Source organism: Roseofilum reptotaenium CS-1145 (assembly GCF_028330985.1).
Classification (GTDB): Bacteria; Cyanobacteriota; Cyanobacteriia; order Cyanobacteriales; family Desertifilaceae; genus Roseofilum; species Roseofilum reptotaenium.
In genome coordinates this window covers 1-56,928 of record NZ_JAQMUE010000099.1, presented here as the reverse complement: position 1 = coordinate 56,928, position 56,928 = coordinate 1, and the positions used below count along the sequence as shown (strand labels likewise).

General features: G+C 44.7%; 41 protein-coding genes, 1 tRNA gene and 1 pseudogene. 13 read left to right on the top strand and 30 right to left on the bottom strand.

The window, feature by feature from the left end; translation table 11 throughout:
• Positions 1-303: 303 nt before the first annotated feature.
• The 8 genes from PN466_RS22355 to PN466_RS22320 all read right to left on the bottom strand — a co-directional run bounded on the left by PN466_RS22355 (position 304) and on the right by PN466_RS22320 (position 6,366).
• Positions 304-735: a putative toxin-antitoxin system toxin component, PIN family gene (locus tag PN466_RS22355; RefSeq protein ID WP_271944153.1), complete on the bottom strand. Its 432-nt coding sequence runs from the start codon at positions 733-735 to the stop codon at positions 304-306.
• 2 nt (positions 736-737) lie between these two features.
• Positions 738-977, bottom strand: coding sequence for a DUF2281 domain-containing protein (locus tag PN466_RS22350; protein WP_271944152.1), 240 nt, complete (start codon positions 975-977; stop codon positions 738-740).
• A gap of 97 nt (positions 978-1,074) precedes the next feature.
• Entirely contained in the window at positions 1,075-1,563 is a 489-nt protein-coding gene (gene accB / locus PN466_RS22345; RefSeq protein WP_271944150.1) for an acetyl-CoA carboxylase biotin carboxyl carrier protein, read from the bottom strand.
• A gap of 66 nt (positions 1,564-1,629) precedes the next feature.
• On the bottom strand, positions 1,630-2,190 hold the full coding sequence (efp, locus tag PN466_RS22340) for an elongation factor P (protein ID WP_271944148.1): 561 nt from the start codon (positions 2,188-2,190) through the stop codon (positions 1,630-1,632).
• 164 nt (positions 2,191-2,354) lie between these two features.
• Entirely contained in the window at positions 2,355-3,596 is a 1,242-nt protein-coding gene (gene argJ / locus PN466_RS22335; RefSeq protein WP_271944146.1) for a bifunctional ornithine acetyltransferase/N-acetylglutamate synthase, read from the bottom strand.
• A 508-nt stretch (positions 3,597-4,104) separates the two neighbouring features.
• Positions 4,105-5,589 (bottom strand): Asp-tRNA(Asn)/Glu-tRNA(Gln) amidotransferase subunit GatB, encoded by a 1,485-nt coding sequence (gatB, locus tag PN466_RS22330; RefSeq protein WP_271944144.1) that lies wholly within the window; start codon positions 5,587-5,589, stop codon positions 4,105-4,107.
• Positions 5,590-5,671: 82 nt separating this feature from the next.
• Entirely contained in the window at positions 5,672-6,106 is a 435-nt protein-coding gene (locus PN466_RS22325; protein ID WP_271944142.1) for a type II toxin-antitoxin system VapC family toxin, read from the bottom strand.
• On the bottom strand, positions 6,103-6,366 hold the full coding sequence (locus tag PN466_RS22320) for a hypothetical protein (protein ID WP_271944140.1): 264 nt from the start codon (positions 6,364-6,366) through the stop codon (positions 6,103-6,105). Before PN466_RS22320 ends, PN466_RS22325 begins: the two co-directional genes overlap by 4 nt.
• A gap of 341 nt (positions 6,367-6,707) precedes the next feature.
• On the opposite strand from PN466_RS22320, the gene PN466_RS22315 reads away from it, so the two are divergent.
• The 4 genes from PN466_RS22315 (at position 6,708) to PN466_RS22300 (ending at position 13,001) form a co-directional block, all read left to right on the top strand.
• Positions 6,708-7,706: a PEP-CTERM sorting domain-containing protein gene (locus tag PN466_RS22315; RefSeq protein WP_271944138.1), complete on the top strand. Its 999-nt coding sequence runs from the start codon at positions 6,708-6,710 to the stop codon at positions 7,704-7,706.
• Positions 7,707-8,036: 330 nt separating this feature from the next.
• Positions 8,037-9,038 (top strand): hydroxymethylbilane synthase, encoded by a 1,002-nt coding sequence (hemC, locus tag PN466_RS22310; RefSeq protein ID WP_271944136.1) that lies wholly within the window; start codon positions 8,037-8,039, stop codon positions 9,036-9,038.
• Positions 9,039-9,228: 190 nt separating this feature from the next.
• Entirely contained in the window at positions 9,229-9,810 is a 582-nt protein-coding gene (locus tag PN466_RS22305; protein WP_271944134.1) for a thioredoxin family protein, read from the top strand.
• Positions 9,811-9,845: 35 nt separating this feature from the next.
• Entirely contained in the window at positions 9,846-13,001 is a 3,156-nt protein-coding gene (locus tag PN466_RS22300; protein ID WP_271944132.1) for a cyclic nucleotide-binding domain-containing protein, read from the top strand.
• Positions 13,002-13,026: 25 nt separating this feature from the next.
• Here PN466_RS22300 and PN466_RS22295 read toward each other — a convergent pair whose 3' ends face one another.
• From PN466_RS22295 to apcB, 5 genes are all read right to left on the bottom strand, one after another.
• The gene (locus PN466_RS22295; protein ID WP_271944130.1) at positions 13,027-16,002 is read right to left on the bottom strand and encodes an ATP-binding protein; all 2,976 of its coding nucleotides are present in this window, start codon (positions 16,000-16,002) and stop codon (positions 13,027-13,029) included.
• Positions 16,003-16,019: 17 nt separating this feature from the next.
• The gene (locus PN466_RS22290; protein WP_271944129.1) at positions 16,020-17,480 is read right to left on the bottom strand and encodes a sugar ABC transporter substrate-binding protein; all 1,461 of its coding nucleotides are present in this window, start codon (positions 17,478-17,480) and stop codon (positions 16,020-16,022) included.
• Between the two features lie 334 nt (positions 17,481-17,814).
• On the bottom strand, positions 17,815-20,949 hold the full coding sequence (locus PN466_RS22285) for an ATP-binding protein (protein ID WP_271944127.1): 3,135 nt from the start codon (positions 20,947-20,949) through the stop codon (positions 17,815-17,817).
• Between the two features lie 97 nt (positions 20,950-21,046).
• Positions 21,047-23,908 (bottom strand): response regulator, encoded by a 2,862-nt coding sequence (locus PN466_RS22280; RefSeq protein WP_271944125.1) that lies wholly within the window; start codon positions 23,906-23,908, stop codon positions 21,047-21,049.
• A 502-nt stretch (positions 23,909-24,410) separates the two neighbouring features.
• Positions 24,411-24,920 (bottom strand): allophycocyanin subunit beta, encoded by a 510-nt coding sequence (gene apcB / locus PN466_RS22275; protein ID WP_271944124.1) that lies wholly within the window; start codon positions 24,918-24,920, stop codon positions 24,411-24,413.
• Positions 24,921-25,354: 434 nt separating this feature from the next.
• Between apcB and glnA the strand changes: the two genes are divergently transcribed.
• The 3 genes from glnA to PN466_RS22260 all read left to right on the top strand — a co-directional run bounded on the left by glnA (position 25,355) and on the right by PN466_RS22260 (position 28,312).
• Positions 25,355-26,776 carry a type I glutamate--ammonia ligase gene (glnA, locus tag PN466_RS22270; protein ID WP_271944121.1) on the top strand — a complete coding sequence of 474 codons (1,422 nt, stop codon included), beginning with the start codon at positions 25,355-25,357 and terminating at the stop codon, positions 26,774-26,776.
• Positions 26,777-26,918: 142 nt separating this feature from the next.
• Complete coding sequence (locus PN466_RS22265) at positions 26,919-27,392, top strand: ubiquinone biosynthesis protein UbiE (RefSeq protein WP_271944120.1); 474 nt, start codon at positions 26,919-26,921, stop codon at positions 27,390-27,392.
• A 185-nt stretch (positions 27,393-27,577) separates the two neighbouring features.
• Entirely contained in the window at positions 27,578-28,312 is a 735-nt protein-coding gene (locus PN466_RS22260; protein WP_271944118.1) for a mechanosensitive ion channel family protein, read from the top strand.
• A gap of 260 nt (positions 28,313-28,572) precedes the next feature.
• Here the strand turns inward: PN466_RS22260 and PN466_RS22255 are convergent, their stop codons facing one another.
• The 7 genes from PN466_RS22255 to PN466_RS22225 all read right to left on the bottom strand — a co-directional run bounded on the left by PN466_RS22255 (position 28,573) and on the right by PN466_RS22225 (position 40,370).
• The gene (locus PN466_RS22255; protein WP_271944117.1) at positions 28,573-29,892 is read right to left on the bottom strand and encodes an MFS transporter; all 1,320 of its coding nucleotides are present in this window, start codon (positions 29,890-29,892) and stop codon (positions 28,573-28,575) included.
• A gap of 111 nt (positions 29,893-30,003) precedes the next feature.
• On the bottom strand, positions 30,004-30,636 hold the full coding sequence (locus tag PN466_RS22250) for a Uma2 family endonuclease (protein WP_313898682.1): 633 nt from the start codon (positions 30,634-30,636) through the stop codon (positions 30,004-30,006).
• 288 nt (positions 30,637-30,924) lie between these two features.
• Positions 30,925-31,281 (bottom strand): type II toxin -antitoxin system TacA 1-like antitoxin, encoded by a 357-nt coding sequence (locus PN466_RS22245; RefSeq protein ID WP_271944113.1) that lies wholly within the window; start codon positions 31,279-31,281, stop codon positions 30,925-30,927.
• A 349-nt stretch (positions 31,282-31,630) separates the two neighbouring features.
• Complete coding sequence (locus PN466_RS22240) at positions 31,631-33,271, bottom strand: SWIM zinc finger family protein (RefSeq protein WP_271944112.1); 1,641 nt, start codon at positions 33,269-33,271, stop codon at positions 31,631-31,633.
• 32 nt (positions 33,272-33,303) lie between these two features.
• On the bottom strand, positions 33,304-36,465 hold the full coding sequence (locus tag PN466_RS22235; protein ID WP_271944110.1) for a WGR domain-containing protein: 3,162 nt from the start codon (positions 36,463-36,465) through the stop codon (positions 33,304-33,306).
• A 562-nt stretch (positions 36,466-37,027) separates the two neighbouring features.
• Complete coding sequence (locus PN466_RS22230; protein ID WP_271944108.1) at positions 37,028-39,577, bottom strand: glycogen/starch/alpha-glucan phosphorylase; 2,550 nt, start codon at positions 39,575-39,577, stop codon at positions 37,028-37,030.
• A 178-nt stretch (positions 39,578-39,755) separates the two neighbouring features.
• Positions 39,756-40,370 (bottom strand): phycobiliprotein lyase, encoded by a 615-nt coding sequence (locus PN466_RS22225; RefSeq protein WP_271944106.1) that lies wholly within the window; start codon positions 40,368-40,370, stop codon positions 39,756-39,758.
• A gap of 227 nt (positions 40,371-40,597) precedes the next feature.
• Between PN466_RS22225 and PN466_RS22220 the strand changes: the two genes are divergently transcribed.
• A complete protein-coding gene (locus PN466_RS22220) occupies positions 40,598-40,765 on the top strand; it encodes an NblA/ycf18 family protein (protein WP_271944104.1) in 168 nt (55 codons plus the stop codon).
• A gap of 169 nt (positions 40,766-40,934) precedes the next feature.
• Here the strand turns inward: PN466_RS22220 and PN466_RS22215 are convergent, their stop codons facing one another.
• The 3 genes from PN466_RS22215 to PN466_RS22205 are packed head-to-tail and all read right to left on the bottom strand — an operon-like array spanning position 40,935 to position 47,663.
• A complete protein-coding gene (locus PN466_RS22215; protein WP_271944103.1) occupies positions 40,935-41,807 on the bottom strand; it encodes a DUF4435 domain-containing protein in 873 nt (290 codons plus the stop codon).
• Complete coding sequence (locus PN466_RS22210) at positions 41,804-43,150, bottom strand: AAA family ATPase (protein ID WP_271944102.1); 1,347 nt, start codon at positions 43,148-43,150, stop codon at positions 41,804-41,806. Before PN466_RS22210 ends, PN466_RS22215 begins: the two co-directional genes overlap by 4 nt.
• Before the next feature lie 37 nt (positions 43,151-43,187).
• The gene (locus PN466_RS22205) at positions 43,188-47,663 is read right to left on the bottom strand and encodes a hypothetical protein (RefSeq protein ID WP_271944100.1); all 4,476 of its coding nucleotides are present in this window, start codon (positions 47,661-47,663) and stop codon (positions 43,188-43,190) included.
• Between the two features lie 214 nt (positions 47,664-47,877).
• Between PN466_RS22205 and PN466_RS22200 the strand changes: the two genes are divergently transcribed.
• Positions 47,878-48,462, top strand: coding sequence for a Uma2 family endonuclease (locus tag PN466_RS22200; protein ID WP_271944098.1), 585 nt, complete (start codon positions 47,878-47,880; stop codon positions 48,460-48,462).
• Positions 48,463-48,511: 49 nt separating this feature from the next.
• On the opposite strand, the gene PN466_RS22195 is transcribed toward PN466_RS22200, so the two are convergent.
• From PN466_RS22195 to PN466_RS22175, 5 genes are all read right to left on the bottom strand, one after another.
• Complete coding sequence (locus PN466_RS22195; protein ID WP_271944096.1) at positions 48,512-49,144, bottom strand: class I SAM-dependent methyltransferase; 633 nt, start codon at positions 49,142-49,144, stop codon at positions 48,512-48,514.
• Positions 49,145-49,430: 286 nt separating this feature from the next.
• Positions 49,431-49,847 (bottom strand): type II toxin-antitoxin system VapC family toxin, encoded by a 417-nt coding sequence (locus tag PN466_RS22190; protein WP_271944094.1) that lies wholly within the window; start codon positions 49,845-49,847, stop codon positions 49,431-49,433.
• A 3-nt stretch (positions 49,848-49,850) separates the two neighbouring features.
• Complete coding sequence (locus PN466_RS22185; protein WP_271944092.1) at positions 49,851-50,123, bottom strand: hypothetical protein; 273 nt, start codon at positions 50,121-50,123, stop codon at positions 49,851-49,853.
• A gap of 52 nt (positions 50,124-50,175) precedes the next feature.
• Positions 50,176-50,388, bottom strand: a complete 213-nt coding sequence (locus tag PN466_RS22180) for a type II toxin-antitoxin system HicB family antitoxin (RefSeq protein ID WP_271944089.1) — start codon at positions 50,386-50,388, stop codon at positions 50,176-50,178.
• Between the two features lie 26 nt (positions 50,389-50,414).
• The gene (locus tag PN466_RS22175) at positions 50,415-50,738 is read right to left on the bottom strand and encodes a hypothetical protein (protein WP_271944086.1); all 324 of its coding nucleotides are present in this window, start codon (positions 50,736-50,738) and stop codon (positions 50,415-50,417) included.
• A gap of 517 nt (positions 50,739-51,255) precedes the next feature.
• Between PN466_RS22175 and PN466_RS22170 the strand changes: the two genes are divergently transcribed.
• Positions 51,256-52,917, top strand: coding sequence for a D-Ala-D-Ala carboxypeptidase family metallohydrolase (locus PN466_RS22170; RefSeq protein WP_271944084.1), 1,662 nt, complete (start codon positions 51,256-51,258; stop codon positions 52,915-52,917).
• 107 nt (positions 52,918-53,024) lie between these two features.
• Complete coding sequence (locus PN466_RS22165) at positions 53,025-53,933, top strand: hypothetical protein (RefSeq protein WP_271944081.1); 909 nt, start codon at positions 53,025-53,027, stop codon at positions 53,931-53,933.
• Positions 53,934-54,274: 341 nt separating this feature from the next.
• On the opposite strand, the gene PN466_RS22160 is transcribed toward PN466_RS22165, so the two are convergent.
• Positions 54,275-54,348: transfer RNA gene (locus PN466_RS22160), tRNA-Arg, on the bottom strand.
• A gap of 221 nt (positions 54,349-54,569) precedes the next feature.
• Between PN466_RS22160 and ftsH2 the strand changes: the two genes are divergently transcribed.
• Positions 54,570-56,456, top strand: a complete 1,887-nt coding sequence (gene ftsH2 / locus PN466_RS22155; protein ID WP_271944080.1) for an ATP-dependent zinc metalloprotease FtsH2 — start codon at positions 54,570-54,572, stop codon at positions 56,454-56,456.
• A gap of 131 nt (positions 56,457-56,587) precedes the next feature.
• On the opposite strand, the gene PN466_RS22150 is transcribed toward ftsH2, so the two are convergent.
• Positions 56,588-56,734, bottom strand: coding sequence for a ribbon-helix-helix protein, CopG family (locus PN466_RS22150; protein ID WP_271944076.1), 147 nt, complete (start codon positions 56,732-56,734; stop codon positions 56,588-56,590).
• Positions 56,735-56,787: 53 nt separating this feature from the next.
• Here PN466_RS22150 and PN466_RS26535 point away from each other — a divergent pair.
• Positions 56,788-56,928, top strand: a pseudogene (locus PN466_RS26535) (RNA-guided endonuclease TnpB family protein); the annotation flags it as partial.

Sequence of the window (56,928 nt, the reverse complement as noted above, 5' to 3'; positions counted from 1 at the left end):
CCCCCCCCCCCCTACACCCTAAAATCGATCTACAATGTCAGTATATGTAGGGGCGAGCGGGCGCTCGCACCTACAAAAATGCCTCATTATCGCACAATCGAATTAACTATATGAGTTCTTTCGCCATATCTCCTTCTCCCCTCCCTACTGCTTTATCACTTACGTTCGACGGGATATGAGGCGATCGCCAAAAGTGAGCTGCTCCCCAACTTAGATATCTCCCTCTTAACCAGTTGTGTCAAGCCTAGCGAACAATTTGATGCAGTGATGGATTTTCGCGATCGCCTTCGCCCATAAAGTTTATTATTCATCCTGTTCCAGAAACATCCTTTGATATAGCCGTTCTCCTGTAATAATAGGAACTGAAAACAGTTCTCCCACTACTAATAAATCTCGATCCCCTGTAACTAAATAGTCAGCTTGTCCGGCGATCGCTAAACACAGAAAAGGAGTATCTTTTGGATCGCGGCATTCTGGCACAGAAGGAGGCGGTTCAGGTATTGGGCAACGTTCGCAATAAGCTAAATATTCATCAAGTAGAACACTTTGTTCAAGACTAGAAAGCTTAAATTTGGGATAACTCAGAACTCGTCGAATTTCTTCCTCTGTGTCCCCTGAAACGAGGGGGATTATCTGTTTCTGACTCCATGCTTCTCTAAGCCACGACAATCTACCCTGACGAAAAATCAAAGCAGAAAGCACTATATTGGTATCAAGTACCACTCGTATTGTCATGTTTATAGGTCTTTTCGACTCCAGGCTATTGCATTGGTCACATCTTCATCCGTGATACCCATTGCTTCTAACTTGTCTCGAATCCTATCTGCGGTCATGTCTTCATCCTCAGCTTCTAAATATTCCAGATCCGATTTACTTTTTAAGTATTTCTCCAGAAGATACTGAGCATAATGACCAACTTCTGTTTGCAGAGGCTTGGGCATCTGAACAAGAGTATGGATAATTTTAGGATCGATCATTGTTTTACCTAAAGATTGAAGTCTAGAACACCTCAATTGTAATGTTTCTCAAACGATCTATCCTGCCTTATCCCTAGATCCCAATCAAGTCTAAACTCTAATTCGGTTTCACTCGCATCAAGACCTGTCCAAACTCAATCGGTTGGGCATTTTCCACCAAAATCTCGACCACCTCTCCAGAAACTTCTGCCTCCAGTTCATTCATCAACTTCATAGCCTCGATAATACATACTGTATCCCCTACCTCAATCCGAGCGCCCACTTTTGTAAATGGAGCTTCATCAGGAGTTGGAGCGCAATAGAATGTACCCACCATTGGTGACTTAATCTCTTCTAACTTTTGTTCTAGAGGAGGTGGAGAAGGTTCACTCGCTGGAGGCACTGCTGGAGCTATTGGTGTAGCTGTAGCTACTGGAGTTTGGACAACTGCGGGAGATACGGCAACTTGAGATATACTGGTCACCGTTCCAGTCTCTCCCTTACGAACTGTCAACTCAAAGGCATCACTCTTTAACGTCAACTCCGCAATATCGGTTTGACTTAAAGTAGTAATTAACTCACGGAGTTCATCAAAGCTCAAATTCACAGTTTCTTCACCCTTTCTCTAGTCTTTGGAATACAACAGTTTCAACCCGTTTGGCCAGATTTAGGATTACTTTTCTCGTCCTAAATAGCTATCATCGCGAGTATCAATTTTAACCTTTTCTCCAATGGAGATAAACAAAGGAACCATAACCTGAGCGCCTGTCTCTACGGTAGCCGGTTTCGTTCCTCCAGTGGCCGTATCTCCCTTAACTCCGGGATCGGTTTCCGTCACTTCTAAAACAACAGAATTAGGTAATTCCACCTCTATCACTTTCTCGCCCCAGGTAAGGACATTAACTTCCATTTCTTCCTTAAGATATTTCACGCGATCGCCAATTTGGGATTCATTCAGGCGACTCTCTTCATAGGTCTCCATATCCATGAACACAAACTGATCCGCTTCTCGATAAGTAAACTGCTTCGTCCGCTTCTCCAGATTGGCTTGAGGAACTGTTTCACCCGCGCGGAAGGTTCGCTCAACCACACTTCCCGTTTGGGCATTCTTCAGCTTCGTCCGCACAAAAGCAGATCCCTTACCTGGTTTAACGTGCAAGAACTCGATTACCCGCCATACACTGCCATCGAGTTCGATGGTCACGCCCGTTCTAAAATCGTTACTCGAAATCATAAAAACGCTGGGTCGATTTAGATTATGCAATCATTGGCATCCTATTTTAACCCCCGTTGGGCCTTTTGGGGATAGAGAGATGGGGAGATGGGGGGATGGGGCGCTCCCTTCGACTCCGCTCAGGGAGCTATTACCTGTTACCTATTACCCATTACCCATTACCCTTAAGTCGTGTACTCAGCATTAATTTTCACGTAATCGTAGCTGAGATCGCAGCCCCAAGCCTTGGAGGTTCCCGGGCCGTTACCGATAGAAACACCGATTTTAACGGTATCGGCTTGTAAATATGCGCCTTGGGCAGCTTGTTTCATGTATGCGCTGGCAGCATCGCGGTCGAAGGTGAGGGGTTGGCCGTTCTCCATCATCTTGAAGTCGCCTAACGTAATATTGAGGTTTTCTGCTTCAAAGTGGACTCCAGCACGACCGGCAGCGGCTGCTATTCTTCCCCAGTTGGGGTCGCGGCCAAAAATGGCCGATTTGACAAGGGACGAGCCGACAATGGTTTTGGCTACTTGACTAGCCGCTTCTTCGTTATCTGCACCAGAGACTTCAACTTCGAGTAAACAGGTCGCACCTTCTCCATCACGGGCGATCGCCTTGGCCAAATATTGGCACACTGTCGTTAACATGGCTTCGAGTTTTTCGGCTTCCGGCCCCATGCTGGTAATAGCGGGAGTGCGAGATTGACCATTGGCTAGGGCAATCAAACTATCATTGGTGCTGGTATCGCCATCGACGGTAATTTGATTAAAGCTGCGGTTCGCTGCTCGGCCGAGCATTTCTTGCCACAAATGAGGCGAAACCGTCGCATCACAGGTGACGAAAGCTAACAGGGTGGCCATATTGGGATGGATCATCCCAGAGCCTTTGGCAATACCGCCAACTCGGACAGGGCGATCGCCAAATTGGGCTTCTAGCGCGATCGTTTTCGGCACTAAATCCGTGGTCATAATGGCTTTAGCAGCGGTATCTGAGCCTTCACTTGATAGACTAGAGACCACTTGGGGAATACCAGAGCGCATGGCCTCCATTTTAATTCGCTGACCAATGACACCAGTAGATGCTAGAAGGATCGACTTCGGATCGATATTGAGAGCTGTGCCTAACAGTGATGCACTCTCTAGAGCATCATTCCATCCCGCTTCTCCTGTCGCTGCATTGGCTTGACCAGAGTTACAGAGAATGGCTTTAGCACTCGCTTTTTTCTCCAAACGCTGACGACAGTAGTCTACACAAGCAGCACGGACTTGTACGGTGGTAAAGACTCCTGCGGCGATCGCTTCCACATCCGATACAATCAACGCTAAATCTGGTTGTCCTGAAGGTTTTAAACCTGCTGTAATGCCTGCGGCTTGATATCCCTTCGGTGCAGTGACTCCGCCTTCTATGACTTGCCAATCTGACATACCTGTAAATTCCCCTGCTGTCAATCGGTACGAAAGGCAATTATAGCGCTTTGCGCTGGCAGAAGAGTAATGGGTAATGGGTAATGGGTAATTGCCCCTCCCTTCGACACTTCGGCTACGCTCAGTGCGGCGCTCCGCTCAGGGAGCTTCCCTATTCCCCCAAAAAAAATAAGGAGAGCCATAGGACTCTCCCTACCATCAGGGTGCATCTACTTATCATATTATTACATGATAGGGGTGTGGGGTGAACCCCCCTTTTATGATTTTTTGATGAAAAAATTGGGGTGTTTTAAGCCCCATTTTTGTGCAAAAAAACCGTGTTTTTTCTGATTCTATTGATTTTGATCCCTAGAAGATGAATGAATTCATGGAATACACTTCAGAGTTATCTGGGATAAAGGAACGGGTTTCCTGGCAAAATAGCGGAATTTAGATTGATATTTCAGCATTACTACGGAGAAAGCTACGGACTGGAGATCTCGGCAGTAATATCAAGAAATGATGAAGCTCAAGCATCCAACTGCTTGGCTAAGAGTTGGTTGGTTAACTTGGGATCGGCTCGACCTCCAGTTTTCTTCATCATTTGTCCCACAAAGAAACCTTTGAGCTTGGTTTTACCATTGCGGTACTGCTCCAGTTCCTTGGGATGAGCAGCCAGAACTTCGGCGATCATCGCGTTGAGGGTTTCGGGATCGGAAATTTGGGTTAACCCCTTACTTTCCACTAATTTTTCTGGAGATCCTCCTTTGGTGAGTAATTCCGGGAGCAGATCCTTGGCAATTTTGGAGCTAATGGTTTTGGCTTCAATGAGCTTGATTAACTCAGCTAAGGATTCTGGAGTCAGGGCAATTTCAGTAATTTTCACTTTCTCGGCATTGAGATAAGCGGCAATATCGCCCATAATCCAGTTTGCCGCTAGTTTGGGGGTTCCGCCAGCCGCGAGGGTTGCCTCGAAAAAGGTGGCTACGCTGCTATCATCGGTGATTACGCGAGCATCATAGGAAGATAAGCCTAACTCGCTTTCATAGCGATCGCGTTTTTGAGCTGGTAATTCGGGTAATTCTCCCTTCCATTCCGAGAGTCGATCCGCAGAAACCTGAATTGGGGGTAAATCGGGTTCAGGGAAATAGCGATAGTCGCTCGATCCTTCCTTACTCCGCATACTGATGGTGCGTTGCGCTCCTTCTTCCCACAAGCGAGTTTCTTGGAAAATCGGCTCTCCGGCTTCAATGGCTTCAATTTGCCGTTCAATTTCGTGATCAATGGCCTTTTGAATAGCGGTAAAGGAGTTCATATTTTTGATTTCTACCTTTATGCCAAACTCTTTTTGACCAACGGGACGCACGGAAATATTCACATCACAGCGCAGCGATCCTTCTTGCATGTTGCCATCGCTAACGCCCAGATAGCGGACGATGCGGCGTAATTCTTGGGCATATTCAGCCGCTTCTTCGCCAGAGCGTAAGTCGGGTTCCGAGACAATTTCAATTAGAGGAACGCCCGCCCGATTGTAGTCTACTAGGGAGAAGGTGGAACCAGAGAGGCGATCGCTGCCCCCATGGACTAATTTTCCGGCATCCTCTTCCATGTGCAAGCGGGTAATGCCAATTTTTTTCCGTTGCGGTTTCCCCTCTTTATCCGATAACTCAATTTCCAGCCACCCATGTTCGGCAATCGGCAGATCGTATTGAGAAATCTGATAGTTTTTGGGCAGATCGGGATAAAAATACTGTTTGCGATCGAACTTGCTGTATTCGGCGATCGTGCAGTTCAGGGCTAAACCGGCTTTCACCGCATATTCTAAAACCTTCTGATTCAAAACGGGCAACACCCCCGGTAAACCCAAGCAAATGGGATCGATATTCGTGTTCGGTGTTGCACCAAAGGCTGTGGAGGAATAAGAGAAAATCTTGGTTTCCGTACTCAGTTGACAGTGAGTTTCCAAACCAATAATCGCTTCATACTCGGTTTTTGCAGGTGCAGCAGTGGCCATAGGTGAAGTCTTCTTTTAATTTCAGGTTAACTTCCATTATCGCCGATCTGTGGGGGATGGGGGAATGGGGAAACGATCTCGTTCAACTCGTGCCATCAACCCAAACAATATCAGAAAACTTACCGTGAACCTGATTAAAGAGCCGTTTGTCTCCTGTATAAAATCTAGCTCCATAGTCCTGGGCTAAAGCCAGATAATGGGCATCATAAGCGGCTGGAAGGTCAAACTGTTTCGCTAATGCAACTGCTTGAAAGTGCAATTGCAGATCGCTTTTAATGCTAATCCTCAAATTAAACACATCTTCTAAAGCCGTTTGCACTTCATCTTCTTGGAGTTGTCCCGCTCTACCCATCCGATACATAGCATTCGTTATTTCATAATAAAATAGCGTGGGCGCAATAATTTGTTTATCGGCTGCTTGCCATTCTTCCCAAAGTACAATCCAGGGATCGTTGTCAGATTTGCTATTTACGAGACGCACTGCAAAATTAGCATCCATACAAATATAATCCGTCATCGTTTGACCTCCTGTTTGCGTGAACAGGCTTCAAAGAGTTCTTGAGAGCGTTCTTCTCGCATTTGATGAAATACTTCATCAATAGCATCATAAAAGTCATCTCCTTGCCGTTCCCGAATGGCTTGACCGCGTTTAAGAATGCGCTCTTTAGTCTCCTGCCAATTTTGCTTGCGCTCTATTTTTTCGTGCAATAATTTCTGCTCTTTTGGGGGAAGAGCATCAATGAGTTGGACAATGGAATCCACTAATTTTGTATTCATGGTTAATTCGCTTTTTTTACTAAACTACCCTTAAATTATACTATTTCGATTGGCGGTTACTAGATGTCCCTTATCTTTCTGACCCCGTACGATGATGTGCTAACTGGCAAGGGGCGATCGCACTTCATTTTTGTAAATAATTATTACAATATCCGCAAATTTGCATAAAATACCCCCCAAAAAACAGAGGAACTAATAGGAGGGATAAGAAGCTTCTGGGAAAATCCGGACGGGAAATTACCCAGAAACCAAACTTGAACAGCCTCCTATATCCATCCAGAGAGGGATTTTACTGATTTAATCCCCACTCTGGAACTGAAAACGATTAGGAGAATAAATCCATGTTACCGAACAAATCTGGGATTAATGGAGTTGCTCGCACCGTTAAGCGCGTTGCTCTTGGAGTAACATCCGTGGTTCTCTGTTGGAGCAGTTTGAACCTGGAGGGGAAAGCAAATGCTGCTCAGTTTTCCGTCTTGTGGTGGGACACAACAGCCTGGCATAATGGCGCACTCCGAGATGAAATTCGTCAGAAAATTCCCACTTTTCTAGATGCTTTTGGCGGTGGCGATCTCTTTGATACCACGTATATTTCCCCCAAAAGCTCTGGAGGACTGCAAGCCCATTTAGCCTCTAACAGCTATGATGTAGTTGTTTTAGATAGTGCATATTGGACTCTCGAAGGAGCAATCTTTCCATTTAATTCAGCAGATCGGGAAGCTTTAAAACAGTATTACAGCCAGAAATCAAATTTGATGCTGGATGGAAGTCTAACCATCCGTAGTGTTGGATCTAACCCAAAAACTGGTTTTCCTGGCCCCAATAATGCTTGGGGCAACTTCACCGCCAATCAGGTGTATGCACTAGCTAAACGGGGAGGAGGAATTTTCATCGGTACGGATCATTATGACTTTCAACGTGATGGTAACTATATGCTCGATGCTCTCTTCCCAGGGCAACCAGCTAACTTTAGGGGGATAACCAATCCTTCTACTGATGGCGTATTCTACGGTACAGATTTACTCAATAGTGCGGTCGCTGTTGTACCTAATGATATTTTCACCCATTGGAGTGCTATTCCCAGTCAAGGAGTTGCTCCCACTGGGGATTTTATCGACTTCTTGGGGAACTCTGTCACCCTTTACAGCCAAGTGGATGTTGCCGATAAACCGGGTGGGGGGCAAAAGTATTCCTATATTTCCACCAGTTGGAAACCCGATGAGTGTGAAACTGCTGTTACCGGGACAAGTTCTGCCTGTCATCAAAAAGTCCCCGAACCTTCGGCACTTTTGGGACTGTTAGCCGTTGGTGCAGTTGGTTCCCTGTTGAAGCGACGTTAACGTTCATACTGTAGGAGCGGGTTCACCCAGATTTAGGAAACCCACAAATCAATGATGTGAACCCGCCCGATCGCGGCGATAAATGATGATTAATTGGGGTTCTATTGGTGGGGTGAGGGCGGGTTTATTTTTTCCCATTCATCATCAATTAAGCTACAATTCCTTCGGCGATCAGATGAGTGACATCAGGTAGGCGCGGGTTTTCCCCTATTCCCTATTCCCCATTCCCTATTCCCTATTCCCTATTCCCCATTCCCCATTCCCTATTCCCTCCCCATTCCCTGGTACTCTAGATCAAGTGAGTCTATCTGCAAAAAGAAATTATTATTAATGACCTCCTCTGCTACAACCCCTCCCCAAACTGTACGCCTGGGTTCCCGTAAAAGCCAACTTGCTCTGGTTCAAAGCGAATGGGTACAAGCTCAACTCCAGGCCCATCACCCCGATACCCAATTTGAGATTGAAACCATGAGTACCCAAGGGGATAAAATCCTGGATGTTCCCCTAGCGAAAATTGGCGATAAGGGGTTGTTTACTAAGGAACTGGAAGTGGGAATGCTCGCTAGAACAACAGATATGGCTGTGCATTCCCTAAAAGATTTACCGACCAATTTACCGGAAGGTTTGATGCTCGGTTGCGTGACGGAGAGGGAGAACCCGGCTGATGCGTTAGTGGTGAATGCCAAGTATGGGGATAAGAAATTGGAAACTCTCCCCGATGGTGCGGTAATCGGTACGTCTTCTTTGCGGCGTTTGGCCCAATTGCGCCATCATTTCCCAAAACTGACGTTTAAGGATGTGCGGGGAAATTTGAATACTCGTCTGAAAAAGTTGGATGATGGGGAATATGATGCCCTGATTCTAGCAGCAGCGGGCTTAAAGCGCTTGGAAATGAGCGATCGCATTCAACAGGAGATTCCATCTGATATTTCTCTCCATGCTGTCGGACAAGGAGCCTTGGGTATCGAATGCCGTCAGATTAATGACCAGGAAACCGAAGAAAATCTGAAGAAAGATCGGGCAGTGTTGGAGATTATTCAGGTGATTCAACATCAACCTACACTCTATCGCTGTTTGGCTGAACGGGCTTTTCTGCGGAGCTTAGAAGGGGGATGCCAAGTCCCCATTGGTGTGAATACGTCTATTGAAGGCGATCGCTTGACATTAGTCGGTATGGTAGCCAGTTTAGACGGTCAGCGCCTAATCCGCGACCAAATTACTGGCAGTTGTCAAGAAGCGGAACAACTGGGTACGAGTTTAGCCGAAGAGCTACGGGGACGTGGTGCAGGAGAGATCCTAGCGGAAATTCTCGCCCAAGTTGACCGCAGTTAATGCGCTAGGAGCTTGCCAAGCTAGTAGGGGCGAAAAATATGCAAGCCCCTACTGTCTTTGTAGCGCTTCAGTGCTATGGTAGCTCAGAGCGTTAAAGGGCTATAACAAACCTAAATTAGGCCATTCTTTACAGATTGGGATTGACTTGTACAATACAAGTGTTTCAAATGGCTTTGTGCATTCAATCCCTATGGCTAGAACAGAATCAACCATGTTGGCGTTAGGGACTCTAGCGCCTGACTTTCAGCTCCCAGACGTGGTCTCTGGACAAATTATTTCTTTAGAGAGTTTCACCCAGAAAAGAGCCTTATTGGTCATGTTTATTTGTAAACATTGTCCATTTGTAATCCACGTTCAAAACCAGTTGTCGAGTCTAGGGCAAGATTATCAAAATACGGATTTAGGAATCGTCGCGATTAGTGCTAATGATACTGTTAAATATCCTGAAGACTCCCCAGAATATTTAAAACAAATGGCTCAAAAATTGGGCTTTACATTTCCCGTTTGCTACGACGAAAGCCAGGAAATAGCCAAAACTTATACGGCTGCTTGCACTCCAGATTTTTTCCTTTTTGATGGCGATCGCCGCCTCGTTTACCGAGGTCAACTTGATGACTCTCGCCCCAGCACCAATATTCCGGTAACCGGTACAGATTTGAGGAAAGCGATCGATGCAACTTTAGCTGGACAACCTGTAGCTCCAGAACAAAAACCGAGTCTTGGTTGTAATATTAAGTGGAAACCAGGTAATGAACCCTCTTATTATGGTTAAGCTGATTACCAATGGGGAGACACGGAGGTAAGAAGATGGGCAGATATGGAGGACACCTATTAGCCATTAGCCATTACCGATTACCCATCACCAAACCTTTGAGAATTCTGGAAAACCGTTTAACCCAACTGTTCCTCTTAGCCATCTCCATGATGAGCTTTAGTGCGATCGGTTTAACCCTAGGAAGTGCCTTATTTTTACAACATGCGGGGGCATCTTCTTTGCCCCGATCTTATATGCTGATGGGTGTTGTTTCAATCCCGGTATATCTGGGATTATCACAAATTGTCGATCGCACCCATCGCCCCCGATTATTCCAGTATTTTCTCATCTTTGCCCTGGCATTAGCTCTATCCCTACGTCTACTCATTGTCTTCGATCGTCCCTGGGTTTACTTCGTTCTGTATATCAGCTTGTATATCCAATGGACTTTAGTGACCGAAGTTCTCTTTCCCAGCTTAGTAACCGATTACTTCACTACTTTAGACTGGAAGCGATATGCCCCCTCCCTAAGAATGGCAACCGCTTTAGGAGGCTTATTAGGGGGAGGATTAATCAGTATTCTCTCGCAAAAGGTTGTACCGGAAAACCTGATCTTAATTCTGCCCCTCTTTTATGCGCTCGTCTTTATTCAACTGCTCTATCTTGACCATACCCAAACTCCCATAGAATCCTCAGCTTCGCCTAATCGAGTCCAGTCTTCAACTCCCATTTCCCGGTTAGAAACCCTAAAAAAATATCCCATCATTGGCTTCTTAGCCACCAGCACTTTTTTAACCATTCTTTTGTATACGATTGGCGAATTCCTCTACTTTAGTATCTACGCCGAAAAGTTTACCAGCGATCGCCAACTCACCGGGTTTTTAGGAACGATGCGGATGATTAACAGCATCATTCCTTTTATTATCCTCTACCCCCTTACCCAACCCCTACTCAACCGGATTGGAGTAATGGGGATGAACCTGCTTTATCCCGTCACCACCTTCCTCAGCTTTCTGGGATTAGGTACTCAAGGGAATTTAATCAGTGCCATGGCGTGCAATTTTAACACCAATGGCATTGAAGATAGCATTAATCAACCCATTCAAAGCTTGAACTATAACGCAGTTCCCTATAATTTAGTCGGCCGCATTCGCACCATTAGCAATGGCTTATTTTATTCTCTGGGTCTAGCGATGGCTGGCATTTTGCTGTGGGGATTGGATCAATTCAGCCAGCTACAAATTGCTGAACTGGGTTTGGGATTAAGCCTCCTGTTTCTGCTGGTTCGCTATGCTATGGGCAAAAGCTATCTACAATCCTTGCTGAGTTTATTGCGATCGGGTTCTACCCAATGGCATGAGGTAGGAGTGGGATTACCCAAATTACCAGAACACTGCGAAACAGAAGTCATTGAACTGCTCAAGAGCGAAGAAATCCAAAATCAAATCTTAGGTCTTTCCCTTGCCTCCTGCCTCAAACAACCCCAACAATTTTTGCCCGATATTCAACCCCTCTTTCTTCTTCATCATCGAGATCTTCATCCCCACCTAATTCAATTTTTCCAAAGCTGTCCTCATCCTCAGATGTTCAAATTTCTAGAGCATTTCCTGCAAAGCGAGAATCAAAGCCTACGCTTGTTAGCCCTAGAAGCGATTATTGCTAGTAAATACCGACTCCCTAACGAACAATTAGAAAAGCTCCACAAAAACCCCAATCTTCAACAAGAAGCACTCCTGTGTGTTGCGTTTATTGAAGCCCGAAGTAAAAATCCAAAAATTCAGGAGAGCTGCAACCACTTTTGGAATACTCCCCTAGATGAAACGACTAAACTGACCCTCATTCGAGCCATTCGCAGCACTAAAAATCGTCAATTCATTCCCTACCTGCAAAGGCTTTTGAAAGATGCTTCCTTAGAAGTCAGTCGTCAAGGATTGGATGTTTTAGCTCTACTGGCTCGCCCTGGAGAACAGGAGGTCGGGAAGTTAGCAGCAAGTCAATTAGCCAATGTCGATCCCTTATCTAGGGCAATTGCTTTTAAGGTGATGGGAGTGGTCAAAAGTCCCAGTTTGCTCCTTGATGTGGCGATGGGGCTGCAACATTCGAGTTTAGCCGTACGATTATGGGCTGCTAGTGCATTAGCCAATTATGGAGAAGCTAGCTTAAAGGTGGCTCGTGTCTATTTGTATTCCCCTCGCTATGAGGTGGTGGAAATGGCGATCGCCACGATAGCCAAAGTCGGAACTCGCCGCGCCATTAACCTCCTCTATGATTTTCTCAAACCAGATTGTAAAGGGGTTGCCCACACCCCATCCTGGATTAAGAGTATTCGACCCCATGCCCCCTATGCTCCTTTCCTGAAGACGATCCTTCAAGATTATCAAAAACGGGTGATTCAGCGTGTCTTTTATATCTTATCGGTACTCGATAACCAGAACACCATTAAACAGATTCAACCGCTCCTCACGAGTACCGATCCTCGTCTGAGAGCCAATGCTCTAGAAACGCTGATGTCAGTTAAACATCAACGATTCATCCGTCCTATCCTGCCTCTTTTAGAAGAAGACCAACCTTTTGTTTCTACTCCATCTTTATCAGAATCAGAATTAATTTATCAGTTGAGTGAACAGAGCGATCGCTGGTTACGCCTTGGTGCTTTATTGATGCTCTCAGGACTTCGACTACACTCGACCACCAACCCCGATCTAATTCCCTCCCACTTACAAGAAGATCCAAACCCCCTGGTTCGTAGAATCGCCCAATCCCTCGCCACTAGACAACAAGAAGAAATTCCCCAACAGGACTGGTTCTTAAAACAACTCTTTTTCCTCAAAAGTACAGCCTTATTCCATATCCTTTCCCTGGATGAATTGGAAGAACTTAACCCTCTCTTTTATCCAGCACATTTACCCGCTCATGCTACCCTTTATGCGGGTGACCCCCATCAAGCAAAACTCTATCTGATTGCAGAAGGTCAAGTTACTTTATATTCCCATCCCAAACCTTCAGAAAGCCAGACCTTAACCCTGAGTGCTGGACAATATTTTGGCGAAATAGCTGCCTTGGAAAATATTTGGTATAAAATTGTTACTCAAACCCATTGCACATTTTTAACCCTATCGAGCAAACAGTTTGAGATTCTCATTGATCGCTGTCCTCGCCTTCTCTGGTGTCTCTCTCAACCACAGACGAGTTATAGCGCTTCGCGCTAGGGAATAGGGAATATAGCGCTTCGTGCTATATGACATGGGCTAAAAATTCTACAATTGCCCTATCATCAAATTCATCGGCAAGGGCAAGGATGCGATCGCAGAACACGCCATATTTACTATCCTTACCCCGCAGTCGTTCCACTTCTTCCTCAACACCAGTAATGTCACCCTCTTGAGCCAACTCTTTTAAGTCGCTTAATTGTTCCCTAGGAGGATAAATGAGTTCAGAAGTGGCTACTTCTGATGGAGTCATCGAAGTTTCATAAATCCACTCTAATTCGAGTAACTTCTGAATCCGACCCAATAGTTGCTTCATGTCCACAGGCTTGGGCACAAAATCATTACAACCGGCAATGATGCTGCGCTCTTTATCATTTTCAAGTAGGCTGGCTGAAGAGGCAATGATCGTTACCTGTGAGTCTTGTTGGCGAATGCGACGAGCCAGTTCAAAGCCATCGAGCTTGGGCATGATCAAATCCGTGATGATTAAATCTGGCTGAAACTTCTGATACTCTTCAATACCTTCCTCCCCATCTTCAGCTTCCGCTACCACCAAGCCCACAATTTCCAGCAGTTCACGGACAACCATACGATTGATACTTTTATCGTCCACAATTAGAACCTTGCGCTGCTGGCCGTCATAACCCACAATCTTGCCCTTGACGGCAACACTGAGTTCTTCTTGCCAATCTTGAACTAGAGGAAGGTTGACCGAGAACCAGAAACAGCTCCCTTTATCCAACTCGCTACTCACTTGAATTTCACCTTTCATCATCTCGACAATTTGGCGGCTGATCGCTAGACCTAAACCTGTCCCTTCTGATTTTTGCTGGTGACCTCCCACTTGCTCAAAGGGCAAGAAGATTTTCTCTATATGCTCAGGAGTCATACCGATACCGGTATCTTTTACGGTGAAGCGTATGGGCATAACCGTTGTATCTAACTCTGGACTAATTTGGGGTAAATTCATGGGTTCAACTGTCAATGTCACCTTACCCTGATGGGTGAATTTGATTGAGTTACTCAGTAGATTTAAGAGAACTTGGCGTAATCGTTTGGGGTCTATATAAACACCTTCCGGTAACTGGGAAGGGATAATCAGTTGAAACTCTAATTTTTTCTGGTCTGCTTTAATGCAGATAACTTCTGCAACACCCTGTAAAAATGACGAAAAATCAACAGCTTCAGGGAGTAGTTCTAGCTTGCGAGCTTCAATTTTGGCTAAGTCCAAGACATCGTTAATCAGGGTTAACAAATGAGTTCCTGCTTGACGAATCACCTCAACACCTTTGCGATCCTTCTGACTCAGTTCATTACTCATCTGTAGGATCTGGGCATAGCCCAAGATACCATTAAGCGGAGTGCGCAGTTCATGACTCATGTTTGCCAAAAATTCGCTTTTGGCTTGGTTGGCACTGTCAGACATCCGTTTGGCTTCTGCAAGAGCTTCTTCGACTTGCTTGCGCTCGCTAATATCGGTAATAAAGCCTTCGACAAAGGTGATTCTCCCTTCTTCTGTATACACGCCAGTTCCTTGTTCCCAAAACCATTTGAGTTCTCCGGTTGCCGTCATGCAGCGATAGACGAGTTGGAAGGGTTTGTGCTGCTCTATTGCTGCTTTCATTATACTTTCGACGAGTGGGCAATCGCTCGGATAAATGAGGTCACTATAGGCAATCGTGCGGTTATCAATTAGGTCTTCGGAGGAATAACCCGTGAGGTCGTAGCACCCCTGACTGACAAATTTCATGGTCCAACGTTCATCCTGGAGGCAACGGTATGCCATTCCGGGTAAATTACTCATTAATGTTGCTAGAACCCGTTGATTTTCTTGCAGGTCTTGAGTCCGTTCTTCCACTCGCTGTTCTAGGGTGTTAAAGGATTCTTTTAACTGCCCTGCCATTTGGTTAAATGTCGATGCCAGTCGTCCAACTTCATTTTTGGTCATTACGGGTGCAGTTTGGTTTAAATCTCCTGCGGCTAGGGATTCTGCGGCTTGACAGATTGCTAAAATCGGGCGGACGATCTCTCGAGAGAGCAAATAGACTCCCACTAACAAGACTCCGGTAGAACACAAGCCAATCAGAACGATATTGCGTGCCAGTTTTCTGGCTGGAGCAAAGGCTTCGGCTTGAGAAATTTCTGCCAGCAAGGCTAATTCTTGGTTAGGAAGCCAACGATAAACTCCGACTACAGGAATGTCTGCATAATTCTTGTAGAGTCCAAAGCCATTTTGACCCTCGATCGCGCGATCAATGCCCACGCTACTGATTTGGGCTTGGGATTCTAGATTTTCCTTGCCCTCTATGGAGATAAAGATCGATCCTTGTGTGCTATTCCCGACGAGATAAGTTTCTGCGGTTTCGCCCAATCCTGTATTATTGCGAATCAGAGTATCGATATCTGCTAGGTCTAGATCGACGGCGATCGCACCCATTTGGATATTTTCATCATCAACAATGGGCGTGGCAAACGTAATCGCCGATTTACCTGTCATCGGAGAAATGTAGAAGTAAGGAGCGATCGCATCAGCCGTATCGGATGTAAAAAAGGTGGTTGGTGCAGCATTGGGTCGATATCTGCCTTTGATTTCTGGATGTTGGGCATCAAAGATAACAGTGCTGCCAGTATCTGTGATGCGGATATTGTGTAAGTTCGACTTGATACTTGTCCAGTCATCAATATAGCGTCTGAGTGCTTGCTCGGTTTCTTGATAAGTGGCTTCTGATTCGTCAGTCATGAGCAAAGTTGCCACTGCTTCTTGAACGGGAGCTTGTTGACTCACTAAAAGAATATCTTGGATCTGATGGTCTACCCACCCATCAAGTTGGGTACTTTTTAAGGCGATAGTGGCGGTTAGGCGATCGACCACTTCTTTCATCAGAGCGCACCTAGCTTGATAGTAAGCAGAAAAAGCCACAACACCAATAATGATCGCCGATAACAGAGAAAAATAGCTGGTTAATTGAACTAAAAGACTTTTTCTAATGGGAAACGTCACGATGTTTTCTCCCGATCTTAATAGTGGTCGATAATATCCTGAATTTGAGCGATCGCATCATCTGCGGCCTCTTCTGGAGAGACCCCTTCTTGAATGACCCTCTCTAAAGCTGTCGTGAATATCTTATTCTTGCTAATTTTTGCGTAGGCTGGATTTAGAGTACCGGGATAAGGTTGAATGTTACTAGAAGAGAGTTTTTTTACAGCAGAAAAGTGAGGATCATTCTCGTTTTCCCAAAACGAGATATTCCAAAGTTCTGGCATGGGAGGTATAAATCGCCCTTTCTCCTGTTCGATCAAGAGTTGCAGATTTTCGGGTTGTAGTAAATAAGCCAGAAATTGTTTAGCAGCTTCTGAGCGTTCAGCATTGGCAGGAATAATACTATAAATACTAAAAGATTGCCCGACAAAAATCTTAAAAGGGCTACCATTGGCCGTATTTGGCCAATTGGAGACGGTAACGATTTCGTTCATGTAGCGATTTCTTACTTTCTGGGTGTAGGGATTATTGGGCTGTTTCTGGGTGACAGGAATGGAGAGAGACGCATTGGTCACTAACAAACATTGGCGATCGAGAAAGTGAAAATTGTTGTCTGAATTCGTCCATTCCATCGATTCTGGAGGAATGTATCCTTCTCGATATAAAGTTGATAACTGGGAGAGGGCGTTAATCAATCCTTGACGATTCTCTGGGCGATCGAGTACCAAATTTCCCTCACGATCAAAGATCTTACCATTATGACCATAAAGAAATTGCAAAAACGCCTCCGTACCATCACTCGAATCTTTATTGAGAGTGATACAAAAACTGGTGATATCGTTCTCTCCTAACTCGTGGAGTTGATCGCGAACATCCTGCCAAAATTGCCAAAAACCCTGCCAATCTTGGGGAATATCTTGGTCTGTAAGTCCAAGGCGATCCAGATATGGTTTCCAATAGTGGATATTGTAAGTTGTTATTCCCATAGGAATAGCATAAAAGCTGCGCTCATCTATTGTACTATTTAAGTAATGAACCGCATCTAAAGCACCCGGATAAAATGAATCTCGGATGGGTTCGACCACATCAGAAACGTCAGCTAACTTTCCTTCCCAAGCTAACCGAGAAACGATCTCAGACAGATTGGCAATGGTCACAATATCTGGAGCATTGCCTTCTTCCATATTACTACGCAATGCTGGTGCAAAAGCTCTTTCCAGTTTTTCGTCGAGAGCTTCTGATTTTAATTGGAAAGTGGTTTTAATTCCAGAACTTTGTTCCCACTCCCGGACTAGCCCAGCAATCTCTTCATTTCCTTCACTGACAAAGGATTGCTGCCACCAAATCACCAGTGAATCGTCTTCACTAGGTAGGGAATCGTCCTCAGTCTCTACGATAGTAGGATCGTGTTTAGACTCAACTTGGGAGATAGAGCAACTCACCAGCACTATTGCTATTCCAGAAAGAAAGCATAACAGAAAAATCGATCGGACTTTCATAAGAGATGCAGCGCTTTGCGCTCTGATGGGGAGTAAACAACAGAATTAATGGAGCTTTTGGCTGTTCTAGCTATCTTTAAAAACAGTCATTTCTGTACCTCATAGCAGAGAAAAGTACTGTATCCCTCTTCTGTCAAACTGGGAAAACACTTGTCTTGACTGAATTCTAGAACTCTTGCAGTATCGGAGATCGCGATAGTTTTTCCTAACAGAAGCTCGAAAATCTAGTCAGATCAGTACAGGTCTCTCTCGATAGGGGATACAGCGATCGCGATTTCCGAAAGTGACAGAAGAGGGGTATCTCTTAGATAAAAAGACTGAGATTGACACGAAATTATGAATGATGGACTACAGTCGAGATGAATTCCAAGATTCCTGTATCGTCGAACTCATGAGTAAAGGCAAGGATACGATCGCAGAACACACCATATTTCTCATCTAAATTTCCCAGTCGTTCTACTTCTTCCTCTACCCCTCCAATATCTCCTACTTTCGCCAACTTTTTTAAGAGAGTTAGTTCTTCCTGTGGGGGACAAATAAGTTCGGAAGATTTTGCTTCTGAGGTATCAGTTGGAATTTCGTAAATCCACTCTAAGGCAAGCAACTGCTGAATTCGACCTAATAATTGCTCCATGTCCACAGGCTTGGGAACAAAATCATTACAACCTGCCACAATACTGCGGTTTTGATCGTTTTCCAGCACGCTGGCTGAAGAAGCAATAATAATGACGTCTGCGTCTTTCTGCCGAATTCGACGAGCTAGTTCAAAGCCATCGAGTTTTGGCATGACTAAATCAGTGACAATTAAATCGGGTTGGCATTGTTCATACTCTTCAATGCCTTGCTCTCCATCTTCAGCTCCAGTCACTACAAACCCTAATGGTTCGAGTACTTCGCCCACTACCATACGATTAACGACTTTATCGTCCACAACGAGAATCTTTTGTCGCTCCCCCTTATAGCCCACAATCTTGCCCTTAGCTCCCACAGTGAATTCTTCTTTCCAGTCTTGCACAACGGGAAGGTTAACCTCAAACCAGAAACGGCTGCCCTTACCCAGCTCGCTACTCACTTGAATTTCACCCCCCATCATCTCCACAATTTGACGACTAATGGCTAGACCCAAACCCGTGCCTTCTGCTTTTTGCTGTCCATCTCCCACTTGCTCAAAGGGTAGGAAGATTTTCTTCACTTGCTCAGGAGTCATCCCCACCCCCGTATCTTGTATGGTAAAGCCTATCGGCACAACGGCCGTATCTAACTCTGGACTCAGTTGGGGTGAACCCATGGGTTCGACTGTTAAGGTCACCTCACCTTGGTGCGTAAATTTGGTTGAGTTCCCCAGTAGATTTAACAGAACTTGGCGCAATCGTTTGGGGTCAATATAAACTCCTTCTGGTAAGGGAGAAGGGGTAATAGCTTGGAACTCGAGCCCTTTTTCTTTGGCTTTGATGCCAATGACTTCTGCTACGCCACTGATAAACGAGGGGAAGTTTACGGTTTGGGGGACTAACTCTAGTTTTCGGGCTTCGATTTTGGCTAAATCCAAGACATCATTAATCAAAGTTAACAGATGAGTGCCAGCTTGACGAATCACATCCACTCCTTTGCGGTCTTTGGGACTCAGTTCATGACTGCGCTGTAAGATCTGGGCATAGCCAAGAATACCATTGAGGGGAGTTCGTAGCTCGTGACTCATATTGGCCAGGAATTCGCTTTTGGCCTGATTGGCACTATCAGACATTTGTTTGGCTTCGGCAAGGGCTTCTTCCACTTGTTTGCGCTCGGTGATATCGGTAATAAAGCCTTCAAGAAAGGCGAGGCTACCATCTTCTGCATACACACCCATCCCTTGTTCCCAAAACCATTTGAGTTCTCCCGTTGCAGTCACGCTGCGATAGACCAGTTGGAAAGGTTGCTGTTGTTCTATGGCTGCTGCGATCGTGCTTCGGACGAGTTGGCGATCTCCCAGATGAATGAGATCAGCATAGGCGATTGTCTGATTGTCAATTAGGTCTTCGGGGGAATAGCCAGTGAGGTCGTAGCAGCCCTGGCTGACAAATTTCATTGTCGAATATTCATCATCAAGATAACGATATGCTATTCCTGGTAAGTTAGTCATCAGCGTTGTCAGAACGCGTTGATTTTCTTGCAGATCGTGAGTTCGTTCCTCGACTCGTTGTTCGAGGGTTTCAAAGGAAGCTTTCAGTTGTGCGGCCATCTGATTGAAGGATTTAGCCAGTTCTCCGACTTCATCGGAGCGTTGAATATCTAGGGTTTGTTTCCATGCTCCTTTAGCAATCTCTTTAGCCGCAGCATTGAGTTTTAGGAGGGGTTGAGTGACCCAGTTGGCTGTGAGCAGACCCACACCGAGCGCCACCAGTAAGGCCACAATACACAAGACAATAGTGGTACGGGTGTTGGTGTTAATCTGTGCCATAAAGTCCGATTCGGGGATGAGAATGACAATGAGCCAATCTAACCCTCTCTCGTCTTGATAGGGTATAACTCTGACAAACAAGAGATCGCCATCAATGTTAAATTTGAGCTGTTCAGTGACTTCAATTTGGCTCAAGTCGCCAAAATATTCCTTTAAATATTCAGTCGTCACTCGCGTCAGTCGGTCTTGACTCTCTGTAGCGGACAATCTTTCCAATTCTTGGTCTGAGTCGGCAGGCAAAAAGAGATTTTCTTCGATAGAGGTGGCAACTAACAGCCCTGATCGTTCTATGATAAATGTCTGTGCCGATGGGCTAATTTGTAATTCACTCAAAAACCGATTGACATGTACTATCACCAGATCGGCACCCACAACTCCTAGTAACTGTCCGAGATCGTCATAAACAGGAGCACCAAAGGTTATTCCCAATTCTGCGATTGAGACATAGAGGTAAATATCACTCCAAACGGGTTGCCCTTCAGTGACCGGGGTAATATACCAAGGGCGAACGCGGGGATCGTAGTCTGGGATACTCCCCAATAAAGTATCAGTACGATTACCTTGGCTATCAGTCGCATAGGTATTGAAACTGTAGTTGGTCGCACTATCGGTGATGTCGATGGTCAATATTCCCTCCTTGTCCTGGTCGATAGCATATAGTTCTCCCTCCTCATTTCCCATGAGCACGTAAGGGATATCCTCAAACATTTGGACTTGCTTGAGGAAATATCGATCCATGCTACGGGGGTTATAAATATCGAGGTAACCTAGGGCGATCGCATCAAGAATATTCTGAGTGACCATAGTGGGCTGGGCTAAATAACCATTTAGATGCTGCTCGATGCGAGTTCCTACTTCATCTTGCAATTGATTGGCTAGGTCGTTGACTGCTTTATGTCCATTCTGAAAGGAGAGCCATCCAGTTAGACCTACCGCAGCAATAATCTGGATCGCAAAAGGAATGACAAGTACCCAGCGAAGTGGAACTTGAAGAGGGGTTTGAGAAACTTGATGATGATTTGTATCCATAGGAATAGCTCCAATAAATTTAAGTTGCGAGACCAGAAAATTTTATGGGGTGTGCTATGAGAGTTGAGGATAAAATAAATCAAGAAAGTCAAACCTATTAGGTTGTTGTGCTTCTCAAAAGTTCTAAGATGCCAGGATCGTTGAATTCATTGGCGAGGGCAAGGATGCGATCGCAGAACCCCCCATATTTCTCATCCAAACCGCGCAGTCGCTCCACTTCTTCTTCTACAGCACTAATGTCTCCGATTTTGGCGAACTCTTTTAAGGCGCTTAATTCTTCCCCAGGGGGATAAATGAGTTCCAACTCTATCGTCTTGGAGGTGGCGATCGCCCTTTCGTAAATCCACTCTAATTCTAGTAACTTCTGAATCCGACCCAACAATTGCTCCATCTGCACCGGTTTGGGCACAAAATCATTACAACCCGACACAATACTGCGGTCTTGATCGTGTTCTAGCACACTGGCTGATGAAGCAATAATCCTTACCTCTGAGTCTTCTTCTCGAATTCGACGAGCCAGTTCAAAGCCATCGAGTTTTGGCATTACCAAATCAGTGATAATTAAATCCGGTTGGAATTGTTGATATTGCTCAATGCCTTGCTGGCCATTTTCCGCTTCCGCCACCAGAAATCCTAACGATTCCAGCACTTCTCTGACCACCATACGATTCACGATTTTATCATCCACAATCAGAACCTTGCACCGCCGGCCGTCATAGCCAATAATCTTGCCCTCAGCTCCAACAGTGAGTTCTTCTTTCCAGTCTTGCACAAGGGGAAGGTTAAGCTCAAACCAGAAACGGCTACCTTTACCCAACTCGCTACTGACTTGAATGTTTCCCCCCATCATTTCCACAATTTGACGACTAATGGCCAAACCCAACCCGGTTCCTTCTGCTTTTTGCTGTTGATTGCCGACTTGCTCAAAGGGTAAGAAGATGATCTTGGCTTGCTCAGGGGTCATACCCACACCTGTATCTTGTACGGTAAAGCGTATGGGCACAATGGTTGCATCCAACTCTAGACTCGGTTGAGGTAAACCCATTTGTTCAACGATCAGCGTTACTTTACCTTGGTGAGTAAATTTGGTGGAGTTGCCTAATAGATTTAAGAGAACTTGGCGTAACCGTTTGGGGTCAACATAAACCCCTTCTGGTAACTGGGGAGGGGTAATAGCTTGAAACTCTAAACCTTTCTCTTGAGCTTTAATCCCAATTACTTCGGCTACTCCAGTGATAAATGAGGGGAAGTTCACTGTCTGGGGGATTAATTCTAATTTACGGGCTTCGATTTTGGCTAAGTCCAAGACATCGTTAATTAAGGTCAACAGGTGAGTACCCGCTTGGTAAATGACCTCAACTCCTTTGCGATCTTCTTGACTCATTGCATTGCTGCGCTGCAAAATTTGGGCATAGCCAAGGATGCCGTTGAGGGGGGTGCGTAGTTCATGACTCATGTTGGCAAGGAATTCACTTTTGGCTTGGTTAGCCAGATCTGCGGCTTCCCTTGCCCGTTGGGCTTCTGCCTCGATCGCTTTCCGTTCTGTAATATCTGTAGCTACACCAAGCAGATAGGGCGGTTGATTCTCCGCTAGAATCAGGGGCGTTTTGATGGAGTAAAAGCATCGTTTTTCACCATTAGCTTGGGTGACCGATTCTTCAACTACTTGTAGTTGACCATGGCTTAAAACCCAGCGATCAATTTTTTGAAATCGTTCTACTTCTTCAGGAGTAGGTACGCCAAATTCTGCATCAGTTTTACCCACCAGATCTTCAACGGTGGTCTGATAGATTTCAGCTAGGGCTTGATTGCCCAAAATAAAATGCCCTTCGGTATCTTTGACAAAGATGATATTGGGTGTAGTATCGATGACTTTGCGTAGGAAAGTTTTTTGCTCTTCAAGTTGGGCGGATCGCTTGGCAACGTCTTGTTCTAACGTGAGGGAATAGGCTCGAAGTTGACGTACTTTATAGCGATTTAAGATTGTGTAATTCAAAATGATCAATAAGCCACCTGTCCCGAGCCAAATCACTAGAATCTGGAGACTCATGGCGTGTCGGAGTTCAACGATCTTGGCTAAAAAATAGTCCCGTTGAGTCAGCACATGAATCTGCCAGCCCAAATTGGGAATGGTGATGCTAGAGGTGGGAATAAAGTCGGGATAGTGAGTTTGGTGGAAGGCATTGAGTTCTGCACCAGATACTTCCAAAATGGTTTGAATTCCAGGATTTTTGGCCTTGGCTGCTGCCAGGAGCTTGTGGCGATCGGGGTGAACAAAAACGTTACCGGAGGATGTGGTGAGGTAAACCATGTCTTCCGGTTGGGTATTGAGTCTGGCAATTTGCTCTTGCAAGAGGGGGAGAGTGATATCCACTGAGGCGATCCCTGCGACTTCAGGCGAATTGGGTTGAGTAAAGCTTTGGCCGAGAGTGATATAAATGAGATCTGTATCAAAATACGGCTCGGTAAATTGGGGCTGTCCCAGATTTTTTTTGGCTAACAGATACCAATGTTGAGTATGGAAATCGTAGTCGGGGGTTTCCCATTCATCGGTGAGAATCAAGCGATCGCGCTGCTTTAGATCTCGATGTATATAGGGGCCAAAATAACGCACACCTGGCTCAAACTCCTCTGGTTCAAACCAGAGTCCAATGCCATAAATTAGTTGGGGATCGGTAGATTCGAGAAGAGCATGAAGACGCTCTGCTACCTGAGTGCGATCGCCTCGTAGGGGCCCGACTAGACTGATTACTGTATTGACGATTTGGTGGGATATCGCCACCTGTTGGTTCATCTGACTGACAAATTGCTCGGCGATCGCCTCCCGTTGGTCTTGGGCTTGACGGTGGAGTTCCGGAACCCGCAGGCGATAAAACAATACCAAAACACTGGTCAGCAAGAGAGGGGGGACAAGGCAAGCTAGATTCAGCAACCAGGGGATAATATTTGAGGTCCGCATTTTACCAGGAGAATTGGGTTTAGAGCAACGCCCTTCCAGGGTGGCTTTTATGTTACAATTATAAATTTAGAAAGAAAGATCAACCACTGATTACTGATACGATCCTATTCTTGCCACGGATGATAAACATCAAGAGACTTCTTGCAGAAGGTGAGGGAATAGGGAATAGGGGTAAGAATGCAGGATTACTCCATTGCCATTTATTTTCTGCACAATTATGCAAGAGGTCTAATCATTGCGCCCAGGCTAAAGCCTATTCAATTCTTAATTATTTAATTGTTCATTATTGCAGTATTGATTGAAAAGATTGCCTTTTTCTCCTTCAATCAACAGAGTGTCCGGTATGGTGGGATTAGCGACGACTAGGGCAGCATGAATAGACCGATTGAGGTTTTCTGGTTGCGATTCCTGTTGCCCTATAACCCATTACCTATGACCCAATAAACAAATAAGGGCAAGTGTTTCCACTTACCCCTACGAGCGAGAAGTTTAAAACGAACCGTTACACATTCTTCTCACTTAAATCACGAGCGATGTGATCAAAGGGTTGATCCACAAAACTGGTATCAGCCACACCAGCTTCTGCCACTTGTGCTTTGACAATCTCCTTCATAATTTGAATCCCGCGAACCGTGGGTCCGATGGGAACCTCTAGAGAATTATAGACTTCCCGCAGTCCTTGTAGGACCCGCTCGTCTAGAACATCGGTATTCCCAGAAACCAGAGCATAACTGGCATAGCGGAGATAATAATCCATATCTCGCAGACAAGCCGCATAGCGGCGAGTCGTATAAGCATTTCCACTAGGACGGATTAATTCAGGTAGTTCCTCAAATAATTGGGAACCTGCTTGCTTGACAATACTGGCCGCATTACCCGTAATCACATTAGCCGCCTGAATCCGAGCCAGACCACTGTCAAAATAGGATTTGATTTGGTCTAGGGCATTGCGGTCTAGATACTGACCTGTAATATCGTAATTTGAAATTAAGCTTGTGACTGCATCCCGCATTTGTATTTACTCTCCCAACACAGCGTATTCGTTATTAAAGGGGATTAATGCATGATATCCATTTTGGAGTTTACTATAAAACGCATCCCCATTTCAGCCTCAAGTTTAGAGGACATCCTCTCAGAGCGATCGCCACAGTCATCAGAATTGTTAAGACATTGCTAAAAAAACCGCCATACTGGATCAAATATTTTAGTAATGAGCTATACAAAACTGACTGACACCTATTCCCTAGGATGGATGAGCTAGAAAACTGGGACAGCGATCGCCAAGGCAAAGGATTGATGCAACCAACGTCTGGCCAGTCACTGTTCCAGACCTAACTGGTTGTCACTTTTCCTCTTCAGGTCGCGGAAAACGAAGGTCTCAACGCTAAGGAACCTCACGCTCTGAACCTCAAGACTGACTCAATACCAACTCATAAGGAGTAATCCATGTTCCAAACCTCAGCAGAATTCTTGAAATACGTTCAAGATGAAAAGATCCAGATGATCGACCTGAAATTTATCGATATGCCTGGAATCTGGCAGCATTTAACCCTGTATCAAGATCAAATCGACGAAAGCAGTTTCACCGATGGCGTACCCTTCGATGGTTCTAGTATTCGGGGTTGGAAAGCCATTAATGAATCTGATATGAGCATGGTTCTCGATCCAACTACCGCTTGGATTGACCCATTTATGGCTGAACCGACGTTAAGCGTCATCTGTAGTATTAAAGAACCTCGGACGGGGGAATGGTATAGCCGAGATCCCCGTTCCATTGCCCAAAAAGCGATCGACTACCTGCAAGCTACCGGTCTTGGCGATACGGCCTATTTTGGCCCGGAAGCAGAATTCTTTGTCTTTGACGATGTTCGCTTCGACCAAACCCAAAGTGCTGGGTATTATTATGTCGATTCCATTGAAGGCCGCTGGAACTCCGGACGCGAAGAACCCGGTGGTAACTTGGCCTACAAACCCCGCTACAAGGAAGGCTATTTCCCCGTCGCTCCCACCGATACTATGCAGGATATGCGGACGGAGATGTTGCTGACCATGATGAAATGTGGAGTACCGATTGAAAAACATCACCACGAAGTAGCCACAGGAGGACAAAATGAACTCGGTTTCCGCTTTGGGAAACTGATTGAAGCGGCTGACAATTTGATGACCTATAAATATGTGATCAAAAATGTCGGTAAACGCTACGGTAAAACCGTGACCTTTATGCCCAAACCGGTCTTTAATGATAATGGTTCTGGGATGCACACCCACCAGTCCATTTGGAAAGATGGTCAGCCCCTGTTCTGGGGAGATGGCTATGCAAATCTGAGCGAGATGGCTCTCCACTATATTGGCGGTATCCTCAAGCACGCTCCAGCTCTGTTGGCCTTGACCAATCCTTCCACTAATTCCTACAAGCGTCTAGTTCCTGGGTTTGAAGCTCCGGTAAACTTGGCCTATTCTCAAGGAAATCGTTCAGCTTCTGTCCGCATTCCACTCACGGGAACGAATCCGAAAGCTAAACGGTTTGAGTTCCGGTGTCCCGATGCCACTTGTAATCCCTATCTGGCCTTTGCCGCGATGCTCTGTGCTGGAATTGATGGGATTAAAAACAAAATCGATCCCGGTGAACCCTTGGATGTGGATATCTACGATCTTTCTCCTGAAGAGTTGGCGAAGATTCCTTCGACTCCCGGTTCTTTGCTAGATGCGCTGAAAGCTCTAGAAGCAGACCATGAGTTCTTAACAGCTGGCGGGGTATTTACGGAAGACTTCGTTACCAATTGGATTGAGTATAAGCTCGATAATGAGGTCAATCCCATGCGCTTGCGTCCTCATCCCTATGAATTTGCCCTGTACTACGATGTCTAGAAGAGGCTATAATTTTTCCTCTGATAGTTTTTTAGTCCATTAAGAGTGACTTCCCGTGAGATAGCCACCTACAATAGGTGGCTATTTTAGTGAAAAGACTTACACTAATTTAAGTAAACTAAGTTTCTCATACCGAATATTGATGGTGAATCCTTTAGCTGAACTGGCCTATCAAGGGTGGCAACAAACGAAGAATGCATTAAGCTTGGCTCATAAGAGTCTGGCCTATCAATTGTCTACTGTATTGATCGATCGCCAGAAGAGTTCTATACCGGCGATCAATCCACAAGTATTAAGCATTATTCAACAGCGCTTGGACGCTCTATTAAAAGTCGATTGGGAAGAAGCAAACTCAGGAGTTTATCCCCTAGAGCTGTTGTTTGAGGAAGATTGGCCACACTTATTCTCCACTTATCCGATGATTTGGCTCGATTTACCTCTCACTTGGCAACGGAAAAATCGTCAAGAATATCAGGTATTCCCGTCAGAGGTCGATCGCTCGACTTATCCTCGGTATTATCTACAAAATTTCCATTATCAGACTGATGGCTATTTGAGCGATCGCTCCGCCAAATTGTACGATCTGCAAGTCGATATTCTCTTCAATGTTATCTGAGCGATGATTTAAGCGATCGCCTGCAAAAAATTGGGTTTGAACAGATTGAAACTAATACTCATTATCTGAGCAAATATTGGGTAGCGCACAAACCCATAAAAGATAAAAAACCTATAGCCACACCAATGAATAGCTAATCCATCTCAAGAATACCTAGACGATCCAGGACTATATTCCCTTGGGGTATGTTGGCGTTTATCGTATTTTTTGTCACTCAAGGTATTCGAGAGGTGATCGTAGTTCACTTACAACAACAACACGATAAAGTAGATCGTAAATTGATCCGAACTCTTGTTGATGTTATCAGTTTTATTTCTAGTGGAGCTGTTGTTTTATTTGGGATTCAAAGACTTGGAGCCAATTTATTTCCCCTGTTGGCTGGGTTAGGGGTTGGAGGTTTAGCCATTGCCCTAGGTGCACAATCAACCTTAGAAAATGTTATTGCTGGACTGGCATTATTTTTTGATAAGCCAGTGGTTGCAGGTGAAAAATGTGTTTTTGGAGAGCATGAAGGTATTGTCCAATCTATTGGTCTACGCTCTATACGTCTTGAAGGCCTTGATGGGAATTTAATCTCTATGCCGAATTCAGCATTCTCTCAACTGCAACTCACCAATAAAAGCCGAGCTGAGAAAATTTTATTTAAGCATAGAATCCACCTCTCTTATGAAACCAAATCTCATCAACTCAAATCGGCCTTAGATCAGTTTCGCAAGCTTTTGGTCGATCATGAACATACTCTTGAAGCTGGGCTTCACGTTCGATGTGTGGGATATAATGAATATTCTATTGTTGTAGAACTTCAAGCTTACATTGATACTGGTAATCGAGAAGAGTTTCTCTTGATTCAAGAATGTTTATTGCTGAAGGTGAAAAGTGTTGTTGAGGAAGTAGGAACTAAGTTTGCGATTGGTGTGTGATTTAATTGAGCTAAGTTTAGGATAAGCGATCGCTAGAAGAGATAAATATGAGCGGAGTATGGGACAACAACAGGAGAATTAGAAGGAGGATCAGGATGATTGGTCAACATTATTAACATTATTTTTGGGTGGATAGCCTATTGCTATCCACCTAAGAAGCCTATATTGGATTTGGAGTGGGCTTTACTACCTTCTGCTGAATCCGACCTCAGGTTAATTGATTATTACAGACGCCAGAAATTGGGTTTCTTAGAAGTCGATCAGAGTAAGGGTTCGCGGCTGCGATCGCCCATAAATCCCAAGGCGATCGCACTCATGCAGGCACTAATGACTAAATAAATGACAGGAGCATAGATATTACCACTGACATTAATTAGCCAGGTACAAACCAACAGGGATGTTCCCCCCATAATACTCGCTCCTAGATTGAAAGACAGAGAATAGGCAGTCAGGCGAGTCTCCGTCGGAAAAATTTCCACCATCATCACGGGAGAAATTGCCAACAAGGGAACCAGGAAAATTGCCAATCCGATTTGAGCCAACCAGACTTCGTAATTATTCGGTTGCAACAACAGCCAAAATGCAGGAAAACCGAACAGTGCCACACTCAAAATTGCCAGCAATAACCAGGATTTACGCCGTAAAGTCGTATCGGATAGCCAACCGAACAGGGGAAGAATCAGGATCTGGATGGTGAGGGCAACCACATGAATGACTAAAACCCCACTGCGGGAAACATCGGTGAATTGATCCAAATAGGTCGGAATATAGACCATAATGATGTAGTAAGTAGAACTATATCCCCCGGCAAAAAACATGGCCTGAAGCATGGGAACCAGGGATTGCTTCAGATCGCTCAGTAGAGGAACTTGTCTGCCTTCCTGGTGTTCTTCAAACACTTCTGAATCGGGGAGATTACTGCGAATGTAGAGTCCAGTCAATCCCAATATACCGCCAAATAAGAACGGTAAGCGCCAGCCCCAAGTCAGTAGGTTGCTGTCAGACAGCAGATGGGTAATCAACGCCACAATACCTAAACCTAAGAGTAAACCTGTTGTAGATCCCACATTGACAAAGCTAGTAGTGAAGCCGCGCCGAGTTTGGGGAGCGGTTTCCGCCACGTAGGTTACCGATCCAGTGAATTCGCCGCCCACGGATAATCCCTGAACTAATCTGAGCAGAATTAAAAAAATGGGTGCTGCAATCCCGATCTGGTTATATGTGGGTAATAAGCCCAATATGAAGGTGGGGATTGCCATTAAGATCACGGAAATAAAGAGTTCAGTCCGACGACTAACGCGATCGCCAATATAACCGAAAATTCCTGCCCCAAGAGGTCGCATGACGAATCCTGCGGCAAAGACTCCATAGGTTTGTAGCAGAGAGACAATCTGATTATCGTTGGGGAAAAACAGTAGGGAGATGATGGGGGCTAAATAGCCATAAAGGGCAAAGTCATACCATTCGATCACATTACCGACAACACCAGCAAGAATAATGGTTTTGATGCTTTTTTCGCTGTCACTCGTCTGGTGAGCGGGCTGATCCTGGACGGCTTCAAGTTTAGATAGTGGTGTCACTCTGGTGTTGGATTAACTGCTGTTAATATACTTTAGCTTAAAGGAAAAGTTTGAAGTAAGTGGAGCCAAGGCGTTCGGTTGAGCTTGAAGACTCATCCAGTACAATTGGCTTTAAGGCTGAAACTGGGCCAACAACCACGCTCCAACTTGCGATCGCTCTTGCTGCCGACTGCGCTGCATGGCTTCCTCTAGTACCGCTATACTCAAACCAGTTAAGACTTGGGAATGGTCAATCCGCTTACTGCCGCGATTTGCAATGGTATAAGCCAAAATACGAGCCAATTGCACGTCTACAACCCAATATTCAGCCACTCCTAAATCTTCATAGAGCGATCGCTTATTCCCTTGGTCATCGAGCAACGAAGATACTGCGATTTCAATTGCCAAATTAGGTGGGGGGTAGCGGTTCAAGTCCACCACTGTTGTTCCCCAAGGAATCACTTGGGCTTGTTCTCCTACATAATAAGACAAATCGGGCTGAGACTCTCGCTCCCCAGCCTTGCGGTAGCTACAATTGGCTAAACCCTTAAACGGAATTCCCCTGAGTGTACAAAACAGTTGCACCGCAAAATCCACCATGGAATTATCTGCTGCATGATCGTGACCGACTGGTGACATTTCAAGCCTCATGTGCCCTTTGTTATAGTAGCTCTTTCCCTTGTTCAATAGCAGGTCTTCAAGGGTTTTTAAGTATTCATCCCAAGATGCTCTTGTCCAGACATCTGATGGTAACAGAGTTTTCATATCCGTCATGTCCCATCTCTCCCAAAATTAGCTTATAGCGATCGTACCTGATATTTCAGGGATCGGTTAATATCTACTTAAAACTCAAGTTATGAATAGAGTGGCAGTCTTTGGAATATTCAATTTGTACTGATAAAGCAAAGCTCAATATCAAGGTGATTCATGATTTTCTTTGTAATCGCTCCTACTGGGCTAAAGGCCGTAGTTTAGAAGAAGTTCAGAAGTCCATGGAAAACTCGATCTGCTTTGGATTGTGCGATCGCCAAGGCAATAGGCCACAGGGATAGATTATTGAGGGTTTTGGCTTTTTTGGATGATGTCTGAGAATGACCAGGTGAGGGTCGATAGAATGCCTTTGGCGAGGTTATGGAGATCTTGGGGGTTATTGTCAAGGATAGCTGCTAGGGGGTCTGGTGTGGCTTGAGCGTCTGTAGATTCGGTGGGTTGAGGGTCTGCTGTGGGCTGGGGAGAGTGGGATGAGCAGTGCAGGGCTTTGTGGGCGATCGCTGCACTCAGGGCATGATGTACAATATAATCGGTTACGCTTAATCCAGTTAAGGTGGCGGCTTCTTCTAGGAGTTGATAATGTTGGGATTCGAGTTGGAGGGTGATAGTAGATTCCCGGATCGAGTTGGAGTCAGACATAGGGCAGTGATTGGATTCTGTATCAACAGTCTACCTTAAATCTATACAGAGATTGAATGTTGACTCCGCATTATTTGCCAGAAATCACAAAAAATTACACGACCTAAAACCATTGGTTGCCCCTTCGTAAACCCCTAGGACTAGACTACTCAACTCAAGCGGTTCCGGACTGGTGTGGTTCATTTGATTCAAAGAATCCAAATTGAAATAGCTACACCAGTCCGAGAACCGTACCGTCACGAGCAGGCTAGTGATGCATGGATGGACTGAGCGCAAGAGCGGCGATGCACCGCCCAGATTGCAAGGCTGTTTGCCAATGGTTGGGTCGTGTAATTTTAGGTTATGTAGTTTATTGACATAAACGGGCATGATGCATCCGTAATGCCAAGATATGTTCGCAAGGGCCTTTATACAGCTTATTTTGCTGATACCAATTGCAAGTACATTCTGCTTTAATTGTACGCTCATCTCGATCGATTGTCAAATTGGGCGCGTAAGTTTTTCCGTTGTCACGAACGGTTCCTTGGAGAATTAATGCGCCACCAGACTCCGTTACACTGCTAACTTGGACTTGATTTTCACTTAAGAAACGAGTCGCTTTTTCTTCCCGCTCATTGGCAAAGCGTAAGCGTTCCATCGGTAAAGGTTCGTGGCTCAATTCTCGCAGGCGATAGACTTGTTTATTCAGGTCATAAATGGCGCATCCAGCTTGGGTATAGGCTCCAAGCGCTCCTAATACCGCCGCTTGACTTAATCCTAACCGTTTAGCAAGACTCTCTGGCGTTTCTGCCCAAGTTTCTCGCAGCGCATCAAAGATTATTTTTTGTGTCCATTCATCGACATCAGCGCGGGGAGCCATGAGGTCAAAGTTGCCGGAACTTGACCAGTCATTGGCTGTCCATCCGGATAAGCCTAATGTAAAGGACATATCGCCTAAATCGGCGACATAAAAGGAGGGCATTCCTGTGCCTAAAAGATGAACAGTGAATTTTTGGGCAATGGGGATTAAGCGCTCTAGAATATGGATGCGACGGCGACCCCAGACGCGGATTTCTTGGCTATTATTGCCAGTATAGGGCGATCGCCAACAAACTACTTCTTTATTCCAGGGATCGAACACTACTTTGATGGGTTGTCCCGGTTCCAGGATATAGCGCAAACTGCGCGGCCCCTTTTTCTCCTTGTTGCGGCGGAGAATCAGACAGATATTGTGGATATCCATGGGGTGTAAATCAAAGGTGGTTGCCGGGAGTGACATGGCAGAACTCACCTGTAAAAAGCCCCTTACCCAACTGTCAGGTAAATCAATTTTGACTTCTTTGAATGTTTCTTCGTGGGTGGTTTGTACTTCAAAGCCAGACGGATCGACTTGAAATTGGGTGGTTTTGTAGCTTCTAATTTTTTGAAATTCATCATAGAGAGCGGCAGAATAGTCAATATTTGTCGTGCCGCAGGCGAATTCGTTGATATTTTGAAATACGTCATAGCTTGCCCCCAGTCTGCCATAACTGGATTCATCTTGACTGAAGCATTCAAAAAAGATTTCATCCGGGTGAACTGTGATTACAGGATCGAAGACAAAATAGAAATCCAGTTGTTTTTTCCACACATAGCGACGAAATTGTTCTCTGGCTTTATAATAGGGTCGCCAGCGTTCATAATTGATGGAATTAAGTGCAGTTAATTCGTCACGAATGGTCGCGATCTGGGCAGCGACTTCTTCTTTCTGTACAGCAAAAGATTGCCATTCTAAGTCTTCTTGTTGTTTCGCCCATTCTTTATATTCTTCGTTGTCTTTGGGTTGGTAGCGCAAATCGGAGACGACGACATCATGAAGAGCGCTAATGGCTTCTCGAAATGCGACACTTTTTCGCAATTCACCGATAAAATAGGTGGGCGGACGTTTGGTGTCGGGGGAAAAGGACATTTGGGTTTTATTTCCGTGGTTGTTAACGGCTGTACTGCCGTGGTATGAATAGGCAAATTCCATAAGTTTGACCTCAAATTAAATTAAAATAAGGATTAACGTCGGATTTCGGTAACGGGTTTCACTTCAAGAGGAAGGGGAATATTGGGATAGCGTTGGTGCAAGCGTAACATTAAGTGTAAACAATGGGATTTATCGGCGATCGCCATGGTCGCTGACTGCCGAGTTAGCACTTCGGCAATTATCTGTGCTGCCGCTTCACTTTTGAGAGCTTCCTGTTCTAAGAAGTGAAAGACCCTCTGTTTCGCCACCCGTCCCCGATTCACTTGGGATAAAACTGTGATTAAATAGGGCTTTAACTGCTCTAACTGCTCTGGGTTATTGGTGGCATAATTCTGTAAATATTGACTGGCGAATACTTGCATATCCGTACTGGGATGTTCGCTAAACTTGAGTAAATAATCTTGCCCATAGGGTTCTTGGAACGTACGGGTGACGAGCTGACGGCCAAATTCGCGCACGTCTTCGCGAATGCTGTCGCAGATGAGAACCATGACTTCTGGAGTCCAGTCGCTGTCGGTGAAATGGCGTTGGAAAAAGTCTTGGGCAAACTTGCGCGAGTCTTCCCATTTGGCTTCTAACAGGCGGACTGCGGCTAATTTTTCCGCGTCGGAGGCTTTGATGCGATCGCTGTTCTGCTCTATCATTGTCCAAGAGGCTTGTCTAACGGTTAGCACTTCATGGCTGGCAAAGCGAACAATTTCGGCAATTGACCACTGTTTCGCCCAACGATAGACATTTGCACCGAGGATAATACCACTGAGTTGCTGGGCAAAGCCAGATTTAGACTTAAGCAGACGCAGGGTTAACTCTTGGGAAATTTGGTCTTTCCATCCGGGAAGATGGATATGGAGCAGGGAAAATAGGTCTTTATGAACGCCTTCATGGGATTCTGGAGTAATGAGAAATTCGATTAATTCTGTGGCTAAGGGGACGCTAAACTGAGGATGACCGTTAGCGAGACGGGAAATGATCGGCTGAATGGATTGGCGCAGATCAGGAATCGCACTGACAGCCATGGCTATAATAGCATCTCGGTAGTCTTCTCGCAGTTGGCGATCGCCCAATTGACCAAAGATATCTACCCCAATTCTCCGGATAGCTTCTTGAGGAGAGGCTATCAAGGATTCAATGATACTGACAGGAAGCTCCGTTGCTGGAGTTTCATGGTTTTGTAGTAATCTTGCGCCTAGGGTTTGCACTTTCAGAACTGGATGCGCGAGTAAGTCCAGAATGACTTGTAAACTGAGGGTTTGTAGAGGAATAGCAAAGAGTTGAAGGAGAGTATCGGATATGGCTGCTACTGATTCTCCGGTGGTGAAGCTAATCAGTTCAGAGATGATATAGCCAATGATAATCTTAATTCTATTTTCGGGGATGGGGTGCGATCGCAACAACTGACGCGCAAATTCTTGAATTTCCAGATGGGGACTGAGCAGCAACTGACACAAGAATTCAGCCGAACCCACAAATAGATCCGGGTTTGCGTCTATCCACTCCTGTGCTTGCGTGCGAGCGGGCGTAAAGCTACAGTTTAAAAGAGCAATGACTAAATCAAAATTGGGATTTTCGGGCGTATAACGTTTCTTGGCTAAGTTAAAGGCAAATTGTGCAGTTTCGTCATAAGATTGACTCAATAAACCCACTAAATCTTGCACTGCCATCTGCTGGCAAAAGTTGGGATTATCTGTTAAGGCTTTGACGGCAAACTGATGTACCCGATGACATTGACTCTTTAATAGTAATTCTAATAAGGCATCCGGGCGTTGATTCCAGACTTCAGGAAATGCTTCTTCCCTAGTTTCCGGGGGAGGAACTCCTGGTTTATAATCATCTTTACATTTCCAAGCTTTATATCCATACTGCCAATGATAGCGAGGACTATTGCTGTAGAGAATATGATTAAAAGATAAATAACCCGCATATTGATCCCAATAGCTTTTGATAGCAACATATTGCCCACCTGAAGTCCATCGATAAGAACTTTTTTCTCGAACGGGTTGAGCATCGCCATCCGAGTAGGCTAAGAGAACTCCCACTGCTAGATCGATATACTTTAAATCTCCTTGCTCCCCTAATTTAGCCAGGCTGCGCCATACCCGTCGTCGCAGATAGTCGCGGGTATCTTGACTATAAGCTAGGGAGGTATCAGGACGTTGTTGTTCATTCCTCAAGTTATCTGCTACAAGTTCGTAGCGTCTCGTTTCTTGGTTATATCGGTGTTCATAGCAGTTTAGGTAGCGTCCATCAGGCAATCTCACATAATAGACTTTGCTGTTATATAAGGCTTTTCCAGTTTCAAATCGCCAGGCTAAACTGCCAAAAAATTCGGCATCTTGGCGATATTCTGCCATTTTGAACAGGTGGCGCAGGGGTTTGAAGCTTGGAGGCGCGAGGGGTGCGGTGCAGATAAAGTTGTGTAAGGCTGGACGAGTGATGTCGAGATGGGTTTGGTAGAGGATTTGTAGAACTTGAAAGGGTTGATAGTCTTTAGTGTCGAGATAGGCGGCAAGAGTTTCGATTACTGTGTCGGAGTTTCCGGTGGCGATCGCCTCTTGTAGAATAGTCGGTAGGCGATCGTGCGCCATCTGCTGCAACTCGTCTCTTGTCGTCCCATCTCCCAATTTCCACATCGACTCAAAGGCAATTCGCTTGACAAATTCTGGAGTTGATGCATTAGTTTCCAACTGCTTTAATACCGGCAGAGCTTCCGAATTTCCTAATTGTCCCAAAGCATGGGCAATACAATAATCTCGCAAGGGTTCGCCTGTGCCTAAAAGCTTGAGGAGATGGGGCGTTGCGGCACTCAGGTGTAATTCTCCGGCACGCCAAATGATGCGATCGAGCGGCCAATCTTCCGGTGGAATCCCTTGGAGATAAGATAAGATGCGATCGTCTCTCGTCATCTCCTTATCTGTTGCAGCAGATTGAGGCATTGCAGAGGTTTCAGCCGTAGCGGTAATATCCTGATATCCCTTCTTCGTTTTTTCCTGTACCAACTTATCAAACAGTTTCTCCGCTTGTGGCAAAGATACCGGGTTAGGCGTTTTCGTCCCTTCCTTTAGGTTAGCTCCCCGACGACCATAGCGGAAATGGACGATATACCCATTATCGCCTGCTGAAAGTAATTCTACCTCATAGATCTTATCCGAGCGGTTGTCTTGGTAATGGAGCGTTGTCTGTTTAATCCGTTTCATAGCCGTGAGGAGAAAAGATTGTTGGCCATTTTAGTCAACTTTTCCGGCTCCGTCCACACCTTCAGATAACGGATGTGCCAACTTTGGGGGTATAGAATAATCGATCCTGGAGAGACAAGTTGCTCTGAGCCAATTGTTTTATCAGGGATTGATTAGTCGCAAGATTAAAGAGAAATGGTATTACTAATGTAAAATGGCAATGTTTTGCAACAAGCGATTGCTCTTTCAAGAAAAGCGATGTCATTTGGGATATTTGCCGATTGTTTCCGTTGTAGAGCAATTTCTGGAGTTTGAGATTAGTAATAAAATATTCTTGCTCTGGAGAAGCAAGCGTGATGAAGTATTTTGCTATGTCGAATGCACTGTACATGGTTGAAATTTAATCTTGGGGTCTAATATTTGTTAATTGTAATAGATACAGCGCTTTTCGATTTTATCAGGTCCGTTTTGATCCACCCCAACCCCCCCTTTTTTAAGGGGGGCATTAGAAATTCGCCTTTCTAAGGGGTATTTTCCGCAAGCGGACATGAAAGGGGGATTTTTCTTACTGTTGTGGTTTTCCCTAAGAACTGACGGGTTGGGTAACATTCAAACCTGCTAAGGCTTGATTGTATTCTTCCAATTCAACTTTCACGGGTTTAACCCCCCAAATTTGCTGGCAATATTCGCTAATCGTACGATCGCTAGAAAACTTGCCCATACGGATAGAATTGAGAATAGACATCTTCGTCCAACTCTCCTGATCGGCATAAGCACGATCCACTTTGTCTTGACAATCAATGTAATCCTGATAGTCAGCAAACAGCATATAGGGATCGTTGTACATTAGGGAGTCTACCAAAGGCTTGAACATATTGCGATCGCCGTGGGAGAAAAATCCAGAGGCGATGCGATCGATGGTTTGCTTGAGTTCGGCATTTTGTTCATAATACTCCCAAGGCTTATACCCTTGTTGTTTGAGTGCTGCCACCTCATGAGCGGTTAAGCCAAACAGGAAGAAATTCTCTGCACCAGCTTCTTCTCGGATTTCAATATTGGCTCCATCTAACGTACCAATGGTGAGAGCGCCATTCATGGAAAACTTCATATTGCCGGTTCCGGAGGCTTCTTTACCCGCAGTGGAAACTTGCTCAGATAAATCGGCACAGGGATAAATTCTCTGCCCTAAAGACGCATTAAAGTTAGCCAAGAAAACAACCTTAATTCGACCGCGCACATCCGGGTCTTTATTCACGACTTCAGCCACTGAGTTAACCAATTTAATGATTAATTTGGCCATAAAGTATCCCGGTGCAGCCTTCCCGCCAAAGATAAATGTCCGGGGTTGAATATTCAGATCTGGATTTTGCTTAATCCGGTTATACAGAGTGATAATATTCAACACATTCAAGTGTTGACGCTTATACTCATGAATCCGCTTCACTTGAATGTCAAACAAGGAATGGGGATCGACTTCTAAACCATTGTGAGCGGCAATATAATCAGCCATTAACTGTTTATTATGCTGTTTGATTGTGCGCCACTCTGCTCGAAATTCTGGATCTTCTACATAACTTTCCAATTTACGCAATTGATCCACATCTTTTAACCATCCTTCACCCAATTTACGGGTAAAGAGTTCTGACAATTTGGGGTTACTTAATAACACCCAACGGCGAGGGGTAACTCCATTGGTCTTGTTGTAGAATTTCTCAGGCCAAAGTTTGTAAAAGTCTTTGAGAGTATCCTGTTTGAGCAGTTCCGTATGTAAGGCGGCAACTCCATTAATGGCATGGGAACCCACACAGGCTAAATTCGCCATGCGGACTTTCTTTTCTCCACCTTCTTCAATTAAGGATAGGCGACTGAGGAGTCCTGAATCCTCTGGATACCAATGTTTCACATCTTCTAAGAATCGATGGTTGATTTCATAGATGATTTCCAGGTGACGGGGAAGAATGGCTTCAAATAACCCAACTGACCACCGTTCTAGGGCTTCGGGGAGTAAGGTATGGTTGGTGTAGGCAAAGGTTTTTTGAGTGATGCGCCAAGCAATATTCCAATCAAAGCCATGTTCATCGACCAATAAACGCATCATTTCGGCGATCGCCACGGCAGGGTGTGTATCATTGAGTTGGATAGCAGCCGTTTCTGGTAAATTATCTAGAGTCTTATGGCGCATCAGGTGAACACGCACAATATCCTGGAGAGAACAGGAAACAAAGAAGAATTGTTGCTCGAGTCGCAGTTGTTTCCCTTGGGGCGTATTGTCATTGGGATAAAGAACTTTAGAGATCGTTTCAGAGCGCATTTTTTCTGAAACTGCACCATCATAGTTCCCTGCATTAAATTCACCAAAATCAAAATCATCGCTTGATTCTGCTTTCCATAACCGTAGGGGGTTTACGGTATTGGTATCATAACCGGGAACTGGCGTATCATAGGGAATTCCCATCACTCTTGTATCGGGAATCCAGCGTTTTCTCGGCCGTCCTTTTTCATCACTATAGATTTCGGTATGGCCACCAAATTTAACTTCTACCGCTTGATCGGGACGAGCAATTTCCCAAGGATTACCTAGACGTAACCATTTATCAGGAATTTCCGCTTGCCATCCATCCTGAATAATCTGATGGAAAATTCCAAATTCATAGCGAATTCCATAGCCGACGGCAGGAATTTCTAGGGTTGCTAGAGAGTCGAGGAAGCAAGCTGCTAATCGACCTAAACCGCCATTTCCCAAACCTGGATCGGGTTCATGTTCTAGGATTTCTTCGAGATCGAGACCCGATTCTTCTACGGCTTGACGGATGCGATCGTACAGGTGTAGGTTAATCAGGCTATTCCCTAAGTGCCGACCCATGAGGAACTCGGCTGAGAGATAATAAACGGTTTTTACATCGTTTTCCAAGTAGGTTTTTAGGGTTTTGAGCCAACGACTCAAGAGGCGATCGCGTAAAGTATACGCCAGAGCCATGTAGAAGTCATCTTGGGTTGCTAGCGATTCATATTTTCCTTGCAAGTAGAATAGGTTATCTGCAAAAGCGCGTTTGAGAGTCTCTACACTCATTCCTGTCCGGTCATCTTCAATTTGGATCGGACATTGGTCTTGAGGGATCATGGATTGGTTCATAAGTTCTCGCTTTTGTGAAGGTGTGCCATTCTACCGTCTATTGAAAGACGGAGAAGGAACTTTTGATGCAATTTTAAGATTTTATTTATAGCCACTGGTTTGGCAGTTCGGACTTTCCTCAACTTCACCAAACCTAGCACTCATCATCTATTGCCTATTGCCTCTTGCCTAGCGAAGTTTACCATCCCAATAGAGAAACGGCGGATTCTTTTTCCCAAGACGCTTTTAGGGCTTCTGGCAGAGCAGTTGCATTCGTCTCGGCAGGGGAATCGATGCGGGTTTCAATGCAGAAAGAGGCGGTGTTAAATCCCCCAAAACGTTTGACCGTACTGGTGCGCAGACGAATCGAGTCAGAATCATCGGCAAAGGAAAATCGCTCGATCGCGCTCATAGTTTCGTATTCGGTGATTAAGTTGAGTCCGTCTTCATCATCCATTTCATATTGTCCAGCGACGGGGACAATTTCTGCATAGCCTTTTTCCCGCAAGAGTTTCCCTTTGCGCGGATTATCCACATCCGGAACGATCACCATAACGGTGGAATCCTCATGGCCTTCGCCTTCGCGATCCCAACCCATGGTGCCATGCCATTGTACCAATGCCCCACCCGCAGCAAGTTGGCCATCAACTTCATGCATGGTGCAAATTTCTTGGACTCTTGGATCGTCTGGAGTTAAAGCGCTAACGGTGATTTCTAATTCTCCCAACTCTGCACGCCGAAAGGCCAGGTGATGGGTTGAACGCTGCGATCGCCATTTTCCTGCACTTCGCTGAAAAAATTCCATTGCATCCATCTCCATTGGCCTCCTGAATGATTTGGTAACGATTTTGACATTTTTATTTTAAACTCCCTTTGATCCTAGGCACAAGTCCCGACGTGATATGAATTTTTGTTAATATCACTACTTTTTCCTTGACAAGTTAGACAATATAATATCCATGTGCTAGATTGATGCATACATCTGCCAAAGGGAAGCTCTAAACCGTTTCCATATTCTGAAATAGTGCAGGAGGAGTGAAGATGCAAATGCCTGGAAAACTAACTCTTGAGCAACAATTCAAGATGAAAGTCTACGAAGATCAAGTTCAGGCTTTAACTCAAGAAGAAGCTCAAACTTATCTACTCGAAGTGTTGCGTCAAATGATGGTGAAAGATAACATCGTTAAGCACCTGATGAAAAATGCTTAATCAGTGAGTCAAAAATCGGGTTTCGACAAACTCGGTCTCTCCTATCATTTCTCTATGAACATACGTTGAACAAGGGGCCCCAGCCCCTTGCCTATCAAAGATCAATCAATACAAAACTTTAAGAATTTGAGATCAGATTGAGCAAGAATCAATTCAATTTTTCTCTGACTTATTGACCAGTACGAAGCACCATAAAATTTTCATTATTCCTTTCCCAACCACAAATCTTGATGTAAAGTTGAGTTTCTTCAAAATAAGCCTCTTCATAAGCCAACCGTAAAAAAATATCTAACTGATCGGCTTTTACATCGGTAGAGTTCTGATTGCCAATCGCTTTGCACAAAGCTAAGGAAAGAATTTCCACTAAGTGATGTCCACAGCATACTTGCCAAGGATCATAATCGCCACTTTTCTGAGAATTTAATCGTTCTTGTAACTCCGGAACTTTTAGGGAATGCAACTGCGAGTTATTAATCACTTCTTGAATGAACTTTTGTGAATCAATATCCAAGGTTTCATTATTGATGAATTTCTTATACTGAATCCCTTTAAATTTAAGGTTTAATTCCTCTATTTGAGAAATCCATAGCAGATATCCCAGCACAATACCAGCATCTAGTAAAGCTATCCGTACTGATTTACCCAATTTTTGAAACCGTTCTATTTTGTTTTCTGAACCTAATTCAGAAACTACTTTATCTAAAGCCCAAGATTGCAAAAGCATCGTCTCTAAATCATGGGTATCAGTACGCAACAGATTAGGACTAGAAGTTTTAGGATGTTCTAAGCGATCAAAATCGGCATCGACAATAGCTAAAACTCCTGCAAAATTATCGTTTTCCAAAATTTGCAAAACTTCTATAACTCGCTGTTTACTCGAAGGCTTACCTGAAACAATTTCGATTTTACAATTTTCATGAGTAAAACGTTGATAAAATTTCTTATCCGATCCTCCTTCAAGCAATAAGAAAGAACCTGTAAACGTTTGGCGTTTGAGCCGAATAGCATTGGCATCACGATTGGAAGTTAGTTGCTCTCTCATGATTTTGGTCTTTTGAGTTCTACTGTCCAATCCCAACGATCTTGGATGATATCGGGTGAGTGAGTTGCCATGAGAATATCTATATCTGCCAGCTTAATAATATCTTGCAAATCCTGTAAAAACTCAGATTGCCATCCCACATGCAGAGATAATTCCGGTTCATCAATTAAAACCAAAGTATTAGGCTTTACTTTGAATAAAAGCTCATAGAGCAAAACCAATTCATGCTGCTCGCCAGATGATAATTCCGTGAGATCTAAGTTTTTCCCATTGTCATCAGAAGACAAGGGATGATCGGATAAGCTAACCACAAATCCATCCTTTTGATTGAACTCTATTTTTTTATAAGAATATTTGAATTTATGATTGACAACTTTCCTGAGCAGTTCTATCTTATTGGCAATTTCTTGAAAAACGTCTAGCTTTCTTTTCATATCTTTCATATAAACTGATAAAACACTTTGAGTGCTTTCATCTATCTCTTTTAAAGAGATCTTCAATTCAATATTTTCACCCCTATCGAGTAATCCCAAGCCTATTAAATGCGAGCGATATTCTTCTAGTCTATTCAATTGATCTCGTAGTTCCTCTTTAGTGAATTTAGGTTCACTTTCCTTTTTAACTAATCTGACTGGAAATGTTCTGTCCAAAGATTGTGATACTCTACCATATTCACTCCGCGCATGTTGAATTGAATTTGCGAGTTTTTGAGAATATTGTACAATGGTCGATTCCATTCCAAATTCTCGATTTATCTTTTCAGAATTATTATAAGAATAAAATGATGATAATCGCTGAGACTTGACTAATCTTACAGGAATATTTTCTTGGATTTTTTCTAACCACTCTGGATTTTTGATGTCCTTCAAAAAACCTTGAGGTATTCTATATTTTGCAAACCGATAAATAATTTCTTCAAGCGACAGAATATCATTAGTTGGTGTGTATAGCCATTCGTCTCTACTGATTCTCTTAATTTCTGGCAGAAAATCTTCTACAATCTCACTAGGCATTTCAAGGTTGAATTTTATGGATTTTGGATAAAATGGCTCTTCACTTAAAGAAGAAACAATGCAAAGTGTAGACTCAGGGTGATGATAGATATCTTTTTTTGAGACTTCGAGGGTATTTCCATCATCAAAATCGACCTTAAACGTGCCAAATGGAATACTGTTCAAAACGGAATATTTTGCATTAAACAATCCATCTATTAAGCGCAGGATGGAGGTTTTGCCAAAACCATTGGGGCCATGAATGATGGTGATACGATCCTCTTGATTGAGAGGGATGACGTGATCGAAGACACCAAATAAGCCAGTAATAGAAATTTGTTGGATTTTCATGGTTTACTCCATAGCTTTTCCAAATTATGATATTATATTACTCCCAGTGTTGTAATTCTTGGAACCAGGCTTGGATTTGGTCGCGCCGGGTTTCAAAGGTGGCGGCGATCCAGATAAGGGTAATTCCGACTCCTAGGGCGACTAACCATTTGGAGAAAGGATAGTCGAAAATAAGAATGCCTAACTGATAGAAAATATTGAGTAAAAAGGTGATGGTTCCGACATAGAGAAAGGCGCGGATTTTGAGGGAGAGTCCAGTGAAAATGGTGAGTAAACTGAGGGTTCCGGTGAGTGTGCCGATCCATTGTTGGGCAGTAAAGGACATTAAACTGATGATCGCAGAAACTAGGGTGCGGAGATTATGGCGAAGTTTGCGGTTTTGGGCAGCGTTTAAAAAAGGATCGACTTGGATGATGTAGAGGAGAGACAAGCTGATGGTGAGGCTATACCAGAAGATTTCGGTAATAGGAATATTGAAAAACGATCGCCAGATCATCCAGTTGAGGACAGCTACGGTGAGGTAGGTAAAGCGAATTTGTTTGCTGGCGATCGCCAATCCCATATAATAAGCAGCAATAACCACTAAGCTGGCTTGGTTCAAAATAGCCGGATTTTCTAACATTGCATAGATAGGGATCGCAATGCCTGCCCCTTGCCAAGGGCGTTTTGACCATCCCCATGTTTCCCAGGGAAGGAAGTAAAGAAAGTAGGCAAACAGGGTGGCAATAGCGCCTTTCCAAGCCACTAATGGACCGCCTAAGAGTTGGGCAACAGGGGTATTTAACCAATAAATTCGCATTCCTAGGGCTTCTAAAAATCCGAAATAGACCCACAATTCTTGGGGTGAGAGGTTGCTGTTTCCCACAGGAGAGGGGGTTATAGCATGTTTGTAGCGACCTTGGCTGATGGCGTAGAGAACTAATGCTGTACCCGTGGCAAATCCTAGGGTCATTCCTTGTTCAATGGAGTTAAAAGTGGCAAGGATTAAGAGTAGGCTAGAAGCGAACCAATGGAGATGACAAATCCAGCGAAATTCTCTAGGATTCAGTTGGAAATAGGGGCGTAAAAATTTTCCTAATAGGCGATAGGTGTAGAGGATACTACTGCCTAGGGTTGCCATGAGAATCAGTCCATCGCCCGTTGCACCTGGAGGTTGTAAGGATAGTTGATAAAAGAGGAGTTCGTAAGCGCACGCGGTGACTCCAGCAAGGGCAAGATAAATGAGGGGTTTAAATTTCGGCGATCGCTTGCCAATACCGAGGATAATAATCGCTAAAGCTAGGGTGGTGACTCCTGTCCAACTCGAAACTGTACCCCAACGGAAGATCGCCCCCAAAATCCCGTAAGCTAGGGGGATAATATGCCAGGCTGTGCCCAAATCATTGGATTCTGTGGGCTGTTTTGAACTCCACCAGTCGCCGAGTAATTGAGCGCATAACCCCAAAATCAGGTTAATAAGGGCAAGGTTAATGATGGGAGCGTCAAAACTTCCTAGAGTTTCGACGGCTAATAGTTCAATTGTCCATCCAATGGCGAATAATCTCCAGTTACTGATTGTGCCCAATTCGGAAAAAACAGGGGCGGGGTGACGGAGGCGTTTTTTCTGACGGTAAAGAAGGGCAATCAGGAGGAGAATTAAGCTGATGAAAATGGTGGTTTGTGGCGTGAGAGTGTTGGTGTAGACAAAGATAGAATGGAGAGTGAGCAAGATTAGGCAAAACAGGCAGAGCGCGATCGCCCATCCATGGAAGCTTTTACGATAGAGTCGAGTTAACTGGCGCTGCCATTGTGCTTTACCCAGACGTAGGTTTTTTGCTCCTATCCATAATCCTAGAACATTGACTGAGCCGACGATCCACCAGGCGGTTGAGGGAATATCAATCCAGTCGGATAAGATCACTCGCTCGGTGACTAATCCTAAGCCAACGGTCATGGCAGTCAGATAAAGTTTAGGATAATAGCGACTATGACCGATTAGGATTAGGCTGGCAACCAGTAAACTTAAACACCTAAGATCGAAAACGTTCATCGTGGGTAAAACTGCTACCATGACAGCCGCACTACTCCATCCAATAGCAGTAGGTTGGGGGGTTGGATACCAACTGCGATAGGCGGTTGCACCACTGAGGAGCATACTGGTACTGATAGAAAGATAATTAGGAGTAAGTTGTCCTTGACTTACCCAAGTGCCTTGGAGGATAAGAACTGCACCACAGAGGGCGATCGCCCAAATATCCAGCGCTCTGCTGTAATGGGAGATACTTCTGTGAAACGTATAATGACGGATTCCCCATAATCCAGAAACGGCGATCGCCCCCAGCATTAACCACAGAGTATCAATCGGAGGCGGCATTCCCGGAACGAGATCCCACACAATCAACCCTAGGGTACTTAAGGCACAACCAATGGTAATCCCAGCAGTGACGAGATTGGGCAATTTATGGGTATTGAATGCCATGATTAGGGTGGCAACGGCTAACCCAAACACTCGCCATCCTGGAGTTTCCAACAGCAGAACTTGAGCGAAAAAAAGCATTACGATACTTAATTTAGCTGTTGCACTTTGTTGGTGGGAATGGGGTGAATAGCTAGTCAGGGTAAGGGTTGCAGGGACAATTAACCAAGTAAGATGGGTGAAGGTAAAGCTATACTGTTGCAGGGTAGCCTCAAGCAATCCATAGGCGATCGCCGCTAACCCAAATCCGATTAACCAAGCACTTTGTTGCCAGATTTTTTCATAGGAATTAGGTTCTGGCGATAATGCTCCGCATCGCTGGCGCGATCGACGTAGATCGGAAAACCACCATTCTATAACTGTAATTTCGAGCAAAATCAGCGCCCACGTGTTTAAGGTTAAGTCAGGGCTGGCATAATCAATTAGGCTTAAAAGTAGGGCTAATCCAGTGAAGTGATTGAGATAGACAAGTAGGTGAAAAGAATGCAGGACTTGCAGATCGTATCGCCGCTTTGTTACCCACATGACCAGAAAAATTAGGTTTGTTAAACAGAAAATCCGTAAAATGGAATTGGGGAAACTGAAGATCAGTAAGCTAATTCCCAATCCCAGGGCAACAAATTCGGAAAAATGGGCGAGTTTGGGTTTATCCTGTCGATAGAAGCGATCGCCCATGTTAACGATCCAAATTAGGTAAGGCAGTCCAATGGCACTGATGAGAGCGATCGGGTATTCTTGAGCTTGGGTAATGGCGATCGCTGTGGCTATAATTTGCGCTTGTGCAATTTGAGGAATAAAATTCCACAGCAGGATAGAAATTTGAGCCACAATCAACCACAGGATTACCAGATCGCGCCGATTTTGCCAGCGATAGATGAATTTCTGATAGATTTGTGTGGCGATTAAACCAATCATGACTCCTTGCCAAGGAAGCGTCACCCAGATAGAGACAAACCAGGCAACAAAGAGGATTGTTAAACCCAGGCGATTGATCGGTTTATGGTATTGAGAACGACGGGTGAAGGCAAGCCAAACGGCAAAAGTTCCACAGAGCGCGATCGCTAATCCTAAATGGGGCAAAAGAACTCCTTGCACAAAAATAGCACGAAAGAGTAGAATGCCAATGGCATAAAGACTAAGGCGGCTCAATTGCAGCGTTTGTTTTAACGAACGTTCGGGATCTTGAAATTGAGTTCCATAGAAACCTAAACTGCCAATTGTCGCTAAGTAAACAGAAAAAATAGGGAAGTTAGGGATAGTCCAGCCCCAATGGAGATAGCTGACGAGGATGTAAATCAAAAAAGGGAGAGAAAATCTGTTTTTGTGTTGCCATAGAGCGCCGGAAATTATGGTTAAATAAACGGCCGATCCAACACTCACTAACGCATTAAAGGGATGACTCCATAAGCCAAAGTCATCCATTGCCCAAAAATTGACCGAGATTAAGAGCAATGTGACTAATTTGAGAGCTTGTGAGGTTAACTGTAAGTTGTCTTTTTGACTTGCTAAACGGCTAATAAACCAAAATAAAGAGGTATATCCTAACAGCACCGAATATTGCACAATCGCGGGAAAATTTTCCCATTGACTCGCGGCAAATACGCCAGAAGAGAGAACGACTAGAAATAAACCTAAGAATAACAACCACCGCACACTTAATTCTGCTTTCAGAGAATCTAATCGTTGCCCGATCCAACTCGGTTGAGTCGTTAGTTTAGGCTTAGTCAGACTGGATGCCGAAGGTAAAACTGGCGCTGATGGTATTGGAGTTTGCTCTCCAAGCGGTGATGCGATCGCTTGCGGTTCTGGAATCGAAGAATAGAGGTGATTGCGGGCAATCTGTTTTACCCGAAAGTCATTGATTAATCCTAAGCGTAAGCCAATTTCTAATCCTTCTAAGAAGTTTGGATGATGGGTATCGACTTTTAAGCAAAGATAGACAGAATCCTCGGTTAAAATCCCCAAATCTTGCCAAAGTTTCAATCCTTCCAGTAAAGAAGTGATGGGTAAGGCTGGATCTAGCTTAATTTCAACGATCGACTCAGGAACAGGAGCCATGGTGTCATGTGCGGTTAGAATTGCATCGATTGTAACACTTCATGTCTCAAGATTTTCTGATTTGTGAACTGAGGGTGCCCTCTGTCTAAATTTCTCTCCTATGGGAGAAAGGAGAAGGGGGATAAGGAGCAAGCATTTACATTTCATTTAAAAATGCCATATAACACCATAAAGTTTGGTAAGATTAATTTGGCGATCGCTAAAGAACAAGAGTATGAGGGTCACTCTATCGGAAAACCAATCGAATCGCGATCGGGTTTTACTCTCGAATATTAGTTGGAAAACGTTAGAGAAACTCGATATTGATTTAGGAGAAACAGGAGCGCGTTTAATCTATTTAGATGGATCTTTACAGATTATGTCTCCTTTGTCTAACAACCATGAAGAGCCTAAAAAAACATTGAGTCAGCTTTTGGAGCTTTATCTACGCACGAATAATATTCGGTTTTATGCACGGGGAAGTACAACCCTGGGAAGTCAAGAATTGGGAGGACGAAAGGAACCAGATGAGTCCTATTGTTTGCATCAGAGAAAGTCAATTCCAGATTTAGCGATTGAAATTGTAGTTACCACGGGTGGAATTGATACCTTGGAAGTGTATCGTCGGGTGGGAGTGCCAGAGGTGTGGTTTTGGGAAGATGGCACAATTTCCGTTTATTGTTTGCACACTAACGGCTATGAGTTGGTACAAAAGAGTCAACTTTTGCCAGAATTGAATTTGCGATCGCTAGAATTTCACTCCCGCATGGCAGATCAGTATGATGCCGTGAACGAATTTCAGCGATCGCTGGAAAAATAGGGAATACCAGGTTTTACTCTTTCCTTACAGAGTGGATATATCGTGTTACCTACTCCCTTGGTTTATAAGCTTGCAACACTTGTAGACTTCCTCCTCCGTAGAGGATAGGGGATTGCACCTGAAAACCAATATCCTGTAAAGTCTGTCTCAAGTCTGTTTTTAATAACTGCCAGGCGGTTTCTGTTTCAAACAGGAACAGGAACAGATATAATCCGGGGATGAAAATAGGGTTGGTGGGAGGATGAAAATCGGCGATCGCCAAAACTCCCCCCGGTTTCAATACTCGGTAGGCTTCCCGCAAGATCTCTTCGAGTTGCTCTGGGGACATTTCATGCAATGCAGCGCTTGTATGCACCAGATCAAAACGCTCATTGTCCAAAGGCATATTTTCCGCAAACCCTTCCACAAAGTTCGCTTGTGGAACATTCTGTTGCGCTCTTTTCAGGGAAAGGGGAGACGCATCTAACCCCGTCACCTTATCCGAATAAGTCACTAAAACCTGCGTCGCTTGACCACTACCACAACAGAGATCTAAAATTTCTGTATCTGAATTAATCGGCAAATCTTTTAAAGCCAGGCGACGAAACCGATATTCTCCGCCCACTGCAAGAGCAGATACCCGCGAAATGGAATCATATAACCACTGATATTGATAACTTAACTCTCTTAAAAAGGTTGCCATAATTATCTATTTTCGTTCGATATCCCTGATTGTAAACCAATCTTGCTCTCTCCCTAAATCCCTCTCCCACTCCGAGAGGGACTTTTCTCCCCTTCTACTCTCGGAGAAGGCAATTCTTGAGTGGATTGTTTCATCTAATTTGATGCATTAGATTGTGTTTGTAGTGATTGCTTGAGCAATCTCCAGCTAGGCTTTTAAGCACTCTTCGTGCTTACACCAAACAAAGCCCTATTTTAGATGAAACAATCCACTACAGATTATTTTCACCGAATCTATACGAAAATCTCTACTCTACAAGATGAACAGGAAAACCATATTGAAGGGAATTTCGATATAAAGGAGTATCCAACGTCCAAAGGACAGCATCTAGAGTTTCTGCTAAAGCAATATAAGATGCATCATAGGCGCTTTGGCGCTTCAAGGATAAAGCAATTTCGATTATTCTTGTCCCTTCTGATAAATCATGATAAGTAATAGTCAAACGATTTAAAAGAATCCAAGCTTGAGCTAACTGCTGTTGAGGAAAGCTATTGGCGCTCACCAGTCTAGTCAAAGCATTAGCGACTTCATACTGTACCAAGTTAGGAGCATGAATCTTTACGTCGTCACGAATCCACTCATTGAATTTATTGCGAACTCGTTGACTACGAGACTCTTCATGAACGAGGACAACTAATAAATTAGCATCAATAACCACATTCATTTCCTAAATCAAGCCTCTTTGCTCTAACTCTTCACGACTTTGACGAGCAATTTCGACCCCATCTACTGGCGGAAAATTCTGGGTCATTTCGCGCAACTCTTCCAAAGCCTTCAGAGCAGATTGGCGATCGCTTTCAGGAGTAGAGTTAATTTGACTCGATTCAGCAGTAGAGGGCAAAGTTTCTGCTTGAATAGAATTCAGGATAGACTCTACTAATTGCCAGCGATCGCCTAGGGGTAACTGTAGTATCTGATCGAGCATTTCGGGTGAATGCATTCTCTATTACCTCAACGATTTTCCTAATATCATTATAACATTAACTAGCTGGTTACGATAGGGATAATCGACCTTGGGGTTCAGGAATAGAGCACCCCAGTTCTTTTGCCGTTTCTATCCATTCTTGAATGACGATTTCGGCATTTTGCACCGCTTCCTGATAAGTCGCTCCATCGGCTGCACATCCAGGAAGTTCAGGAACTTCAGCAATGAAGGCTCGATCGACTTCACTCCAATAGAGAATGATTTGATAACGAATCACCATTTTAATATTCCATAATTATAGCCATTTCAACTAAGGTGGATACACCAATATTTATCCACAAAAATGGTATCTGTAGGGGCGAACGGCCGTTCGCCCCTACAACCATATCTCATTATCTTTAAAGGTTCTAGGTTCATATTAAAGTCAGTTGACTGAAGCTTGGGATTTTCGCGGAATATCTTTTCAATTCTTAAGGCACAAATCAGATCGGCTCTCATTACCTTAAATGCTTCCATCATTTGTTCTTTATTTTTCAATCGCTTTGTTCCACCAGAACGCTGTGCTTCATCTAATGCATCTACTGCATCAAGTAGCGAATTATAATTTTGAATCTGTTGGTATAATGTCATGAATTTTTTGTAGTTTTTTTTGCATTATTCCTTTAAGCAAGACTTTTAATGATATTATGCTTGTGAAAAAAACAATAATTGTAACTACAGGTGTCAGTAAAGAGTAAGCAACATAAGTCATTAAAATCAATATCCCCAAGCCACAAAAAAACCAAAAAAAATGCCAGTAACCAAACAACACCAGGATTAAAATTTTGTTGAATACCTTGGAATAATTGATTGGTAAGATGAGCAGCTTGTAGAATCTCTTCTTCTCATATTTGTAGACTGAGAAAATTATCTTTAGACATAAGTTGAATCTCCTGAACATAGAGTGGTCAGAACTTATCCATGGGATTGGAAGTTTGAGATAGCTTCCCTGTCCCTGGCGATCGCAGAAAGGGTTGATTGAGCGTAAGACTGAATTGTCTTAAAGATACATCTCTTCTACTCAGATCGCCCAAATCGCCCAAAATACCCCAAAGCACAATACTATAATACCCATGGTTAATCCTTTGCTCATTAGGCCAGATGTTCCATGACCCGATTATCACCAGATCAACGTAACTCCCTGTATACCGTGGAATCGGAACGGGTAGGGATTCATAAATCGATTTTGGCAGGATTATATGAGGTGCAGCAAAAACCCCAACTTAAGGACGGAGAAACAGGACTGGGGATTTCCCCAGCCAACCGTATTGCTTTAGAATCCGTTGATGAGTTTGAAGGTCAGGTCATCTATGCTGCTAATACAATACGCGTGATTACGGATACACTGATCGGTCAAGGATGGCAAGGGGATGACTTATGGGATACGACCTTGGGCTACTATAGCGAAAAATTTATTGGGCGCGTGGCAGAAGGCTATTCTCCGCCACCGGAAGAGCTGAAAGCTGCCCGTTTAGAACCGTGCGATGCAAAAAAGCTCTATGGAATTTATGTCCAAGATTTACAAACCGACTATAGTTTAGAAAAGCTACCCTCGAATCTGTCCTATCTGGATATTGCCCTGTTATCTCTAGTCGAACGCATCCCCCAATATTATCAAGGGCTGCCTCATCAACGGGATGGGCTGCTAGAGGTGTTTCGGATCTGGCGTAACTTTGATACCCGTGAAGAGGCGATCGCCGATCTGACCAATACCTCCCCCTCTACAGCACCCAACTGGGAAGAAACCTACATCGATCCCCCCCTACTCCAATTCCTCTCTCGCTTATCTCCAAATTATCTCGGCTATCCCCATCAACGAGAGGCCCTGATCCGTCTCACCCAACTGTGGCGTAACCTCGACTCTAGGGAAGAAGCGATATCCTCCCTGGAACGAGACACTTCTCCAGAACCGGCCCTCTTTTATCTCGACCCTGCCCTGATTGCCTTTGCCCAACGGGTTCCCCAATACTACACCGGTCGCGGATATCAGCGCCAAGCCCTCACCGAAGCCTTCCGCATTTGGCGCAAACTCTCCTCCCGCACAGCAGCGCTGGCAGAATTAGGATTAGAGATCAAAATGCTCCGAAGTAGCAGTACAGACCCCAATCAACTCGCCAATACTGCCGCCCAACTGGATCGAGAGTTGCTCGGTTTTATTAAGCGAGTTCCCTTTGCTTACACCGAAGAAGAACACCAGCGCAACGCCCTGATTCGCATGGTACAACTGTGGCGAGGACTGGACTCGCGAGAAATTGCTATTTATACTCTCTTTGAAGACTTGAAGCGGATGAATAACACTCACCGCAACAGTCCTGATGCTCCTCGCCAACCCGGACCCATTATTCTGCCACCGCGTCCCAACCGTTGGACACCGGACAATATTCAACTCCATGCCTCGATTATTCCCGGGGGCTATTTTACCTGGGCTGAGGCTACCCATGGGGGGACTCGCCTCCCTCTCAACCAATCGACGGTCAATGCTATGGTCAGAATAGCGGTTTTGGCACAACAAGCTCGCGATCGCATCGGTCGCCCCTTCTATATCACCAGTTGGTATCGTCCCCCAGATATTAATCGGCGAGTTGGCGGAGTTTCAAATAGTCGGCATATCGTTGGAGATGGGATAGACTTCTATTGTGATGGACTCACTGGCAATCAAATCTATTGGTTTCTCGATCCCTGGTGGCCTGGTGGTTTAGGACGATATCAACGATTTCCCTATATCGTCCATATTGATGCTCGCAGCTATCGAGCGCGATGGATTCGCTAAGATGGTCAATTAGGTTTTAGAGATTCTTCAGAATTGACCCTCTGAGAAAATAACCTGAAAAAGAACGAACGCCTACAATAGAACAAAGCTCCTAGTCGGTATTGACCATGCAGCATCGTATCCTTGTTGTTCCGCCTACCCTAGCCCAAGCGTCTCCCGACGCTAAAGCCGATTCTCCCTCTCTGGGCCTGTTGCCGATGATCTTTATGGGTCTGTCGGCTGTCCTATTGATTGCCCTAGTTGCAGGTGGAATCTATTCCAAACTTGAAATAGAAAAAGTCAATAAAAAAGTCAAGTTTGAAGATTTTAAGAATAAGGAACTCCAGAAAAAGCTCAAACTCGCCCTGAGTACCATCACCAAAATGGAGACGAACCCGGATTTGGTTCACTCACGGGAATTTAACCTTGACTATCTGCGAATGCGGATGGATGAGGAAGTATTCCATTTTGCCATTGTCAATCAAATCAAAGTTAAAGTTAAAGAACAAATTACCATTGCCCTACGCCCTACCCAGGCTAAGGAAGGGAAAATTGGTGAGAGTAATGCTGCATCTCCCCGTAAAGTGAGTGAGGTGTTTGATGTCACCTATGAAACCGGCGATGGGGCGACGACTCAAAAGCGGGTCTTATTCCGGATTCAAATTAATATGACTCGTCTGCCAACTCAATCCACCTCAAAAACGATCCAGGATATTATTGATTGTATCGAAACCTATCTTAGTCCCCATCCAGACCCAAATTGGCAACCTGCAATTCAGGGGCGGTTGGTTAACTTACATTGGGATCAAAAGGCAAAACCTACACCCTTGCTGGTTTTAGAGCAACTGAATGAAGGAAGCAATGTGACATTCAAGACTAAAACCCATGCGCCCACTCCTCCTGCTGCGGGAAGAAGCTCTCGTTCGAGCAGTGGTCGCTCCAAGGGTAAATCTTCTGGAAGTCGTACCAGCAGTAAAAGTACAGGAAGCAGGGCTTCAGCAAGTCGCTCTCGCTCTCAAGCTCGGCGATCGAAGTAAGTGTGATAGAGCGAGAGGGCAGGCACGAATCGCAATAGAAAATGTCCTCACTATCCTTGGTACTCTCCCTTGCCTCCTAAGCAGTGAAAGAGTTGATTAAGACAGTGAGGTTATGGTTTGAGGCAATAGGCAATAGGCACGAATCGCAATAGAAAATGTCCTAACTCTCCCTTTCTCTGCTGTAATATCCAATCCATGTATGTCTGCTACAGATGGCCATCAGGGTAGAAACAACATAAGCGCCTTGTCTCTAGATTAGGCAGTGGTAGCAAGGATTTGATCTAACTCCGGCTCCCCGTTGCCGACTGAATCTGTACTCAGCACATAGGTTGGTTTTATAACGGGCCCTGAGGGACTCGAACCCCCGACCGACTGATTAGAAATCAGTTGTTCTATCCGACTGAACTAAGGGCCCATAAGGTGGGCAACCCATCACTTTATTATAGGTCAAATTCCCCCAAAGGGGTAGTATCTCACAGAATGAGTTGCTGGATTTATGAAAATTACGTTAAATTTAATTAAGATTCCTGGAGAATGAAAAATTTTGTTCCCAAGAGAGACTAGGCGATCGCCCAAACTATAAGCACCTTAGTCATCAATATCTGTTTTGTATTCATATAAGAGAGCTTCTTGATCATGAAATTATCTTGGAAAGTCATACTTCTGTGGACGTTGCCTGCCCTGGTCATTGGGTTCTTCGTCTGGCAAGGAGCCTTTGCCCCCAATGTGGTGGACGGAGGTCAGAACGCAGCAACTACTCGCATGACCTACGGCCGCTTCATTGAATATTTGGAAGCAGGTCGAGTCACTCAGGTTGACCTTTACGAAGGCGGTCGAACGGCCATTGTTGAAGCCGTCGATCCAGAACTCGATAACTTCCAACAACGCTTGCGGGTAGACCTCCCCGGTAACTCCCCAGAAGTGATTTCCCAAATTCGTCAAGCCCATGTCAATCTAGCGATCCATCCTCCTCGCAATGAAGGAGCGATTTGGGGATTATTGGGTAATTTAATTTTCCCCCTATTGCTAATTGCGGGATTGTTTTTCCTCTTTCGCCGTTCGGGTAATGTCCCTGGTGGCCCCGGTCAGGCGATGAACTTCGCGAAATCTAAAGCCAGATTTCAAATGGAAGCCAAAACAGGCGTAATGTTTGATGATGTGGCTGGTATTGAAGAAGCGAAAGAAGAGTTACAAGAAGTTGTGACATTTCTGAAAAAACCGGAACGGTTTACGGCCGTAGGCGCACGTATTCCTAAAGGTGTGTTGTTAGTCGGTCCTCCTGGAACCGGGAAAACCTTGCTGGCGAAGGCGATCGCCGGAGAAGCAGGTGTTCCTTTCTTTAGTATTTCTGGTTCCGAATTTGTAGAAATGTTCGTCGGAGTCGGTGCTTCACGGGTGCGCGACCTGTTTAAGAAAGCGAAAGATAACGCCCCCTGTATTATCTTCATTGATGAAATTGATGCCGTCGGTCGTCAACGGGGAGCCGGTATTGGCGGTGGAAATGATGAGCGCGAACAAACCCTGAACCAATTATTGACTGAAATGGATGGGTTTGAAGGTAATACTGGCATTATTATTATTGCCGCTACCAACCGTCCGGATGTACTCGATCAAGCCCTGTTGCGTCCCGGTCGGTTTGACCGTCAAGTAACTGTCGATGCTCCAGATGTGAAGGGACGGTTAGAAATTCTGGATGTTCATGCTCGGAACAAGAAACTCGCAACAGAAGTTTCCTTAAAGGCGATCGCCCGTCGCACCCCTGGCTTTACCGGTGCAGACTTAGCCAACCTCCTCAATGAAGCGGCTATTCTCACTGCCAGACGGCGCAAAGAAGCGATCACCATGCTGGAAATTGATGATGCAGTAGACCGGGTTGTCGCGGGAATGGAAGGCACTCCCCTCACCGATGGTAAGAGCAAACGCTTAATCGCCTATCATGAAGTCGGCCATGCGATCGTTGGCACCTTGCTCAAAGACCACGACCCCGTACAAAAAGTCACCCTTATTCCCAGGGGACAAGCTCAAGGGTTAACCTGGTTCACCCCTAGCGAAGAACAAAGCCTGATTTCTCGCGCTCAACTCACCGCTCGTATCTGTGGGGCACTGGGTGGTCGAGCTGCTGAAGCTATCATTTTTGGTGACGCAGAAGTGACCACGGGTGCAGGGGGCGACTTGCAGCAAGTGACAGGAATGGCTCGGCAAATGGTCACCCGTTTTGGGATGTCAGATCTCGGTCCCTTATCCCTAGAAGGTCAAACCAATGAAGTATTCTTAGGTCGGGATTTGATGTCCCGTTCTGAATACTCAGAAGAAATTGCCTCTCGCATTGATGCCCAAGTTCGTACTATTGTCGAACATTGCTATGACCAAGCCTTGCAAATTATGCGGGATAATCGCCATGTGATCGATCGCCTAGTAGACCTGCTGATCGAAAAAGAAACCATTGATGGGGAAGAGTTCCGTCAGATCGTGGCTGAATATACGGCTGTTCCTGAAAAGGAAAGTTATATCCCTCAAATCTAAATCCTCAAAAAGCGCTGTTTTTACAGCGCTTTTTTAAGGCCATTCTTCTAATGGAAATTGAGCTTTTGCAGCAGCAGCCCCGCGCTCTACCCAAAGGGTGAGCAAAGGGTGAGCAAAGGGAAGAATGCGCGTCAGTCGATGGGGTTCAATACCCCGGAGACTGACAATTTTCTCAGCAACTCACGAATAACATCAGTCTGCGTTCTTCCGGTCAGCTTACAGTATTCCTGTAAATGCTCAATTTCTCGATCCGGCAATCTAATGCTAATTTGCGGCATGGTAGCAATATTATATCGATATGCTACAATACTATCATGCGAACCGCCTACCAGCCAATCAACGCCAAGATTTTCATTACAAGAGAGCTAAAAAGCTGTTAAGCAAAGGAAAGCATATTGGGCATGAAGCGCTCAATATTAAAGGCATTGCCAGAACTCGCATGGCAAAGTCTACTCATGATGCTGGGTGGGGT

Coding starts and splice junctions, on each gene's coding strand:
- PN466_RS22190 (WP_271944094.1), bottom strand. CDS start 49,847: ATGAATGTGGTTATTGATGCTAATTTATTAGTTGTCCTCGTTCATGAA.
- PN466_RS22210 (WP_271944102.1), bottom strand. CDS start 43,150: ATGAAAATCCAACAAATTTCTATTACTGGCTTATTTGGTGTCTTCGAT.
- PN466_RS22240 (WP_271944112.1), bottom strand. CDS start 33,271: ATGGAATTTGCCTATTCATACCACGGCAGTACAGCCGTTAACAACCAC.
- PN466_RS22185 (WP_271944092.1), bottom strand. CDS start 50,123: ATGCATTCACCCGAAATGCTCGATCAGATACTACAGTTACCCCTAGGC.
- PN466_RS22230 (WP_271944108.1), bottom strand. CDS start 39,577: ATGAACCAATCCATGATCCCTCAAGACCAATGTCCGATCCAAATTGAA.
- apcB (WP_271944124.1), bottom strand. CDS start 24,920: ATGCGGGATGCAGTCACAAGCTTAATTTCAAATTACGATATTACAGGT.
- PN466_RS22165 (WP_271944081.1), top strand. CDS start 53,025: ATGCAGCATCGTATCCTTGTTGTTCCGCCTACCCTAGCCCAAGCGTCT.
- hemC (WP_271944136.1), top strand. CDS start 8,037: ATGACCTCCTCTGCTACAACCCCTCCCCAAACTGTACGCCTGGGTTCC.
- ftsH2 (WP_271944080.1), top strand. CDS start 54,570: ATGAAATTATCTTGGAAAGTCATACTTCTGTGGACGTTGCCTGCCCTG.
- PN466_RS22285 (WP_271944127.1), bottom strand. CDS start 20,949: ATGGATACAAATCATCATCAAGTTTCTCAAACCCCTCTTCAAGTTCCA.
- PN466_RS22320 (WP_271944140.1), bottom strand. CDS start 6,366: ATGAATACAAAATTAGTGGATTCCATTGTCCAACTCATTGATGCTCTT.
- PN466_RS22325 (WP_271944142.1), bottom strand. CDS start 6,106: ATGACGGATTATATTTGTATGGATGCTAATTTTGCAGTGCGTCTCGTA.
- glnA (WP_271944121.1), top strand. CDS start 25,355: ATGTTCCAAACCTCAGCAGAATTCTTGAAATACGTTCAAGATGAAAAG.
- PN466_RS22150 (WP_271944076.1), bottom strand. CDS start 56,734: ATGCCGCAAATTAGCATTAGATTGCCGGATCGAGAAATTGAGCATTTA.
- PN466_RS22250 (WP_313898682.1), bottom strand. CDS start 30,636: ATGAAAACTCTGTTACCATCAGATGTCTGGACAAGAGCATCTTGGGAT.
- PN466_RS22290 (WP_271944129.1), bottom strand. CDS start 17,480: ATGAAAGTCCGATCGATTTTTCTGTTATGCTTTCTTTCTGGAATAGCA.
- PN466_RS22305 (WP_271944134.1), top strand. CDS start 9,229: ATGGCTAGAACAGAATCAACCATGTTGGCGTTAGGGACTCTAGCGCCT.
- PN466_RS22260 (WP_271944118.1), top strand. CDS start 27,578: ATGTTGGCGTTTATCGTATTTTTTGTCACTCAAGGTATTCGAGAGGTG.
- PN466_RS22235 (WP_271944110.1), bottom strand. CDS start 36,465: ATGAAACGGATTAAACAGACAACGCTCCATTACCAAGACAACCGCTCG.
- PN466_RS22315 (WP_271944138.1), top strand. CDS start 6,708: ATGTTACCGAACAAATCTGGGATTAATGGAGTTGCTCGCACCGTTAAG.
- argJ (WP_271944146.1), bottom strand. CDS start 3,596: ATGTCAGATTGGCAAGTCATAGAAGGCGGAGTCACTGCACCGAAGGGA.
- PN466_RS22220 (WP_271944104.1), top strand. CDS start 40,598: ATGCAAATGCCTGGAAAACTAACTCTTGAGCAACAATTCAAGATGAAA.
- PN466_RS22245 (WP_271944113.1), bottom strand. CDS start 31,281: ATGTCTGACTCCAACTCGATCCGGGAATCTACTATCACCCTCCAACTC.
- PN466_RS22300 (WP_271944132.1), top strand. CDS start 9,846: ATGGGCAGATATGGAGGACACCTATTAGCCATTAGCCATTACCGATTA.
- PN466_RS22215 (WP_271944103.1), bottom strand. CDS start 41,807: ATGAGAGAGCAACTAACTTCCAATCGTGATGCCAATGCTATTCGGCTC.
- efp (WP_271944148.1), bottom strand. CDS start 2,190: ATGATTTCGAGTAACGATTTTAGAACGGGCGTGACCATCGAACTCGAT.
- PN466_RS22225 (WP_271944106.1), bottom strand. CDS start 40,370: ATGGATGCAATGGAATTTTTTCAGCGAAGTGCAGGAAAATGGCGATCG.
- PN466_RS22200 (WP_271944098.1), top strand. CDS start 47,878: ATGAGGGTCACTCTATCGGAAAACCAATCGAATCGCGATCGGGTTTTA.
- PN466_RS22265 (WP_271944120.1), top strand. CDS start 26,919: ATGGTGAATCCTTTAGCTGAACTGGCCTATCAAGGGTGGCAACAAACG.
- PN466_RS22280 (WP_271944125.1), bottom strand. CDS start 23,908: ATGCGGACCTCAAATATTATCCCCTGGTTGCTGAATCTAGCTTGCCTT.
- gatB (WP_271944144.1), bottom strand. CDS start 5,589: ATGGCCACTGCTGCACCTGCAAAAACCGAGTATGAAGCGATTATTGGT.
- PN466_RS22195 (WP_271944096.1), bottom strand. CDS start 49,144: ATGGCAACCTTTTTAAGAGAGTTAAGTTATCAATATCAGTGGTTATAT.
- PN466_RS22205 (WP_271944100.1), bottom strand. CDS start 47,663: ATGGCTCCTGTTCCTGAGTCGATCGTTGAAATTAAGCTAGATCCAGCC.
- PN466_RS22170 (WP_271944084.1), top strand. CDS start 51,256: ATGACCCGATTATCACCAGATCAACGTAACTCCCTGTATACCGTGGAA.
- PN466_RS22175 (WP_271944086.1), bottom strand. CDS start 50,738: ATGACATTATACCAACAGATTCAAAATTATAATTCGCTACTTGATGCA.
- PN466_RS22180 (WP_271944089.1), bottom strand. CDS start 50,388: ATGGTGATTCGTTATCAAATCATTCTCTATTGGAGTGAAGTCGATCGA.
- PN466_RS22355 (WP_271944153.1), bottom strand. CDS start 735: ATGACAATACGAGTGGTACTTGATACCAATATAGTGCTTTCTGCTTTG.
- PN466_RS22350 (WP_271944152.1), bottom strand. CDS start 977: ATGATCGATCCTAAAATTATCCATACTCTTGTTCAGATGCCCAAGCCT.